We start from the raw sequence: 57,671 nt of genomic DNA on the forward strand, positions 1-57,671 counted from the left end.
CGAAGAGCCGCAGATTGTCGTAGGCGAAGTCGTTGCCCTGGCCACTGACGGTCAGGTTGCGTGCGATGTACTGCGCAGCACCGGCCTGCGACGCGCTCGGCATGAATCCGTCGCTCGTCCTCGTGCCGACCTGCGGCGCGTCGGACGTGGCTCCCGCGCAGACCACGGCCGGGGTCGGGTCCATGATGACCTCGCCGCCGGCGGTCTCCAGACCGAACTGGATCGCCGAGTGTGTCGCACCGATCACGCAGTTGACCTCGGCGAGGTCGATACTCGAGACGTAGAAGCGGTTCTCCTTGAGGGTGACGCCCGACTTCTGCGATTCCACCAGCAGCGTCGCGCCCGGCGTCGAGGGGTGCCCCTGGTGCGTGTAGGCGGTCACGGCGTGGTTGGTCGCCCCGCCGAGGGCGTCAGCCAGTGCGCGGACGTTCTCCCGGGGATTCCCCCCACCCGTGCACTGGTCGTCGGCGAAGGTGCTGGTGCTCATCACCAGGATCCCGTTGCAGGCCGATGCCATCAGCCACTGCGCGTCGGCCGTGTAGGTCGTGCCGCTGGTTCCCGCGTAGGACGCGAGCGGGCCGGCGGCGGTCTGCTGCTGGTTCTCGAACGTCTCCTCGAACATGAGAGTCGGGGCCTTCGCGGCACCTGGCGCCGGGTTCGGCGCCGCGACGGCCATCGCCGGGGTCGCAAGCGCCGCGATCACGGCGATCACCCCCGCGACGGCAAGCTGCTGCAGAGTTCTCTTGTTCTTCATGATTCCCCTTCGGGCTAGTGATGTTGACGGCACCTCACCGCAACAGAACGAGCACTTTCAAATTGAAGGAGTGCAGCGCCCGGACCAAGTGACGCCGCCCTCGCCACTAGTCGGATTGCAGCAGCTCACCTGCGGACCGCAACCGGTCCGCAGGTGAGCCGTCTCGGAGAGCTGCCGAAGGGGAAGTTTCACAGCCTCACCCACTAATGAGCCGAACCATCGAGTCAAGTGACGCGAGACGGATCTCTCGCACCATGCGGCACGCGGGTCGATCCGGGGCGGTGGGGACAAGGCAGTTCGCGCAGCCGCCCGCTGCCGGACGCTGCCGGGTCGGAGACCGGTAGCTCAACATCCTGCAAACTTTTCGCGCGACTGCCATCAGGTCTTGGTGCAATGGCACCGAGGGCCTTGGCAATCGAGCAGGTACAACTCACTCGCTGGCGCCCTTGCAAGCATCAGCGATTGACGGTTGCGGGCTCTGCGTTTGTGCGGCGGTAACAGGAGCGCCATCGATCCGCCGACTCCGCGAGATGCGGAGTGGGTTCTAGTGTGCAGTGTCTTGCTATTGACTGGGCTGCGGGATCGTGTCGTCGTATGCTCCACCGAAGGAGAATCGCCACCACCGATCATGCCGGAACTGTTTCGATGGCGATCTGCCGAAAGGTCCTCTCGAACCTCCATAGCGTGAGTTCATCATTGCCCACGGCGTGTGGTGAGGACCAGAGTCCCTCGGGTGCCGCAAGTGTCCTCGGCTGCCCAGTCTTGGTCGCCATGCGGACAGTTGGCGGCGGTGCGAGCGTGAGGACCAGCTCGTGCGCGTCCACCGCTGCGACAATCATGCGGGGATGTCGCACCTGTGGACCATACCGGCTGGCATGCTGAGCGAGGAGCGGTCGAATCGGAGACGTTTCGTCACTTTTCGGTCCGGGCTGACTCACCTCCTTGTGTGGGGATGAACTGGGGAACCCGGCACCGGTATGCGGCCTCGGGGCGAGAAACAAGCGGTGGCGGTCGTTGAGCGGTTCGCTGAACACCCGCGCTCTCGGGGCGGTGATGGTCACGTTGTATGAGCATGCGAGCCGATCCGTCCGCTCGATTGCTGTCGGGCGGGGTCGCGTGGCGCTCGTCGTGAATCATGAGGGGCTCGTCGACGTGTCCCTTGAGGGGCGACGGATGGCTGTCCGCGAAGGGCAGGGGGTCGTGGTCACCGGACCATCGCTGGCGAGGGTCTCGGCAGCAGATGGGGCGCAGAGCGCAGTGATCGATACTCCGAGCGTGGCCCTGTCTGCAGCGCCGATTCCGCATCGATCGTTGCTGCTCATCGAAAGCCGTGGCGTGGTTCACCCTGTGAGCGCCTTCGTGCGGGCTCTCCTGATGAGAGGCCATGTTGTTCCTCACGACACTGTCACGCATCTGGAGTCTGCGCTGGTGGCGATGGCGGACGCGGCGATCACCTCGAGCGCAACCGAAAAGGTCGCAGCCTCGTCATCGCTGGACAGGGCGATGTCTGTCATAGAGAGGCGGTACACCGACGCTGCTCTGTCGGCACAGGCGATCGCTGATCACCTGAACGTCTCGTTGCGTCAGCTTGAGCGTGAGTTCACTGTGCTGGGCCGTACGATTCGGCAAGAGATCCGGCGCGTACGGGTGCTCAAGGCGTTGGCGCTTTTGCGAGATCCTGCGACAGCGGGTCTGAGCGTCACGTGTATAGCTGAGCAGGTCGGCTTCAGTAACGGGTCGAGCCTTGCGCGAGCGATGGCGGCGGAGGGGCTAGCTTCCCCGCGTCTGCACCGTGACGTGGGAGCCGGCAGCGGGCGCGCCGATAGTGATACCCGGCACGACGCGATCTGACACCGGAACTGCCAGAATCGGCCGCTTCGCCGAACAACGTTGACGGACTCGCGTTACATGGCTGAGACCACGACGCTGCCAGCGCCCCGGGCGGGCATTTCCGTGGCGTCCCGAATCTAAGGCATGAGGAAGAGCGAAGACAATGGCGGAGAGCACTTTCACCCGAGTTGTACCACGGCGCACGATTATTAAGGGCGCGGCATGGTCCGTGCCGGTGATCGCCGCCGCGGCCGCAGTACCGGCCTATGCGGCGTCAGGGGGACCGGCCGCGCAGGCGCATCTGTCCGCTCAGGTCGGCGGCTCGATCACCGCGGACGACAACGCCAAGACGGCCACCGGGACTCTCAACGGCGGCGTGGTGATCACGAACGTCAAGAGCGGCCCGTGGGACACCGGCGCGCTGACCGGGAAGTACATCGGATCCGGCCAATGGACGAGCTTCGTGATCACGAAGCCGGACGGCCAGCCGTTCGTGCAGGGCGAGACGCTCGTGGCCGGCGGCGTGACGTGGACCGTCACGCAGGTCGTGACGGACGCAGACGGCACGTGGGAGATCGACTTCGCGGGCCCCTCGCAGTCGGTCAGCGTCGACACCATCTTCTCCCTGCCCCCGGCCGTCTTCTCCGGCGCATGGACAGGCACCCCGACGACCAGGAACCCCGTCGCAGGCACCGTCTCGGTCGCTGCCGCCAACATCAACAACGGCGTGAGCGTCAGCGGCGCGGTCAGCCATCCCTGACGACGCCATCGACAGCGTCACCAGTTCGTGTTGCGGGCGGCCTATGCCCTATGAGTCCAGACGCATGGGGCATAGGCCGCCGCGGGATCACACTTCAGAATGGGTGACCCGGGCAGTGCAGCGAGGTTCAGGGCACTCTTCAGTATCCGACGTCGTCTTGCGGTCGGAACCCTCACTTGCTTAGGTGAGATGAACGAGGTTCTCCCGGCCCGGCTGTCTCCCCTGCAGTCCTCATGGCGGGGACACGGAGCCGGGATGTACCTGACCCAACCTGGGGGCTTCATGCGCGTCCGAGCCCCGTGGCTCTACCAGCAGCGTTCGCTGTCAGCGAGCCCTGCTGATTGCGGCTTCACGTTGATCCGGAGTGACCACGGTGAGGAATGGAGTTTCTACCCCGCGACTGGCACCGATCCAGGAGTCGCGTCGTGTTGAACTATCGCGCAACGCGTTCGAAAAGGGACCCAACGCGTTGATGCTTGCATTTCCTACGCGACTTCCGTTTTGGGGGTGAACCCAACCAGTATCGAATGATCGGCGCGGGCCGCGAAGGCAGCAAAGTAGTCCTTCTGCTGCGCCACCACTATCCGCGCCTGACAGCGACGCTGACAGCGGACTGCGAGCTTGGCCTTAGGTCAGTTTCGACAGTCCTACGTAGACGTGTTGCTACGAGTACATCGAACTCACCTAGAGCAGGTGGCGAAGGCCGAAACGACCCTCGATGTCTTGCCGAGGACCGGTCAGAACGAACGCCACCGTTCCCTAGCCTGGGCCATGGTGCGGCTATCCATTCGTTCCAGCCGGCGTGACCGGTAGAAGGATTCGGGTGGAAGCCCTCGTCGAGCTCTTCGCTGTGAGGTTCCTAGAAGGCGGATCGCCGTCTGTCCAGTGTCTCGGCAGACACGTCCCAGGCGCGGGATGGCTCATCGAATGCACTTGGGTGTTCGGCAAACTGATCAGTCGATGGACGCGCTGATCGAGCCAGCGATCTCTTCCGGTGAGCCGTTCGCATCGATCCAGATCGCGCTTGGGCGACTTGCCCGGAGGTTAGCCAGTGACTGGACGAATTGAAGGGCATCTGCAGGCCCGACGAGGCGGTTGTTGATCGCGTGCTCCGGGCGTGAAGGCGATTCGGAGCGACCTCTCAACCGGCGGGCAAGCTGGTCCCCATCGATGTCAAGGATGAACTCGTGGAACGAAGCTTGGCGACGTTCGGACGCGGCTTCGAGCGCTTCGATGAAGTCCGTGCGAGCGAGGTACTGTCCCAGGAACACGTCACCGCCTGATCGAAGCTGCTCGTCGACTAGAGCTAGCGCCAGGCGTCGGGCGTGGAGTCCAGAAGAAAACGAGTCATCCTCCCAGCCTCCGAGGGAGTGTTTGATCTGGTCGATGTCGAGAGCCATGGCCATCCGGGATTGCGCGCTCAGCATCTGCGCCACCGTCGACTTCCCCGATCCTGGAGCACCATTGATCAACACCACGCGAGCCACGTTCCCACTCTACGTACCTGGCGACGTGGATTCCCGCTGTGCTTCCCTCGATGCGGAAGCCGCCTGTGAGAGGTCGGAGCGCCCTCATCGACGCATCAATCAGCTTCCTTGCCAGGTTCCGAAGCGGCCCGGAAGGATCTGACCGGGCGCGCGCAGTACGCGAACAAGCCCATCGTCGACGCGAGCGTGACCGAGTTCACGACATCGGGCCAGTCATCTCGCGACGATCTCGAAGCTATTGCGTGGTTCCCCGTCATGATCCAGCCCTCATGTGCTCTCCTTTAATGCACGGTATCTCTCCCCGGCGAGGTTCCAGATCCTCACCAGGTCGATTCCCTTATGCCGTGCGCGCCACGGGGTTGGCGTGGTGCGGCCGGTCGAGATACCGGCCGCACCAAAACCTCGCTGGTCTGTTGTGGGATGCTGTGCTTCTGGATGATGTCGGGGGCGTCGTGGGTTGCTGATGACGGTCGGGGTGCTGCCGGCCCTGACCCTGACTGCAGGCGGACTCGTGGCGTGGCTGCTGTGGTCGTCGAGACGGTCCAACCGTGTCGAACTCGACTCGCACGGCCCAGTCTGGCCGTGGTGGCATCCGGATCACCCTGAGGACGTCGAGGCCGAGTGGTGCCGATGCGGACACCCAGGCACGCCTGACGAGTGCGTGGCTGCACGTGATCGCCGAATGATTGATAGTTGAGTTGGGTGGTCCGTTGCCTGGCGAATCGATGCCGTGTGGTGGCGCCCGTTGCTGCATTGACGACATTGGCCTGAGCTGCCAGGTTCGGTCGTGAACTTCGCGTCAGTGTCGCCCGGTGATGACGTCGGTGACCTGTGCGATCGGCGAGGTGGTCGGCCGCCCGCGGTCCTCGGACCGATCGGCCGCGCCGTATGCGGCGTAGAGCCCTCTCGTCGCGATCCACCGCAGCGGCTCGGGCTCCCACCGCCGCACGCGGTGGTTCACCCATGGGAGTCCGCTGATCTCGGTGTCCTCGCCCAGGATGATGTCCGCGATCGTGCGCCCGGCGAGGTTCGTGGACGTCACTCCGGTGCCGACGTACCCGCCGCCCCACGCGATCCCGGTGCGCTGATCCAGACCGACGGTCGCGGCCCAGTCCCGCGGGACGCCGAGCACTCCGGACCACACGTGATCGATCCGTGCCGCGGCCGTGGCGGGGAAGAAGCGGTGCAGGATCCCGGCGAGGGTGCGCACTGTCGTCAGCGGGGTGCGACCATCCGTGTCGGTCTTCGAGCCGTACCGGTACGGCACGCCGCGGCCCCCGATCGCGATCCGGTCATCCGCGGTGCGCTGGGCGTACATGTATACGTGTGCGAGATCTCCGAGCACCTCGCGGCCGCCCCAGCGCAGCTCGTCCCAGACCTCGCGCGGCAGCGGCTCCGTCGCGATGAGGGAGGAGTTCATGGGCAGCCACAGTCGATGCAGCCCGCGGAGGTTCGCCGTGAATCCCTCCGTCGCCCGGACGATGTGCTCCGCCACGACGGTGCCGTGATCGGTGCGCAGTCGGCGCGGGGTGATCTCGGCAACCGTCGTGCGCTCGTAGATCTCGACGCCGAGCCGCTCGACGGCCTCGGCGAGGCCCGCGACGAGCTTGGCCGGCTGGATCCGTGCGGCATGCGGATGCCAGACCGCTGCCCTGGTGCCGTGTACGGCGATCCTCTCGGTCGCCTCCGCCTTCTCGAGCAGGGCGAGATCGGTGTGCGCCCAGGTCTGCTCGGACGCGGCGAAGGCCCGGATCCGCGCCTCCTGTGCGGGAGTGCGGGCGACCCCGAACTCCCCGCCCTTCGTGATGTCGGCGTCGATGTCTTCCGAGGCGGCGACGCGGATCACCTCGTCGACGGTCTCGTTCATGGCCCGTTGGAACCGCTCCGCGGCGTCCCGTCCGTGCGTGGGCTCGTACTGCTCGCGCCCGCCCGTGATCGAGTTCGTCAGCCATCCGCCGTTGCGACCCGAGGCGCCGTATCCGGCATGCCGCTGCTCGATCACCGCGATCCGCAGCGCGGGTCGCGCCCGCTTCAGGTAGTAGGCCGTCCACAGGCCCGTGTACCCCGCGCCGACGATGGCGACATCGACGGTCAGGTCGCCGGGCAGCTCAGGGCGCGGCGCCGGCGCACCGATCTGCTGCCACCACCGTGACACGTTGCCGTTGATGAGTGAGCCGGCTGCCATGCTTTCCCTTCATCGGGGGAGCCAGTAGGAGCTCCGACGCATGGCGTGCGAACCTTCCATCCGGTGGTGGCCGCGGCGTGCTCGAAGAGAGCCGGCGAACATTGGCGTGAAAGCGACGGATGCCGGTTCCGACTTCCCTGTTCAGCGTGCCTTGCGGACGCTGGCGGAGTCAAGCGCGCAGCGCGGAGATGCCGTCGCTGACTTCGATCGCCACCGGCCTAGAAGCCCCCACGCCCGCATGGACGCTCCAGTTCGCGTCGGGCAGGTGGTGATGGTTGCGATGGGGGCTTCGATCCAGAAGCCGGAGTTGACTTGTCCGGACGAGGATGGCGTCGGCTTGGGGTTCGGCAGGGCTGCAAGGGTGAACGTGTAGCGGATGGTGACGGGGCTGTCGTTCTGGGGCAGGTAGGCGATGGTCTGGGCGACGTCGCCTCCCCATTGCAGGTCTCGGCTGTATCCGCTGGAAGGCATGCCTATGTCTCCGACGAACTCACTCGGAGGGGACTGCCCATCCCGCACCCGAGGGCAAGACCGTCGCACCAGTGGCGCATTTTCGGCGCCCGGAGCAGAAACCGATGTTGAGGGAACGGCTGTGGCTGCCGCGATGACGGGGACGGACCAGGCCGCGGCCTTCAGGATGATGGGCCGTTTGAGCTGTCGTTTGGACGCGGCAGTGGTGCTAGTTGGGGTGTGCACGTTCGTGGGTAGTCCTTGTCGGTGGATCGGGTCTTTTGGGCGGAGGGTGAGACGGCACGGTTGTCGGGCTGGCCCGGGTTGCGCAGGGCATCGGTGCGCCTTGCATTTTTGGGGACGGGAACGGACCTTGCGCAGGGCTACCAGGCTCATGAGCGAGCCCGCGACCAGATCGGGACAGCCCAGGATCAATCGTTCCGACATGTACGCGTTCGCATGGAGGAGGAAATCGCGAAACGCTCGGCTTGCTCCTCGGTCCGATGCCCCGCATGTGTCCGTCAGGAATTCGAGCGTGCCCGCCCACCATCGTTCGGCCTGGCTGGGGGATAGGGAGAGGATTCTCGCGCGACTTCAGGGGTATTTGCCGTCGGAGATCTGTTCCCGGGGGCGAGGATGTCGACTGTTCGCGTCAAGGATGCTCGCGACGATATCGACATGCGGCTAGTCGTCGATGGGCGCAGCCGAACCAGGTGCTGTTGTTCCGCCAGGTCGGCGCTGGATGTCGCGCGGGGTCACGGCTGGAGTGCTCGCAATGGGTGCCAGTGGGTCGGGTTTGTGAGTACACGTGTACTATCAAAACTATCTGATTGGAGAGCTCGTGATCCTTGGGTTGATCATCGCGTGTGAGGTTGCCTTCTGGGCGGCGATTCTGGGGGGTCTGTTCGCGCGTTACGTCGCCGGTCGGCCGCGTCTCGGGGTAGTCCTGCTGCTAGCGGCGCCGGCGGTGGATGTGATCTTGCTCGTGCTCGTTGCCGTGGATTTGCTTGGTGGTGGAACGGCATCGTGGCATCACGGGCTGGCGGCCCTGTACATCGGAATCTCTGTCGCGTACGGACACCGAATGATCGCCTGGGCTGATGCGAAGTTCGCGACGCGGTTTCGCGGCGCACCTCCGCGCCCGAAACTCACCGGTGTGGCGTATGCAGTCGCGTGTTGGAAGGATGCCGCTCGAACGTTGTTGGCGGTGGCGATCTCCGCGGCGATACTCGGTGGACTGATCGTCGTCGTTGGCAACGGCGCGAGAACCGAGGAGCTTCGAGGGTTCTTTCCGCTCCTGGGTGTCATCCTGACGATTGATGTGCTGTGGGCAGTCAGTTACACGATCTGGCCGAAGAAGTCTGTGAAAGCCGCGAACGGGTGATGTGATGCCTAGATTGATTGACCACGACGAACGCAACCGCGTCATCGCTGCGGCAGCAACGCGGGTGCTGGTTGAGAAGGGACTAGGTGCTCTTTCGGTACGAAACGTCGCCGCCGAAGCCGGTATCGCAGTTGCTTCACTCCGGCGTGCCTTCCCGTCGCAGGACCAGCTACGGCAGTTCACCCTGGATGCGATCCGCCAGGCGGTTGCTCGACGGATCAGTTCGTTGGAAGGGGAGGGAGTCCCTCTCGTCCTTGCGTTGCTTCGTGAGTTTCTTCCTCTCGATGAGACGCGTCGTGATGAGCTCGTGGCGCAGTTGCAGTTGGGGGGCTTGGCCCTCACGGACGGATCAATGCAGCAGGGGGCTATTGAGTTGAATCAGGAGGTGCGTGGTGTCTGTGTTGCAGCACTCAGTGAGCTCAAGCGTACGGGCGCCGCAGCGCCGACAATCGACGTCGATTTCGAGGTGGACAGACTTCATGCGCTGCTTGACGGCCTCGCGATTCACCTTCTTTGGGCGCAGGCATCAGATCCCGAGACCGTCGCACTAGGCATCCTTGATCGACACATACGCATGCTCTGTGCCAACGAAGACACTGGGTGCGTGCGCGTGGAGGAAGAGTCGTGAGTGCTGAGTCGAGGACCGTGGCCGTGATAGGTCAGGTGATTGCATCGTTGGGAAGTGTGAACGACGTGATGCCCCTAACGGGAGGCATGTTCGCTTCCACCTACCGTGTTGTGCTGGACTCCGGCGCAACAGTCGTTGTGAAACTGACGCGCGCGGATCCCTCAGGACTTTGTCAATATGAACGTGGAATCGCGCGCACGGAAGCTCAGACATATCGGATTCTCGCTCATCATGGGTTACCGGTTCCGGAGCTGCTCCACACCGACTTCTCGCAGAAGCTCGTCGCTGCCGATGTTGTGGTGACTCGTCATCTGGACGGCGAGCCCTGGAACGAACGGGCCATGGACGACGCGAGTGTGGCTCGAGCGAATCGGGGGCTGGGCGCGCTCATGTCGGAGCTGCACAGAATTCACCCCCCAGCGTTCGGGTACCCGGCTGTCGAGGCAAGCATGCAACGTTCTACCTGGCGGTCAGCGTTCCGTGCGATGGTTGACGGAATTTTGGCTGATGCTGATTCGGTTGGTGTGGTCATTCCAGCTGCCCGGGTGCGCGCCGCAATGTCTCGTTATGCTGACGCACTCGACCAGGTCATACGTCCGTCCCTGGTCCATGCTGACCTCTGGCCTGCGAACGTGTTCCTCGACGATCAGGATCGAATCGTGGGCCTCATCGACGCGGAGCGAACGATATGGGGTGACCCCTTGCTCGAGCTCGTCGGGGCTGACCAGTTCGGCCTCTGGGACGTTACCCCTGAGCTCCTCGCGGGGAACACTGCGGCAGGCGGATCGCTGGAGAGGGAGCTAGCGACAGCTGGCGGTGCTGTGAGATTCGCGCTGTATCGCCTCTACTACGCTCTCATTCTCGTTACCGAGATCGACGTGCGCGGCTACAGCGAGGATTGGGTGCCGCGACACCGTGCGTCTGCCCATGCGTTACTGGAAGCCGTTCTCGCGCGCCTCGGCGTCTGACATTCGGGGAGCACGCCATGATCCTCAGTGTGGTGCGAGCTCCCAAGCGCCCCAGGCGACACCGAGCAACGCGATCAGGGCGCCGGAGGCCTTAGCGATAACCCATGGCTCGCCAAACAACACGGCTGTAAGGTACCCAACCGCGGGTATGGCGGCCACTGCAAGCGCAGTCGTGCTCGCAGGCAGCGCCCAGCGCGACCGCCGGGGCGCCGGCGCGAAGAATCACGTCGCTACCGTACTCGCCGGGCGTCGGCATTTGGTGTCGAAGGCCCCGCAGCCCATTGACGCGTTCGAGAACGGGGCGTGAACCCTCTTCCTCAACGACGTGTCGGCCCGCCCGCCGCTGCTCGATCAGCGGAGCAGTGGAGACCCTCTGTATCTAGTCGGAACGCCAGACGAACTCGGTGCAGCGAAGGTGACCAGTCAGGGGCGCCGATACAGGTCTGCTTCGAACCGGTACGCGTCGCCCCGGTATCGGTTCACTCCGATGAGTACAGGGACACCATCGGCGGTGTAGGCGGTCTCCTCACCGATCAGGATCGGTGCGCCCGCCGACGTGCCCAGAAGCTTGGCCAGTGTTTGGTCCGCGACGGCAGCCATCACGGTGTACGCGCTGCGATGGATCGGGAGCCCACACATGTCTTGGAGTACCTCGTAGAGCGACACGTCTGTCAGGTTCGCGGTGCTGAGGGCTGGCGCTCGTTGCTCTGGTACGACGACGACATCGAAACAAACGGGTGTGCCGTCCATCCCTCGAAGCCTGTCGATCTGGATCACTGGTGACGTGGGTGCGATGCGCAGGCGTTCGGATTCGTCGAGCGACGACGGGCGGATCGCCTGATGGAGTACCTGGGCGGTCGGACGCAAACCGCGCGCGCGAGCCATTTCTGTAAAGGACTGCAGCGTGCTTGGCGGCTCGCCAATGACTTGCGCGGGCACGAACCACCCTCGCTGCGCTGAACGCACGATTCGTTGCTCGCCCTCGAGCTCGGCCAATGCTGCGCGGAGGGTTGCACGGCTGACATGGAACCGCGTCGACATGTCACGTTCGCCCGGAAGTCGGGAGCCAGGTGAATACATGCCAACGTCCAGCTCATGCGTCAGCTGTTGATACGCGTAAAGCGCGGCCTTAGCGAGGGTCACCGCGTCACGATACCACAACGTCTAACTGGACTATCTTTCCGTCATTTTGGATTGTTACTGGTTTAACTGGTTCATGGATGGTAGCGTTCCAATCCGGCGGCGAGCCTGACAGACGTTGCCATACCCGAAACCCTTGAAGTTCCAGACCACAACGGAGTGACGCATGCCCGCAAGAAAACTGCGCACCGCCCTCGCGGTGTCGATAAGCCTCATCGCAGCCCTTTCGATCACGGCCTGCGCGCCTGGTGGCGGTTCGTCGGCACCGACGGCGTCGTCCGCTGTCTCCAAGGACGTCGCCGGTGCCGGCAATGTCACCCTCAAGCTCTCCGACTTCTGGGGATCCGCCGAGGAGAAGTGGATCGTGAAGCTGGTCGGCGAGTTCGAGGCGAAATACCCGAACGTGAAGATCGAGCGGACTCGTGAGGATTGGGGACAGCTCACCAGCACACTGAACCTTCAGCTGCAGGACGCGAACGGTCCGGATATCGCGTCCGCCAACAACGGCTGGGCCTCGCTCGGGACCCTGGCCAAGGGCAATCTCGTGCTGAACCTCGACCCCTACGCCGATCTGTACGGTTGGAAGGACAAGGTCCCCAGCACGATCGCACGTCAGAACCAGTTCACGACGGACTTCAAGACCATCGGTGAAGGGGCGTGGTTCGCGACGCCGCTGGCCAGGACGTCGCTGATCGGCGTCTATTACAACGCCGAGAAGCTCAAGGCGCTGGGAATCGAGGCGCCGAAGACGCTGGACGACCTGGAGAAGGCGGCGGCGAAGGCCAAGTCCGCCGGTGAGGTGCCGTTCAGCTACAGCGGCGTCGACGGAAACACCGGGATCCTGCTGGGGCTGCAGTCGCTCTACGGCTCCGAAGGCGACATCAACGACTTCGTCTACGGCAACAAGAATGTCACCGCCGCGAAGGCGGGCATCACCAAGGCGGCGGCCACGCTGCAGGAATGGAACAAGAACGGCTGGCTCACCCCGAACTTCGAGGGCATCGACTACCAGACATCCCTGGCCGACTACCTCGACGGCAAGGGTGTCTTCCGCTTCGAGTACACCGGGGCGCTGGGTCTGTCCGGCGATCAGCTGAACCAGTTCGGATACATCCAGCTGCCCCAGGCGGACGGTAAGAGCACGGTCGGTGTTGGCGCGGCTCCGGGCGCCATGATCATCTCCGCCAAATCGAAGCACCCCGACGTGGCCGCGGCGTTCCTCGACTTCCTCATGTCGAAGCAGGCGAGCCAGGACGCGGCCGATCTCGGGCTGGTGCCGATGCTCAACGCCGACGTGAAGATCCCCGATGTTCTGAGCCAGAAGGATGAGGCAGCTGCCGCGAAGACGCTCGACGCCGACGACGGCTACGTCCCCTACTTCGACTGGTCCGCACCGACGATGCTGGACACCCTGACGCAGAACACCCAGCTGCTGCTCGCGGGCAAGACGACGCCGGAGGACTTCGCAAAGGCCGTCGACGCGGATCGCAGCACCTTCCTCGCGGGCTCCTGATCCGATGACCATCCCCCGAACGGGAGCCGCGTCCACCGCTCACGCGGAGGACGCGGGCTCCCCGTCCACCCGAGCACTCACGACCTCATCTCGGCGCCGGCGGGAAGCACCCGCACGACGGCGGTCGCGCCGCGCGGGTCTTCTCTTCGCGGCCCCCGGCCTGCTGTTGTATGCCGTCGTGGTGCTCTGGCCGATGATCCAGTCCGTCCAGTACTCGTTCTACAAATGGGACGGGGTCACGGCATCGGTCTGGGTCGGCGTGCAGAACTATGTGAACTTCTTCACGGACCCTGTGCTGCGTTCGACGCTCGGCAACGTGCTGGTCCTGCTGGTGTTCTTCGCGCTGCTTCCGATTGCACTCGGGCTGATGTCTGCGGCGCTCATCACGCGCGGCAGGCAGCCCGGCATGGCGATCTACCGGTGGATCTTCTTCCTGCCGCAGGTGATGACGAGCGTCGTGATCGCACTGCTGTTCAAGCGGATGTATGCGCCAGAAGGGCCGATCAACGAGGCGCTTCGCGCGGTCGGTCTTGAGGTTTTCGCGAAGAACTGGCTGGGTGACTTCACCTGGGCGCTTCCCGCGGTGGGGCTCATCGGGACCTGGGTCACCTTCGGTTTCTGCATGGTGCTGTTCGTCTCGGGGGCGGCGTCGATCTCTCCCGAGCTCTATGAGGCGGCGAAGATGGATGGCGCCGGTCCTCTCCGGGAGTTCTTCTCGGTGACTCTGCCTGGTCTTCGCGGCCAGATCGCGGTCGCGCTCACTCTCACGATCACGGGCGCCTTGCGCGCTTTCGACCTCATCTGGATCACCACCAAGGGTGGCCCGGGAACTGCGACGCAGACCCCTGCCGTTGCTCTCTACAAGGCGGCGTTCGTGAACCCGAACGTCGGGCAGGCCGCCGCCATCGGCGTCGTCATGGCTCTGCTCTGCCTGGCGATCGCGCTGATCATCACCCGCATCTCGGAGAAGGAGTGACCATGACCTCCCGCTCGGAGAAGATCTGGAACTACATCATCCTCACCGTCCTGGCACTGATCGTGCTCTGGCCGGTCGGCACCTTCGTCGCCGCCTCCGTGAGCCCCGATCGTGCAGGCCGTCCGTCCTGGGACCTGCAGTGGGGCAACTTCGTCACGGCCTGGAACCAGGCCGACTTCTCGCAGTCGATGGTGGTCTCCCTGATCATCACCGTCGCCGTCGTCGTGCTCAGCGTGCTGCTCGCCCTGATGGGCGGCTACGCGTTCGGCGTGCTCGGCGTGACGGGGGAGAAGTTCCTCTTCCCGTTGATCCTGCTCGGCATGATGATCTCCCTCGAGGTCATCATCGTCCCGCTCTACTACCAGTTCCGCGGCCTCGGGCTCACCGACAATCTGCTCGGTGTCATCCTCATCCACACCGGAATGGGTGTGCCGTTCGGGATCTTCTGGATGCGCGCGGCGTTCCGCGCGCTGCCTCGGGCCGTGTTCGAGTCGGCCGAGCTGGACGGCGCGGGCGCGTTCCGGATGCTCTGGTCGATCGCCGTGCCGAACATCATGCCCGCCGTGTACACGCTCATCCTCTTGAACTTCATGTGGACCTGGAACGACTACTTCCTCTCCCTGGTGTTCCTGCACGGAGACAACCAGACCGCGACCGTCGCGCTCGGTGTCTTCCAGGGTAAATACGTCACCCAGATCAACCTCATGGCTGCCGGCGGCTTGATCGTCGCAGCCCCGGTGCTCATCCTCTACGTGATCTTCCAGCGGAAGTTCATCTCCGGGATGCTCGCTGGCGCGATCAAGGAATAGTCCGCCGTGCACACGCCTCCCACGAACGAAAGCAGCAGCACCGTGCCTCTGACACCCCGTATCCTGCCTGACGCGCAGACGATCGGCGACGCCGTCGCAGACCGGATCCTCGATCGCATCGTCGCGAAGCAGGGGGGACCCTTCCTGCTCGGCTGCCCCAGCGGGCGCACTGCCGTGCCCGTCTACACAGCCCTCGCGCAGCGTGCCGCAGCGGGCGCCGACCTGTCGAGCCTCGTCATCGTCATGATGGATGACTACCTCGTCCCCGACGCGCGCGGAAGCTTCCAGGCCGTCGACGCCGAGGCGTCCTACTCCTGTCTCCGGTTCGCGAGAGCCGACATCCTCGAACCGATTGTTCGGGCCGGGCAGGCTGCGGGCACGGTCCCGCCGCATGAGATCTGGACGGCGGATCCGGCGGATCCCGCGGAGTTCGATGCTCGCATCGAAGCGGCCGGTGGCATCGACCTGTTCCTGCTCGCTTCCGGCGACAGCGACGGACACGTGGCGTTCAACCAGCCGGGCACGCCCCGGGACGCGAAGACGCACATCGTTGCGCTCGGGGAGGCGACCCGGCGGGACAACATGGGCACCTTCCCGGAGTTCACCCGGCTCGACATGGTGCCCCGCGACGGTGTCACCGTCGGTGTCGACACCATCGCCCGTCTGTCGGAAGAGGTCGTGATGATCCTCACCGGCGAACACAAGCGAGAAGCCTTCTCCCACATCACTGCGGCCTCGTCCTACGATCCCGATTGGCCCGCCACGATCGTGGCCGAGTGCAGGAACCCCACGATCCTCGCGGACCGAGCAGCTGCGACAGTCACGGTCTGACCCGGTCACCGCAACGATCCCTCACCCCACTTCTTCGAAGGACCCACATGAATCGTCCGAGTCTTACTGAGAGCGCCGTCAGGCGGTTCGTCGGCGTCGATATCGGCGGCACCAAGACGCACGCGATGGCCTCTGCGGACGACGCATCCCCTGGCGCGGAGCCGGAGGAGATCCTAGTGCCGACCTCCACCTGGCGCGCGGGCCTGGGCCATCCCGTCGCTGACGCCGGCGCACTGGCACAGATGCTCGTCGAGAGGCTCGGGGCTTCTGTGCTGAGTGCGTCGGTGGCGGTCGGCGCACACGGCTGCGACAACAGCCGGCAGTGCGAGGACCTCGACCGTGAGCTGCGCCGATATGTCCTCGGCCCCGTCATTGTTGTCAACGACTCGGAACTCATGGCGCCCGCGATGGAACGCGAGAACGCGATCGGCCTTGTCGTGGGCACCGGATCGATCGCCACGGCCCGGGACGACGCGGGCGAGCTGGTGACAGCGGGGGGATGGGGCTGGGCTCTCGGCGACGAGGGCAGCGCCGCAGGCCTCGTCCGCGACGCGACCAAGGCAGTGCTCACCGGTCTCGACGAGGGCGACGCTCTCGACCCCCTGGGGCGCCGCCTCCTTGCTCGGTTCGAGGCACACGACGCCGCCGAGCTCGCACTCGCGGTCGGGGCGGCAGACTCCGCGGAGGCTCGTGGTCTCCACGCCCGCGAAGTCTTCCTCGCCGCCGACGAGGGCTCGTCTCTCGCGGAGAGGGTTATCGACGAGGCCGGGGATTCGCTCGCCGACCTGATAGACCGGCTGCTGCGCCGCGGCATCCGCACGGAGACCGTGGTCGCCGGCGGATCCGTGATCGAACGTCAGCCCCGACTGCAGACGGCGCTGACGAGGGCTCTCGCGCGGCGACGTCCCGAGGTCGACGTCGAGATCCTCACCCGTCCCCCAGTGACCGGCGCACTCGAACTGGCCCGACGCGCGGTCAAACAGACCCCCAACCCCTTCCCCGGATAGGAGACGACGACAACATGAAGGTGACATTGATCGGTGCGGGATCCCGGCAGTTCGCGGGGACGATGATCCGCGACCTGCTCCTCAGCGAACCCATCGCCGAAATGGGGCTCGAGGTCGTGCTGATGGACATCGCGGTGGAACCGCTCGCAGAGATGGAGGAGTACACCCGTGCCGTCATCGAACGCCTCGACCATGCGGCGACGGTCTCGTCCACGACGGATCTTCCGACCGCTGTCGCGGGCGCCGCGTTCGTGATCACCGCGATCGAGGTGGACCGGTACCACTACTGGTCTCAGGACTTCACGATTCCCCGCACCTACGGGTTCAAGCAGGTCTATGGCGAGAACGGCGGCCCGGGTGGACTCTTCCACGCGCTGCGCCAGTTCGCGCCTCTCCTGGAGATCGCCCGCGCGATCGAGACCCACGCTCCTGACGCCCTGTTCCTGAACTTCTCGAACCCTGAGCACAAGGTCTGCGAGGCGATCTCGCGGCTGACGTCCGTCAAGGTCGTGGGGCTGTGCCACGGGTACTTCATGGGCGCAGGGCAGATCTCGGCGCTGCTGGACATCCCCCGCGAGCACCTCGACCTGCCCGCCGCAGGAATCAACCACTTCCAGTGGTTCCAGGCGATCCGGGATCGCCGCACTGGTGAGGACCTCTATCCGCGTCTACGCGAGATCGAACGCGAAGCGAACTGGGTGTCCGACTGGCACGAGATCGCACTTTCCCGCATCCTGTTCCGCCGCTTCGGGCTCTGGCCGTCGCCGAGCGCGAACCACATCGGCGAGTACATCTCCTGGGCGGACGACTACGTGCCCGCGCAGCTGCAGTACTTCCACGACCGGGCCGACGGCTCGCCATGGCGCGAAGGCGCAGAGACCCCCGAGTGGCACTACCACATCGGAAACGTCGACACCGGGCGTCCGTTCCACGGGGCGCGCACAGACGAGACCCTGATGTCGCTCGAAGCCTCCCTCGAGGATCGGGCGCTCGAGTCCTCCGAAGAGCTCGCGATCCCGATCATCGAGTGGGTGGCCTGCGGCGTCGAGCGGGAACTGCCCGCGGTGAACGTGCCGAACCGCGGCGCCATCCCTGGCCTTCCCGATGACATGGTCGTCGAGGTGCCGGCGACCGTCGTCGACGGCGAGCTGGTTCCGCAGCGCATGGAGCCGCTACCCGAGGGCATCCTCGCGATGGTGCAGCGGCAGGGATCCATCCACAAGCTGCTCGTCGAAGCGTACGTCGAGCAGTCCAAGGTCAAGCTGCTCCAGGCGATCCTCCTGGACCCGATCGTCGACTCCCACAACAGGGCGGCGGCGATGCTCGACGAGTTCCTCGAACGGCAGAAAGACGCATTGCCGAATCTCGTCTGAACCTGTGCCGCCCCGGGCTCCCTGCCCGGGGCGGCATCCGTCCGCACGCTCACCCCGCGCCTCGATCCAGAAAAGAAAGCAGCATGACCATCCCACCCTTCGACGTCGATGCCGTCCTCGCAGCGCTCACCCTCGAGGAGAAGGCATCACTGCTCTCGGGCCTCGACGATTGGTACACCCAGCCCCTCGACCGCGTGGGGCTGCCGGACCCCGTGCCGTCCATCGAAGTCGGAGACGGCCCGCACGGCCTGCGCAAGGAGACCGGCGTCGACATGGTGTGGGTCCCGGCAACCGGATTCCCGACGGCGTCCGCGATGGGCGCGTCCTGGGACCGGCGGCTCATGCGCCGTGTCGGCGCCGCCATCGGGGAGGAAGCACGCGCCGAAGGCGTGCAGGTCGTGCTCGGCCCCGGCGTGAACATGAAGCGTTCGCCGCTGTGCGGGCGCAATTTCGAGTACTTCTCCGAAGACCCGATGCACTCCGGAGAGCTCGGCGCCGCCTACGTCGACGGTGTGCAGGCGGTCGGCGTCGGAACATCCCTGAAGCACTTCGCTGCCAACAACCAGGAGATCGAAAGGACCAGGATCTCTGTCGTCGCCGATGAGCGCACGCTTCGCGAGACCTACCTGGCCGCGTTCGAACGGGTCGTGACGAAGGCCGACCCTTGGACGGTCATGTGCTCGTATAACAGGCTCCTCGGCGTGCACGCCTCGCAGAACCACTGGCTGCTCACCGAGGTGCTCCGCGAGGAATGGGGATACCGAGGAGCGGTCGTCTCCGACTGGAACGCCGTGCACGACCGGGTCGCTGCACTCATCGCCGGACTGGATCTGGAGATGCCCGGCACTCAGGGCGAGACCGACGCCGAGATCGTCGCCGCGGTGCGGAACGGCGGTCTCGACGAGGCCGTCGTCGACACCGCCGCGCGCCGAGTACTGCAGCTCGTGGCCCGCGCATATCCCGGTGCCGACCATGTCGACGGTCCGGTGATGGATCTGGGGCATGTCGCTGGTGACCGTCTCACCGAAGCCCAGCTCGCCCTGCTCCGTGCGGACGAGCATCACCAGCTCGCGCGCGAGGCGGCCCTCAGTTGCCTGACGCTGCTGCGCAATGAGGACGCCCCCGATGGACGAGGCCCTGCCCTGCCTCTGGACGAGGGCGACAGCAGGACCATCGCAGTCGTCGGCGCGTTCGCCGAGCACGCGCGCATCCAGGGCGGTGGATCCTCCGGTGTGGATCCGACCCGGATCGACACCCCCTTGGACGCACTGCGTTCGATCGTGGGCGACCGTGTCCGGTACGCGCCCGGATACGTGTACGAGGTCAAGAACGCCTACCAGGACGACAACCTCGCGATCCTCGCTGCACACGGTGCCGAGACCGAGGACGACAACCCGCGCGTCGCCCGGCGCTCCGCGACTCTCGCGAAAGAGCTCCAGCTCGCGGAGACGGTGCAGCACCTGGGAAAGCGTCCGTTGTCGGCTGTGGCTCAGCGACACATCGAGGAGGCTGCTGAGGCTGCGGCAGAGGCGACGACGATCGTCGTCTTCGCCGGCCTCCCGCTTTCCTACGAGCAGGAGGCGAACGATCGCGACACCCTCGCGCTTCCCGCGGATCAGATCGCCTTGATCAGCCGCATGGCGGACGTCCGAGACCGCACGGGAGCGACGCTCATCGTCGTGCTGTCGAACGGGTCACCCGTCTCGATGGAGCCCTGGCACGACCGCGTCGATGCGATCCTCGAAGCCTGGCTCGGAGGCCAGGGGGTCGGCTTCGCCGTCGCAGAAGCACTCTTCGGGCGCCACAGCCCGTCCGGGAAGACCGCGGAGACCTTCCCGCTGGCGGTGGAGGACACCCCCGGGTATCCGAACTGGCTCGGCGAGCGGGGAACCGTCCTCTACGGCGAGGGGGTCTTCATCGGGTACCGCTGGTACGACGCCCTGCATCGCCACGTCCGCTACCCCTTCGGTCACGGCCTGTCGTACACGAACTTCGAGTACTCGGACCTCCGCGTCGACGTCGTCGATGCGGACGCCGGACGCGTCCGGATCCGGTGCACGATCACCAACGTGGGCAGCAGGACCGGTGAAGAGATCGTGCAGCTCTACGTCGGCGACCCCGATGCGGAGGTGCAGCGGCCGCTGCGGGAACTCCGCGGATTCGAGAAGCTCCGGATCGAGCCGGGGGAGTCCGCTCGCGTCGGCTTCGAGCTGGAGAACAGGGACTTCGCCTACTGGGACTCCGCCGCAGAGCGACTCGACGGCAAGACCGGGCTCTGGCGTCGTGAAGGCGGCGAGTTCCGGATCGACATCGGCGCGTCCTCGAGGGACATCCGTCTGAGCTCATCCCTCGTGCTTCCTGACGATCCGACGATCCCGCCTCTGATCCCAGATTCGGACCTCCTCGACATCGCCGTATCCCGGTTCGTCCAGGGCCACGCCGGCTGACCCTCACACACGAGAAGGACATCCTTGTGACCACGATCCCGCCGCTTCCCACGGCGCTCCAGACTCGCGCGCACGAGATCGGCCGCCGATACCCCCGTGATTTCGTCTGGGGAGCCGCGACCGCGGCGCCCCAGATCGAAGGATCGACCGATGCGGACGGTCGCACGCCGAGCATCTGGGACACCTTCGCCCGCGTTCCCGGAGCTGTCGCCGACGGAGACACCCTCGACCACGCCGACGAGCACTACTTCCGTTGGCGCGACGACATCGCCCTCATGAGTGAGCTCGGTCTGGACGCCTACCGGTTCTCGATCGCCTGGCCCCGTATCGTTCCGACCGTAGATTCCCCGGCGAACCGGAGTGGTCTCGACTTCTACGACCGGCTCGTCGACGAACTGCTGAGCCGGGGCATCGAGCCGTTCGCCACGCTCTACCACTGGGATCTCCCGCAATGGCAGCAGGACAGAGGTGGATGGGCAGATCGGTCCGTAGCCCATCGATTCGCGGAGTACGCCACACGGGTCGCCGAGCGTCTCGGAGACCGCGTCCACAAATGGATGACGCTCAACGAACCGTGGGTGTACGTGTTCCTCGGACACCTCGACGGCGTCCACGCACCAGGGATCCGGTCCGAAGAGCACGCCGTGCGCGCAATGCACCATTCCCTGCTCGCCCACGGTCTCGGTACCCAGGCGCTCCGCGCCGTGCTGCCGTCAGACGGGAGGATCGGTATCGCGCTGAGCATGTCGCCTGCCGAGCCCGCGACCCCGACCCCGCACGACGGGGCCGCAGCGGATCGGTTCGACCTATACCGCAACTGGCTCTTCCTGCACCCAATCATGCGCGGCGAATATCACCCCGGCACGTCCGAACTCTTCCGCGCTGAGATCCCGATCGAGGACGGCGACCTCGACGTCATCTCACATCCGATTGACTTCGTCGGAATCAACTACTACTCGCGAGGCGTGGTGCGCGCCGACGACAGCATCCCGGTGATGCGGGCGCGCGAGACACCTCCGCCGGGCGTCGTTACGGCCATGGGTTGGGAGGTGCACCCGCAAGGCATCGCCGACATCATCGCCCAGACGCATGAGCGGTATGCGCCCGCCGCAATCTACGTGACCGAGAACGGGTCAGCGTGGGATGACGAGGTCACGGACGAGGGCGCGGTTTTCGATACCGGGCGCGTCGACTACCTGACGGCGCATCTCACGGCTGCTGCGACCTGCCTCGAGGGCGGCATCCCCTTGCGCGGATACTTCGCCTGGTCTCTGCTGGACAACTTCGAATGGGCCGAAGGCTACCGAAAGCGTTTCGGGATCGTCCACGTTGACTACCCCACCCAGCGTCGCACCGTGAAGCAGTCCGGTGCCGTCTATCGGAGTGTCGCTCTGGCTCACGAGACGGAGGTCTGATTCTGGTTCGGAGCCACGGGCAGCCGGTCCTACTCGGACACGACTGGTTCGCGGGCGCAGGGAGCGGAGGAACCTACATCTCCGCGAGAAGCATCGACTACCCGGCCTACGTGACGAAGCTTTTCTTCGACAACAACCGGCGCGTCGACCGCTCTGGCACCCCCACCCCCCACACCCACTCCGATACCGACTTCGACCCCCACTCCAACACCGACACCCACCGCGGACCTCACCTGCGTGACCGCATCGAACGCGGTACACAAGGCCGCAGGACGCGCGACGAGCTACGGAGTGAATCCCTACAACCCCACTACGCCCTCGGGACAGTGAACTACCTCGGCCAAGGGGACACCGTCATCAGCCTCCGTATGCAGAGCAGCACCAGTTGGGCTCTCGTGCCCAGCTCTAACGGAACGCGCTGAGGAGTGAGTGAGCCTGCCGCCGTTTCGGGCGGCGGGCGCACTCAGCGTGAGATCGCTTCCGAGAGGGCATCTCATCTCGGCGTGCCGGATCAGCAGCTGCTCCAAAGGAGGTTGACCCTCGACTACTGTACCGGTACAGTGATCGAGAAGAAGGAGTGTCATGGATCAGGGTCAGATTGTGGCGATGCTGAGGGCTGATCGAGAAGCCCGAACGGTCGATGTCCACGCGGACGCCCGGCGGCGGTCGATTCTGGCGCGGGAGCGTCACTTCGCTGCGATTGCGCGGCGTGCTCGTCGGGGCCGGATGCGGGGTGCGGCGGCTGCTTGGCTGCACCGGGTCGCCGCGTGGGTCGAGCCTCGGGAAGTGCAGGCGTCACTGAGCGCCCAGGGATTGCCCGCATCTCGACCCTAAGCTCGGAGTGAGCATTACGGCGTCGGGCGGCAGCGGGAGGTGCGATGACACGCGTGACTTTGCAGACCATCGCTGATGAAGTCGGTGTGAGCCGCATGACGGTGTCGAACGCGTTCTCCCGTCCAGATCAGCTTTCGGGAGCGCTGCGTGACCAGATCTTCGAAGTCGCCAATCGTCTGGGATATACGGGGCCAGACCCGGCGGCGCGCGCGCTTGCCCGCGGGCGTACGGGGGTTGTCGGTCTCGTGCTGGGCGGCTCCCCTCGGGAAGCGTTCGTCGACGATGTCGCCGTGGGGTTTGTGAGGGCTGTCGCCGCAGAGCTGGCAGATGCCGGCTATTCGCTCGTGCTGTTGCACTCAGCTCCACGGGCCGGGACGGAGCCTGCACGCAATGTGGCGATGGATGGCGCGATCATCTACTCCGTCGATCCGCAGGCGCACGAGGTCACCGTTCTGAGGGAGCGGGGCCTCGCCATCGTCACCGTTGAAGGCGCGGAGGTCGAGGGGATTCCTCGGGTCGCGGTCGATGATGCAGGAGGAGCCGAGGCAGCGGCCCGACATCTGGTGGAGCTCGGGCATCGAGATATCGCTGTGGTCACCAGCGGGTTGGACGCGGCGGGACTGGACCCGGATAGTCCGCACCTCTCCGAAGGCGGGACGGCGACGACACGCGCCCGCCTGCGCGGGTGGATGAGAGCGCTCGCCGGCACGGGCGCACGGGTGCGTCTGGTTGGCACGCCCGGCATCGTTGTGGATGAACTTCTCCGGTCCCGTGTCGGACAGCTGCTCAGCGAGCCCCCCACGGCGATCCTTGCGTTCTCTGATCTCGCGGCGCTCGACGTCATCGCGCAAGCTGCAGGCCGGGGTCTGAGAGTGCCCGAAGACCTTTCCGTGGTGGGGTTCGATGACAGCCCTGTTGCCTCTCTCGTGACGCCTCCGCTCACCACGGTTCATCAGGACGTGGCAGCCAAAGGAGCGACGGCTGCTCGAATGCTGCTTTCACTCCTCGGGAGCGACCGCCCCGTTGCTGATGTGCTTCTTGCCACGGGGCTCGTCGTCCGCGGGTCAACCTCTCGGCCGAGCACGGGCGCATAGTGGTTTCGCTCCTCGTGCCCGAGGACGGCGGGCTTATCACCTTGTTGGCCGCTGTGCTGCTCCTGAGCGCGGTCCTCCAGGCAATGACCGGATTCGGGTTCGCGGTACTGAGCGCGCCAATTCTGACCGCTTTGACGAATGGACCTACCGCGGTCTCGACCATTCTGGTCACCGGCACCGTGGCGGATCTGCTGATTCTGTCAGTCCGCAGTGCCCGACCAGCGCCGAGCTGGGGTGACGTCGGCGTCGTCGGGGTGAGCTCGGTTCCCGGCATCGTGATAGGTACGCTATTGCTTTTGATCGTGCCGAAGTCGGTACTGATGTTCATCATCGCTGGCGCCGTCATCGTTGCGGTCGGTCTGCGACTACGAATGGCGCGGCGACGAAACCACCCGCAGGCGGTCGGCCGCCGTTGGGGTGTTCTTGCGGGGTTGCTGTCGGGAACATCTAGTGCCGCGACAACGTTGGCTGGTCCGCCCACGGTGTTTTACCTCGCCCACCGCGGCCATGCACCATCGACGACCCGCGACACCCTTGTCATGCTGAACCTCGTTCGTCTCCCGCTCAGCATTGCTGCCCTCCTCGCCGCCGGAGCGTTCACGACACTTCCCGGTCTCGCCTGGCTCGTTGTCGCCGTTCTTGCCGGCTATGCCTTAGGTAGCCGATTCTTCGGGCGAATGGACCTCGCCCGCTACGAGCGTGTCACGCTTGTCGGCCTGCTCCTGGCTGCGGCAACGGCCGTTGTTGTCGCATTCAGCATCGCGTGAACCGCCACGGCATGCTCTTCCAAGCTGGATGTCGCCCCAAACCGTCGGGCGCGAACCGATTGCATCCTTCGCGCTGGGCGGCATCACTCCAAACCAAAGCTCGTCGGCACCGGTGTCACCTGCGGAATCAGGTTGGCGTACCCCAGCCGAATCGATGGGTTCGGATTCCGTAGTAGGTGAACGTTTCGGCGCGTGCGACCCCGGGGACTGTCCGCAGTCGCTCATTGATCTGGACGAAGAGCCCTTCGTTGCTTGGCGCGATCACTTCCGCCAAGAGGTCGTAGCGACCCGCCGTGAGCACAACGTAGACCACGCTCTCAATCTCATCGAGAGCTGCGGCAACGGCCTCGATGTCTCCGTCTGCGACAATCCCCACCATCGCCATGCTGCTGTAGCCAAGACGTAGGGGATCAGTGACCCCGACGATCTGCAAAATTCCACGGTCTTCGAGGCGCATGACCCGCTTTCGCGCTCCCGCCGCAGTGAGCCCGACCAATGTGCCGAGCTCGGCGTAGCCACGGCGGCCGTTGTCCTGCAAAGACACCAGTATTGCGCGATCAATCTGATCGAGATCGTCGAAGTTCTCGATGGGTGGCTTCTGCATGCGTCTCCCGAATGTCTGGGGCACCGTCGTGCTCAGTCTACGGACGCGCAATGCACCTATCGGGCATCCCGAATCGTCGAGATCACCGCACTGTGAAGCAAGCCGTTCGTAGCGACCACGCTCCCGTCCTCTGTCGTCGGGGAGTCAGCTACATCGGTGAAGCGCCCGCCAGCCTCTCGGACGATCGGCGCCAGTGCGGCCAGGTCGTACGATTCCAGGCCGAACTCGGCGACGATGTCCAGCTGTCCTTCGACGAGCAGGACGTAGGACCACATGTCGCCATAGGCGCGATCCTGCCAGACGCTGCGAGACAGTGTGAGGAGCGAGCGAAGGTGCCCTGATTGCTCCCACTGCTCGATGCTCTGAAAGCTCAAGGATGCGTGCTCGAGCCGGCTCACCCCGGACACGCGGAGCGGGTGAGGTTCCTCGCCGCCGGTCCGTCCCCAGGCGCCGGCCCCGTTCTCTGCCCACCACCGGCCCTCGACGGCCGGCGCCGAGATGACGCCGAGTACGGGGACGTCGTCGACTTCCAAGGCGATCAGCGTCGCCCAGTTCGAGACGCCGCGCAAGAAGTTGGAAGTGCCGTCGATGGGGTCAATGATCCACCGTCGGCGTCCTTTGTCGTGGCGGCCGGTCTCTTCGCCGAGAAAGCCATCGTCGGGACGATGGCTTTCGATGTGTCGGCGCAGCGCTTGCTCGACAGCGTGATCCGCGTCGGTGACGAAGCTGCGGTCCGGCTTCGCCTCGACGCGCAGGTCGGCTGCGCGGAACCGCGGGAGTGAGATGCCATCGGCGATCTCGGCCAGCGTGAGTGCGAACGCAAGGTCGCCTGAGATCGCGGGGGGTGGTGTGGACATCGTTGCTGGCCTTTCGCTGTGGAGAAGGGGGACCGCTCGGCGCGGGCGGGCGCCTCGAACAAACACAATTCAGCCAACCAGGCAACTTGGACGCCCGAGTGCCGTTGAGGCAAGAGTTCACCTTGCGGCCAACTTGAGTTTACTATCATCACCATACGATATCGTCCGGTATCTAAACGTGTACAGAAGAGCCGTTTCTAGTTACAGATCGAAACCAGACCTGATTGGAAGTCTTCGTGAGTATTTCGACCCGTGCGCCTCGCTCGCTTGCCGTCCTGGCGCTGATCGCTGCGGCGAGCTCGCTGGCAGCGTGTTCTTCGGGAAACACATCGCAGGACAGCGATCATGCGAAGTCGGCGACCGCGAAAAGTGCCAGTGACTTCGGTGGAATGGACGAGCTCATCGCTGCGGCCAAGGCGGAGGGGCAGCTGAACGTCATCGGGCTCGCCGATGACTGGGTCAATTACGGAGAGATGATCTCGACGTTCGAGAAGCGCTATGGCATCACCGTGAACTCGGCGAATCCCGACGCGAGCAGCGCTGAAGGCATCCAAGCGGCGAAGAACCTCAAGGGCCAGGACACCGCCCCCGACGTGTTCGACACGGGCGTCGCCGTCGCGCACGAGAACACGGACATGTTCGCTCCCTATCGCGTGTCCACCTGGGACAGCATCCCGGACGGCTACAAGGAGGAATCCGGGCGCTGGGTCAACGCATTCTCGGGCGTCATGTCGGTCGGATACGACTCGAAGCGCCTGAGCGCCCCGAAGAACCTCGATGACCTGCTCGGCGCGTCGTACAAGAGCGCGGTGTCGATGGGAGGGGACCCCACGCAGACGGGTGGCGGTTTCGCGGCAGTCGGATGGCTCTCACTTCTGAACGGCGGCAGCCTGGACGACTACGGTCCGGGAGTGGACTTCATCGGCAAGCTCAAGGACGCCGGCAACTTCCTGCAGCTGGATCCCACGCCGACGACGATCGCGACCGGAGAGGTTCCCATGGTCATCGACTGGTCGTTCGCTCAGCTCGAGGTTGAGAACAAGGTGCCGTCTTGGAAGACGGTCGTCTTCGACGGCCCGACGTACGTCTCCTTCTACAGCCAGTCGATCAACAAGGACGCCCCTCACCCCGCCGCTGCGCGCCTGTGGGAGGAATGGGTGTTCTCGAACGAAGGCCAGGACGTCTATCTCCGAGGAAACGGTGTCCCCGTGCGTCTCGCCGCGCTGGAGAAGGAAGGCGTCGTCGATCCCGCCGACGTGAAGAAAGCCACTCTCGGAACCGATCCCGCCACCTGGTCGACGCCGAGCATCGCGCAGATCGACGCAGCCAACAAGCTGCTCACCCAGCGCTGGGCGGCGGCGGTCGGATGATGTCGGTACTCCATCTGACGGAAAGCGACCGGTTCTTGTGAAACGTGCTCTGGCTGTCCTGGGCCTAGCGCCCTTCACCGTCTATGTCCTCGTGTTCTTCGTGCTTCCCACGGTCCTCGCCGTCGCCAGCGGCTTCGTCGCAGACCGGGGCGGCTTCACGGGGGAGAACCTCGCCGTACTGAAGAACCCGGCGATCATCGGCTCGTTCGCCGCGAGCGTCTGGGTGAGCCTCGTCAGCGGGATCCTCGGAGCGGTGATCGGCGCGATCGTCGCGTGGGCGCTGTCGGGGCTCCCGAACAACAGCGCCCTCAGGCGTGTCGTGAACGCCGCGAGTTCAGCCCTGTCGCAGTTCGGCGGCGTCATGCTCGCTTTCGCGTTCATCGCCACCATCGGGATGCAGGGCATGCTCACAGTCCTCCTGCGAGACTCCATCGGATTGGACCTGTACGCCCACGGAGTGTGGCTCTACCAGCCGGTCGGGCTGATCCTGCCGTATCTGTACTTCCAGGTCCCGCTGATGGCGATCATCTTCCTTCCCGCGGTGGACTCGTTGCGGCCGGGATGGGCGGAAGCGGTCTCCACTCTGGGTGGATCGCGATGGCACTACTGGACGCGAGTGGCGATCCCCGTGCTCGCCCCCACCTTCCTCGGCGCGTTCGTTCTCCTCTTCGCGAACGCTTTCTCGTCATATTCGACCGCGGCCGGGCTGATCTCGCAGGGGAGCGGTATCGTTCCCCTGCAGATCGGCGCTGCGTTGAAAGGTGAGACGGGGGCGAGCCAGCCCGCAACCGCCGGAGTCCTCGCGCTGGTGATGATCCTCTCGATGACCGTGGCAGTCCTTGCTTACACGCGATTGATGAAACGTGCCGCGAGGTGGCGATCATGAGCGCGCGGGTCGCGGGGAAGCCGGGCGTCACCACCTCCCGAATCGTCATCGCGGTGATCGGGGCACTGTTCCTCATCCCTCTCCTCGCCATGCTCGAGTTCAGTCTCCGTCAGCAAGGGGGCAGCGGCTACACCCTGGAGCACTGGGCGGGGATCTTCGATCCGGCGAACAGCAGGGCGTATCGCACCCTGGGCGTGGGGGTGTTGAACTCTCTTCTGCTCGCCGCTCTGACGCTCCTTCTCCTCTTCGTGCTGTTCGTGCCGACGATCGTTCTGGTCCATCTGCGGTTTCCCTCGCTGGAGCGGGTGCTCGACACGCTGACGCTTCTGTCTGTCGCGATTCCGCTGATCGCGATGGTCGTCGGGTTGGCGCCGATCTACCGAGTTCTCGGGGTCGGGTTCGGGTCGGGCGTGTGGACGCTGGTGTTCGCGTACGGCGTGCAGGTGCTGCCCTTCGCATACCGCGCGATCGTCTCCGAGCTCCAGCACATGGACGCGCGCGTGCGGGCGGAGGCCGCCCGATCACTCGGAGCGCCGTGGATCACGGTGCTGCTGCGAGTGATCATGCCGGGTCTGCGCAGGGGGCTGGTGGCGGCCTCGCTCCTCACGCTCGCGATCGTTTTCGGCGAGTTCACCATCGCGTCGCTGCTCAACCGCGTGAACCTGCAGACCGCCCTGTTCCAGCTCTCCCAATCCGATGCCTACGTGGCGACCGCCGTGTCGCTGCTCTCTCTCATCATGGTGTTCGTCGTGCTCGTCTTTGCGGGCGGCGGATCCCGAAACCGATCCTGAAACGGAGGGCGGCATGCCCGCCAACCCCTCATCCGAGCCCGCGGTGTCCGTGGCACTCGAGTCCGTAACTAAGTCCTACGGAGGAAGCTCCGTGTTGCGCGGAATTGATCTCGCGCTCCAGCCGGGCGAGCTCATCACCCTGCTGGGGCCATCCGGCTGCGGGAAGACGACCGCGTTGCGTTGCATCGCAGGGTTGGAGAACGTCAGCGGAGGGCGTGTCCTCATCGCCGGCGACGACGTCACGAATGTTCCCGTCAACCGCCGAGACATCGGCATGGTGTTCCAGCAGTACTCGCTGTTTCCCCATCTCACCGCCGCCGGAAATGTGGAGTTCGGTCTGCGCATGCGCCGGATCCCGGGAGAAGAACGCCGGACACGGATCGCCGAAATGCTCGAGATCGTCGGACTCGGCCATTTGGCTGGGCGTTTCCCGCATGAGCTCTCTGGCGGTCAGCAGCAGCGGGTTGCGCTCGCTCGCGCTCTCGTCACTCGGCCGCGCGCCCTCCTCCTAGATGAGCCGCTCTCCGCGCTGGACGCCAAAGTGAGGGTACGGCTCCGCGAGCAGATCCGGGCGATCCAGACCGAGCTGGGGATCACGACGATCCTCGTCACACACGATCAGGAGGAGGCGCTGGCCATCTCCGATCGGGTAGCGGTGATGGAGTCAGGCGAGATCGCTCAACTCGGGCGGCCGGAGGAGCTGTACCGCCGTCCCGCGACGGCATTCGTCGCGGACTTCGTCGGACAGTCGAACCGGGTCGAAGCCGAATACCGCACCGGCACGGTTCGGCTCCTGGGAGCGACGCTCCCGGTGACGGCGACGCCTCCCAGCGTGACGGATGGCCATCGCGTCACCGCGTACGTCCGTCCCGAGCATGTCCTGCTCGAACGGTGGGCGGATGCGGATCCGACTACCCGCCCTGCGGTCGAAGCAACGATCGTCTCGTCCGGGTTCCTTGGGGCCGTGCGCCGCACGATCGTGGCCGTTGGCGACATCAACATCGTGTCCCAGCACAGCAATGTGATCGAGTTCGCGCCGGGGGATCGAGTGCGGATCAGTGTGCACCCCGAACCGGTCACCATCACCGATGGCCGCATCGGTGCGGGACGGGATTGAGAGCGTCGCCTCCGCGGACGCGGCGCCAGATCGCTCGGCCTGCCTTTGTGGTGGCCGCCGCGGAGTAGTGACGCTCACCTGGTCATCTAGTTGCGAATGCAGTCTTGAACTGCATTTCTGGTTTTCATTCTGTCCATGATTGATATCGTTGGTAACGAACATTACCGCATGATGACTTGCGGAACGCGAGAGGAGCGAAGCCGATGGTGACAGAGGACCGCAGGGGAGAGCGCTGGTTGCTTGTCCGTCCCGATATCGAGGGGGATCAGGTGTCACGGATCGCCGTCGAGCATTTCGGGGTGAACGGTCGCGTGACCGAACTGGGAAGCCAGCAGGACCGGAACTTCCGTGTGGATCCCGAGACGGGCGACGGGCTGCTCCTGAAGGTCAATCATCCCTCGGTGCCTGCCGACGTCCTGGATCTGCAGGTGCGCATATCTGATCGGCTCCGTGAGGCGGGGGTCGCGACCCCGGCTGTGCTTCGCACCGTGGCGGGGGCGCGGTCGTTCCCCGTGACGATCGGCCAGGGCGTCACCGCGCGGGTGTGCGCGTTCGAGCTCCTGTCCGGCGCTTCCCTCGCCGAGCTGTCCGCTCTTTCCGGGACGCAGGCGGAAGAACTGGGACTGCTCGCCGGGCGTGCCGTCGCCGCCCTGCGTGATCTGCAACACCCGGCGCAGCGACGCGATATCCAATGGGAGCTCGGGCGCGGCCTCGAGGTCGTGGAAGAACTCCAGGGCGACCTGCCCGCCGAGCGTCGGGAGGCCTGCCTCAGCGGCGCGCGGCAGGCGGCGGCAGCGCTGAGCGCGCTGGCGCCGGAACTGCCGCGGCAGATCATCCACGGCGATCTCACCTCCGACAACATCCTTCGCGACGACCGCGGGGCGATGTGGATCGTGGATCTGGGAGACGCCGGAGAGTCGTGGCGGATCGCGGAGCTCGCGATCCTGGCAGCGGACGTGCTGGCGCGGACTGGCAGCGTCGCCATGGTCGGGCGGGTCGTGCGGGGCTTCGCGTCGGAGGTCGACGTGTCCGATGAAGAGCTGGCCGCCCTGTGGCCGATGATGATTCTGCGCGGTGCCGTCCTGGCGGCGAGCGGCTGGAGCCAACTGCGCATCGATCCCGGCAACGAGTACGCCAGAGAGCGCGTCGAGCACGAATGGGCGGTGTTCGAAGCGGCGCTGGGCCACGGTGTCGCTCAGGCGACCGCGAATCTGCGTCTTGCGGCGGGGCGCGCGCATGCGCCAGGGCTCGAGTACGCCGCGGTGCTGTCCGGCGTCGGATCCGCCGAGATCGTCGACCTGGGCATCCGCAGCGAAGCGCTCGACGGCGGGCGCTGGCTGGCCCCCTCCGCCGAGCGGGATCTGGTCCGCGAGGCGCTGGGACGAGGATCCGTGGCCGTGATGCGATTCGGCGAGGCGCGGCTCACCCGTGTCGCGCCCGAGGTCGGTCGCGCAGCCCCCACGCGCGCACGCTGCGTCGAGCTCTGGGCGCGCCCGGGAACGGAGGTGCGCGCTCCGTTCGCCGGCGAACTCGTCGAGCGCCGAGGCGGGCTCGAGCTGACGGCCGACGGCATCGCCCTGCGCTGGGAAGGGATCGTTCTTCCCGTTCTCGGTGGGGTCGCGGCGGGGGAGCGGATCGGACAGATCTCCGCCGACGCCGAGGGACTCGGACACCTCGTCGTGACGCGATACCTGCCCGGTGCCGCGCCGGAGCCGCTGTTCGTGGACGCCGACGGCGAGTACGAGAGCGACGGGGCTGCCGATCCCTCCAGGATCCTCGGGCTGACGGTCCTGCCCGACCCCGAGCTTCGGGTGCACAGAGAGCGCGCACGGCGAGACAAGGCGATGGGCAGCGCCTCCGAGCGGTACTACGAGCGACCGCCCCAGATCGAGCGTGGCTGGGGCACACGTCTCATCGACACCCAGGGTCGCGCCTACCTCGACATGGTCAACAACGTCACCGCCATCGGGCACTCCCACCCGCGGCTGGCGGCGCGGGTGGGGCGACAGCTCAACCTGCTGAACACGAACTCCCGGTTCCTGTACGAGGCTTACGCGGACTTCTGCGAGAAACTCCTCGCATACTCTCCGGATCCTTCGCTGGATGCGGTGATCCCCGTGAACAGCGGATCCGAGGCCATCGATCTCGCTCTCCGGCTCGCACGAGCGGCGACCGGGAAGCAGGACGTGATCGCCGTGCGCGAGGGATACCACGGGTGGACGCTGGGGGCGGACTCGGTGAGCACGTCGGCATACGACAACCCGAGTGCGCTCGCGTCTCGCCCGGAGTGGGTGCATCTCGTCGACGCGCCCAACGCCTACCGGGGACCGTTCCGCGGCGCAGATGCCGGCGCACGGTACGCCGGGCAGGTCCGGGATCTGGCGGCACGTCTGGCCTCGGAAGGGAGCGGGCCCGCGGCGTTCCTCTGCGAACCGGTTCTCGGCAACGCCGGTGGTGTCATTCCTGCTCCGGGATACCTCGCCGAGGCCTACGAGGCGGTGCGCAGCCAGGGTGGCCTTGCGATCGCCGACGAGGTGCAGGTCGGTTATGGGCGGCTGGGGGCTGCGTTCTGGGGATCGCAGATGCTCGGCGTGGTGCCGGACATCATCGCCGTGGCGAAAGCGGCGGGTAACGCCTACCCCGTCGGCGCCGTCCTCACCCGCAGGGAGATCGTCGATGCCCTTCGCGAGGAAGGCATGTTCTTCTCGTCCGCGGGTGGTGCGCCGGCCAGCGCAGTCGCCGGCTCCGCAGTCCTGGACGTCATCCGCGACGAAGGACTCATCGCCAATGCAGCGTATGTCGGAGAGCATCTGCAGCGCCGGCTGGAGGAGCTGGGGGAGCGGCATGCTTTGATCGGCGCCGTGCATGGCGCCGGCCTCTACCTCGGTGTCGAGCTGGTGCGCGATCGGATGACGCAAGAGCCGGCTGCGGCGGAGACCGCGTGGCTCTGCGAGCGTCTGCTCGCGTTGGGCGTTGTCATGCAAGCGACATCCGAGCGTCAGAACGTGCTCAAGGTGAAGCCTCCGCTGGTGCTGACGATCGAGGAAGCGGAAGGTTTCGTTCAGGCCCTTGACCAGGCGCTGCGGGAGCTCGGCCGCATCTCGCTCGACTGAGAATCGCGGGTGCAGGGAGAGATTCCCTGCACCCGCGAACGGTCAGGCCTCGGCAGTGGAGACCGCGAGGGACGTGGCGAGCGAAGACAGTGGAAGTTGCGTGCGCAGGATCCGTTCGGCGGCACGATGGCCGGAGAGAAGGGCACCGTGCACCGTAGCGGGATCATGGCTCCAGGTGGCTTCGCCGGCGAGCTGGAGGACGTCGCCGATCGGTGTGGCGATCGTGTCGTGATCGTCGTGCGATGCACCGGTCGCGATGTAGGAGTACGAGCCGCGGCTGAACTCCTCGGCACCCCACCGGGTGATCCACCGATCCACGGGCGTCGGTACCGCTTCCCCATACGCGCGCCGCAGCGACGTGAGCACCGAGTCGACGATCGCTTCGTCCTCCATGCCCTCGATCTGTCGCCCCCAGGCCCCGCCGGCGAAGGTGAGGAGCATGGGCTCTCCGCTGATCGCGGACACGTCGTACCAGGAATGCCACGGCGTGCTGGCCGCCCCGAGCTGTCGGATGGCGTAGAAGCCCTCGCCCCAGAACTTCTTGGGGAAGCGGAGGAAGATCTTGTTGAAGACGCCCATGCCGATGCGTCCGATGGCGTCCGCGACCTCAGCGGGCAGCGGCGGATCGAAGACGATATCGCCAGCGTGCAGGACGCCGAGGGGCACGGTCACGACGACGTGCGCGGCCTCGAACACCCCGGACTCCGTGGTGACCCGCGCGCCTGTGGCGGTCCTCTCGACAGCCGTGACGACCTGGCTGAGCCGGATGTCGAGGCCTTCGGCAAGTAGGCGCGGCAGGGTGTCGTAGCCATCGGGGAAGACCACCTCATCGCCTTCGACGATGTCCTCGTCCAGGCCGTGCGCATCGACGTTCGAGCTCTCCGCGCCGCACTGCTCTTCCGTGCGATGGTGGAGGAACTCTCGCACCTGCGTCTTCCGGTCCGCTTCCGCGTCGAAGGCGGCGACCGTGTTCTCGATCGCCTGAGCGTAGGTGGTGCCGGGCAGCGAGGACGCGATCTTCTCACCGAGAAGACGGTCGGCGGCATCCGCATCGGCAAGCCAGGCCTGCGTGCGCTGCTCGTCAAGAGCCTCGTGGTTCGCGTCGAAGTTGGCGATCGGGCGTCCTCCGGCCTGATAGGCGCCGACGGTGAACTCCAGCGTGCGGATGCCGAGCGACTCGACCAGCGCGGTCAGCGGGTTCCCGGTGAGGCCATGGATCCAGGACGCACCGCGATCCACGGGGAAGCCGGCTTCTCGGTCGGTCCACATCCTTCCGCCGATGCGGTTGCGTGCTTCCAAGACGACCACACGCTGGCCGGCATCGTGCAACAGGCGTGCCGCGGTGATGCCCGAGATGCCTGCGCCCACCACGAGGGTGTCGATCATTGTTGCTCCGTTCATGTCGAAATGATGGATGGGACGAGAGCCGGCCTATTCAGGGGCCAGGACCTCCGTGTCCCGGTTCAAGGAACGCTTCTCGAAGTAGTCGCGGGCGCCGGGAAACAAGGCCCAGAGGAACATCAGCACCGCGCCCAGGACGAGCGAGCCGACTCCGATCAGGAAGGCGCTTCCGATGCCCGCGAGCTGAGAACTGCCGTAGGAGGGGGAGGCCATGTCGATCGCCGATCGCACGAACGCCCAGGCCATGAAGCCTCCACCGATCAGCGGGAAGACGAAGCGATAGAGCGTGTGCTGCCAGCTGTCGAAGAGGTTGCGGCGGAAGTACCAGATGCAAGTGAAGCTCGCGATGCCATAGAAGAAGGCGATGGCGAGGCCGATCGACAGCACGGAGTCTGCCAGAACGCTGGTGGACACGATGTTCATGCCCGCGTAGTAGATGATTGCCACGACGCCGATGAGCATGGTGGAGAACGTCGGCGTCTGTGTCGCCGGGTGCAGTGCGGCGAAACGCGCGGGGAGCGCCTTGTAGATCCCCATCGCGAACGTGCCGCGGGCCGTGGGGAGGATCGTGGTCTGAGATGACGAGAGTGCCGAGATCGCGACGGCCAGGACGAGGAACCACCCCAGCGGGCCGAGCGCCATCCCTGCGAGAGCCGAGAAGACGTCGTCGGCGTGATCCGGGTTCGCCAGCCCCGTTCCTGAGCCGCCGATGCCCGCGTACATCATCGCGACGACGGTCACACCCACATACGTGACCAACAAGATCACCGTGGAAAGCGTCGCTGCACGACCCGGGGTCCGCCGGGGGTCCCGGGTCTCCTCGGTGAGCGCTAGACAGGTGTCCCACCCCCAGTAGATGAACAGCGCCAGCAGCACAGCCTGGACCATGCCGTGCCCATCGGCGAGTAGGGGATTGAACCAATCAAGGCTGGGCGCGGTCGGATGCGGTGCGGTGCCGCTGAAGTAACCGATCAGGCATCCGATGACAAAGGCCGCGATCGCCAGGTACTGGATCGCGAGCAGCGCCTGCTGCATCCGCTCACCGATCTGGATGCCGCGCAGGGAGACCCAGGTCATGATCGCGATCAGGATGCACCCCAACGTCGTGACGACGAAACGGTTGTCTGCGAGTGAGCCGTCGCCGATCAGGCGCAGCACATAGCCCGCGGCGATCTCGGCGAGGTTCGCCATCACCAGAACTCCGGCGACTGCGATGCTCCATCCGGCCATCCAGCCGGTCCGCGGCCCGAAAGCCTTCGCAGCCCACGTGAACACGGTGCCGCAATCCGGGACGTCGTTGTTGAGTTCCCGGTAGGCGAAGGCCGTGAACAGCATTGGCACGAACGCGAGCAGGAAGGCCACGGGAGCCTGTGCGCCCACCGCGATCACGACAAACCCGAGCGTCGCAGCGAGCGAGAACAGTGGCGCGGTCGACGCTACGCCGATCACCGTCGACCCCCACAACCCGAGTCGACCGACTGCCAGGCCCTTCGTGGGAGTTCCGTCGACGAACGGCGTGCGGGGAGACGAAACGGGTGCATCCGAATGTGTCATGGTGCCTTCTCATCCTCGAGGGGGATCTCATCATCGAGAACTACACTCTATCTGAGAACCGACCGGTTGGTCGGTCGGTTCTCAGAGTGACGCGAGATGCGTGACGCGACCCAGTCGACTATTGGCTGTTGCGGGATGGATCCACGAGGTTCACGAGGCGGTCGAGACTGGCGTCGGTTAGGAAGGTCTCACCCTCCGGAGCCCGTAGCAGCGCATTGTGGTTGACCCCATCACCCAGCATCAGGATCAGCGCCGAAGCATCCGGGTCGCCAGTGGCCTCGGACAGACCCTCGAACCATCCGGCGCGACTGTCTCGCAGAACTGTCAGCGCCTCTTCGTCTCCGGTCTGCGCAATCCGCGTGCAGGCCTCGATGAGCCGCTCCAGTTCGCTTTCTCGATCAAGCGACGAGCGCAGATAGTAGCGCACCGCGCCCTCGGGGGCGGTGCGCATCGTCTGCACGTCCTCGCGAGCCTGCTCTCGCGCTTCAGCGAACAGGGCAACACGAAGTTTATCCATAGAGCGAAAATGGTGGAGCACGCCTGACTTTGAGAGCCCGCAACGACGGGACACCTCCTCGAGCGTTGCACCCCTAACGCCACGCTCGACCAGAAGATCGGTGTAGGCCTCGAGTACCCGGGAAGCTTGGCCGTCTATTGTCAGCACGAACACCATGGTATCCATGAGCGCGCGGCGACCGATTGACGAATGGCGCGATAGCCGCTGACTGATGGCGCGCTCAAGCCACCGATTCTGAGTCCGGTCGAGAACGTAGGGTGGAGACGTGCCTCGACTCGTGCTAATTAATGGTGCCCCCGGATCAGGTAAGTCGACGGTGGCTAGCATCCTGAGTGCTCGTCAGCGGATGGCGCTGGCGCTTGACCTGGACCTTATCAAGCACTCTCTCGGGTGCTGGGAAGACGACCCAGTCGCAGCTGGCACCCGCGCCCGCCGTCTGGCATTGGCGCAGATCGATGAGCAACTGCGGTTTGGCAGCGATGTGTTTGTTGGGCAGTACGTCGCTCGCCCGGGCTTCATCGAAGAGCTTCAGAACGTAGCGGTTCGCCGTTCCGCGTCGTTCCACGAGTTTGTCTTGGATGTCGGTGTCGAACAGCTGGAACGGCGGCTGATGTTCCGCGTCGAAAACCCGTCACGCCTGGAACACGAGATCAACAACCGACTTGTCGGGCCGGCGGATGCCGCAGAGTTGATCCGGTCCTTGGGTGGCTTGCGAGCGGCTCGGCCTGACGCTGTTTGGATCAATGCAAACGGGACGCTTGAAGCAACCATTTCGGCCATTGAGGTGGCAATCGGTTGAACTGAGGTTCCGATGCGCGTTCCGGTTGCCTTTGCGATGCGTGATGGTGCCCAGGTCTGGTGCAGCGGGGCTCTGTCGAGGTCCTGACGTGGCGGACGCCGCAGTGACGACTAGCATCACTGCACCGAGCGTCCATGGAATGAGCGGCCCGAAGGGGGAGAGCCCGGTGGCGCCGGCAACGATCGACCTGAAACAAAGCAGAACGCCGAACTGGCTGGGGTGTTGTTTGGCAACGAACGTGCGTTGTTCGGACCCGAGCGTCGACGCCGCAGCAGTACTGAAGATCGGCAGCGGTGCCGCGTCTGACGCAAGGGGAATCGCGCTCTCGCGAACGGCTTGGCGAGCAGTGGGCCGCCAACGACCTGATTTGCATAGCTGGCTGTGGCGATGGAGCGAGCAGAATGAGCCCAGCGCCCAGCGCCCAGCGGCCAGCGACGGCAGGCCGGTGAAAGCTTGGGCCCAAGCCGGAGGCAAGGGTACGCGATCGCGGTATCGAGCTGAAGCGACGCGCATGGGCGATTCTCATGTGTCGCACGCGAGCCATGGAGCGGTGAGTGACGTCACGTTGCTGACCTTGCTGAAGCGCGTTGGGGAGTGCTGCCGCGTCGGACACCGGGCGCTGGGTGCGCTCGCATATCACTTCTCTGAGTTCGCTCTTCGATAGCTCCTTCGACGGGGCTGACTTGACGGTGCGACTCCACTGCGTCCATTGGTGCAGGCCGCCCCTGCCTAGTGCTCTCGGGGTCGCGCCAGGGCCTTGTTGAGAAGTGCCTCGAGCGCCGCCATCTCGCCTTGACTCAGACCGGCGACGATCGGCCCTTCGGCGAGCACTCGAAGAACCATCTTCCTCTGTGCGCTGCCTGCTTCGGTGAGTGTTAGCTGCTTGGCGCGCCGGTCTGTTGGGTGGGGTTGGCGCTCGATGAGGGCCATTGCTTCGAGCTTGTCGATGATGACGGTCGCGTTGGATGGCTCGCAGCTCATCTTGAGGGCGAGCTCCTTCATCGTCATCGCGCCGGACATCTCTCGAAGCGCTGATGCCTGAGCGACGGTCAGCCCGAGTGGTGCGACCCTGTCGCGCATCCGAGCGGCGCACTGCATGTCGAGGTCGTGCACCAGCTTGCCTAGCTCCCAGTGTGCGTCTGCGTGTTCCTCCGACATCCTCATGAACCCACACTAGCGTATTACTTAAAGGCATGATATATATGACTTGAAACATGTAAGTCATACGAAAGGATGGACATGGACCTCAACCTCACTGGCAAGACAGCTGTCGTGACCGGCGCTAGCCGGGGCATCGGCCTGGCGACCGTGCGGACCCTCATCGAGGAAGGAGCGAATGTCGTGGGCGCCTCTCGCTCCATCACTCCTGAGTTGCGAGAGACGGGAGCCATCGTCGTGGCTGCTGACCTGAGCACAGCCGAGGGAGTCGACTCGCTGATTGCCACCGCGTTGAGCGAACAGGGCGGCATCGACCTCCTCGTCAACAACGTGGGCGGTGGGGACGAAGCCGTGATGGGCTACCTCGACTCCGACGACAAGCAGTGGCATCGGATGTTTGAGATCAACGTGATGTCTACCGTCCGGGCGACTCGAGCGGCGCTTCCGAGTCTTATCGAGCGTCGCGGCGCGGTCGTCAACGTGTCGTCAACCGTGGCGCGGATGCCGTTCGGTGTTCCCGCTAGCTACAGCGCCGTCAAGGCGGCTGTCAGTGCGCTGAGCAAGGCGCTGGCTGAAGAGTTCGGCCTCCACGGAGTGCGGGTGAACACGGTGTCTCCTGGACTGGTCCGCACCAGCGTCTACGAAGACCCCAACGGCCCTGTCGCACAGATGGCCGCGGCGGCGGGCGTGCCTCTCGCCGACTTCGTCACTCAGATCGCGCGATCGCAGAGCATCACGACGGGGCGCATGAGCGAACCCGAGGAGATTGCCGCTCTGATCGCCTTCCTGCTGTCCGCACGTGCCGAGAACGTCACGGGCGCCGATTACGTCATCGACGGAGGAACCATCAAGACGGTTTGAATCTCGCCCCTGCGCTGGTCTGACACCGCAGCGGGACGGATCCATGTTCATGAGTTCTAGACAAGGAGGCCAACTTTGGCTCACACAGTAGTCGCATCCGTCGATCGTACGATCGCCGCTCCGGCGGAGGCTGTGTACCGGTACGTCTCGGCAACGCCGCTCCATGCGGAGTTGTTGCCGCATCCCTTCTACGATTTCCGCCTCGAAGAAGGCGATGTCGGGGAGGGGAGCGTCGCCAGTTACAAGATCAAGTTCGCCGGCGGCGTTCGGCAACTTCGAATGCGCGTCACCGAGCCCGAGCCGGGGCGCACCGTGGTGCACACCGACCTCAATGGCTCCGGTCTCGTGACCACGTTCACCATCGCGCCCCATGGCGACCAGGCGCGGGTGAACATCGTATCCAGGTTCGACGGAGAGACCGGCGTTGCAGGTTTCGTCGAACGAATCGCTGCGCCGATCAGGCTCCGCAGGGTCCATGCCAAGGAACTCGCTCGCCTTGATGCCCGCGCCCGACGCGCGACTGACCTCCGCTCATCTGCACTGCACACCCAGAACCAGACAAGGACCCAATCATGAAGATGCTCACGTTCAAGGCGACCAGTCACGCTACTCGAAAGGCACGGCTCGGTAACGCGATCGACTCGGCGGCAATGGAGTCGTTGCTCGATCCTCCCGGCCCACTCGATGTCACGACGATCGCGGCGGACTGGGAAGCGCCACTCGCCGGGCTCCTCAACATCAAGCACCCGAAGGCCGTTGCAGCAGGGATCAAGGATCGAAAGGAAGCAATCAAGATCTACGCGCACGTCGTGCGGCATCCCACGCACGGCTTCTTCCTCGTCGATACAGGAGTCTCCCGACGGTTGCTGGAGGATCCTGCCCGTGCCGGCGTCGGGATGATGCTGCGGATGTTCGGCGGCATCGAGAAGATGAGTCCTCAACAGAGCACCGCCGAGATCATCGAGGCTGAGCCCACCCCGCTGCGCGGCGTGTTCCTGACGCACCTTCACCTGGACCACGTATCCGGGCTTCCCGACATTCCCAAGGACATTCCGATCTACACGGGCGCTGACGAGGCTGAAGCCTCGCTGTTCCTGAACCTCTTCGCGCAAGGCACAAACAATCACCTTCTCGCAGGGCGCCCGCCTCTGGAAGAACTCCAGTTCGCCAAAGAAGCAGGCGGCAGCCTCGAAGCAGTCAATGACGTGTTTGGCGACGGCTCGTTCTTCGCGATCTTGACTCCCGGCCATACCACGGGCCATGTCTCGTATTTGGCCCGCACAGTCACAGGCGCGGTCTTGATGACTGGCGATGTCAGCCACACCCGATGGGGATGGGACCACGGCGTGGAACCAGGTACATATCTGCAGGAGCGCGGACCCAGCGTCAACAGTCTGCTCCAGCTCAAGGCTCTCGCACACAGGCATCCCGCGATGGCTGTCAAGCTTGGTCACCAGGAGTAGGCCGCTAGCGGTGACTACCGCAGCAAAGGCCGCATCGCGGACCCTAGGTGTTGGCATCATGCATTGGATCGCATTGTCCCCGCTCACCTGACCCGGCGCCTCATGCGAACCTAAGTTAGGCGGGGGATGAGTTGGGTGAGGGAAGGGTGTGATCGGTGTCCTCCGGGCTTAGTTCGGTGGCGGGTGCCACGATCTCGTCGATAAGGTCGAGCACCTCGTCATCGAGTTCGACGTCCGCCGCTCCCAGGAGGTTGTCGAGTCCAGATACAGCCGATCAGCCCGTCGTGCTGTCGGGTGATCGGACCGCGTGGCCAGTCATCTTGGGCTGTGGTTCGTTGCGGTGGGCAACCGTGGCAGTGTGCTTGCGCCGAGGAGCACTGTTGTGAGCGCGAGCATCAGGAACGCGGTCTGGGGTCCGAGTGCGCTTACGAGGGAGCCTGCGAGAAAGGGGCCGATCATGAGTCCGGTCGCATATGCAAGGTTGTACAGGCTGTACGCCCCACCGAGCGCGGGCGGGGTTGTTTGGGCGCCTTGACCACCGATCAGAGTGCTCGACGGCGCCGAGAAGAAGGCGATCCCGCCGCCGATCAGAGCTAGCCCGGCAACGATCTGCCACAGCTGCTCGCTGAGCCCAATAGCGACGAACCCAGCACTCGTAACAATGATCCCGGTTCCAACGAGGTAGCGAGCGTCGACTCTGCTGACGAAACTGCCGACGATCGGGTTGAGGATCGCGCCGACGACGACGATAAGAGCGAATAGCACTCCGATCCCGAGCGAATCGACGCTGAGCGCATCGTGTAAGTACCGGGGCAAGGTCGGTTCGATCGTTGCAATCACGGCGGCGCCAAGCGCGATCACGCCGATAGTCGACAATGAGCCCGGGATCCGCAGGACGGCGAGCGGTCCGGTCGGGTCGTCTGCTGCAGCAGGCAGCGGCCTGATGAAGATGATGCGCAACGCGCCATCAGCCAAGGTGAAGGCGGCGGCAGCCAAGAAAGGGGTAGCGGTGCCCCAATGCTGCACAAGGAACCCGGATAGAGGTGGGCCGATCAAGGTGCCGAGAGAAATCATGCTCATTGCTACTCCCATGGTGCGTCCCCGCCTTGCGAAAGGGACGACCGCAGCAATCAGTGCGAGGCTCGCCACCCAGGACATGCCTGCGGCCAGGCCTTGCAGTAGGCGCCCGAGCATCAGAACCCAGTAGGGGCCACCAATCGCGAACAGCAGCGTGGCGGCCGCGAGGCCGAGCAACCCGACAAGCAAGGGTCCTCGCGGCCCCACTCGATCGACCATGCGCCCAGCGAAAGGGGTGACGATGATCATCGCGGCGGCATAGCTCGCGAACAGGGCACCCGTGCCAAGGGGGCCAGCTTGGACTGTCGCGTCGAGCAAAGGGAGCACAGGAATGGCGATCCCGTAGACGAGCATGTCCGTGAACAGCGCTACGCATGCAACGACGACGGCGATTCGGGAACGACTCGTCGTTTGTGTGTTCGAGAGAGCGGTCATCGCGGGCCTCACAGGGATGCGGTGCGCGTAGGGAGCAGGCCGTAGATGATGGCTCTGCTCATGGCCTCAACACCTGCGCCCTTCGGAAGCAAGGCGGGTTCGACCGCAGCGGCAAGAGTGAGACCATGCACGAAGGTGAAGATCACGAAGACGGCCTCCGGAATCGTCATCTCCTCTCGTAGCGGGCCACAAGCCGTCAGAAGCGGTATGAGGCGGTCGCTCCAAGCGCCGAGTGCCTGACGCTTCTCCGCGACGCCGGTCGCGAGTTCCAGGGCTTGAGGGGCGACCACAGTGGAGACCACGGCAAGGTCACGAAACAGCTCGCTCTCGGTCAGCATTCGCAGATAGGAAGAAAGGAAGCCGAGCAAACGATCGGAAGGCGGCAGGCTGTCATCGCCGAGCGCGTCAAGTAGTGGTGTCATCTGCAACGGCCATTCTTCGACGAGGACAGCACGCAGGACCGCCTCCTTGTTCTCGAAGTGGTGATACACAGCCCCGCGAGTAAGTCCTGCTCGCCGTGAGACCGCGACGAGCGAGCCTCCCGCCCAACCACTTGACGAGAATTCCCGAAGTGCTGCCCGGATGATTGCTCGACGCGTCTGTGCTGCGTCCTCTGCAGTTCGTCTCATGACTAACATGCAATCCTGTATGTAAATGATCGTCAACCGCCCTCCGTGAGTGCGGTGGTGCATCGTCCCGGCCCCCATCAGCATCTCGGCTTTTGTGCCAGGCCGCGATCGAACGTCTCAGGGCCGGCACTAACTGCGAACTTGCTGCCGAGGCCGATCCCGGGGGTGTCGACAGTCTCTACGGCGCGCTCCACTATTGCGTGCTGGTCGCGCGCGCATCATTGGAGCGGGACTACGCGATACGTCTGGTCGATGACATCTGGCCCACGGGATCGCGCGCGGAGCGCCGAGAAGTGCTTGCGGCTCACTCCGGAAGCGCAGCTATCGATCGTCTTCGGAATCGGTTGACCGAGTACGGCAGATCAGATGGCGTTCCAAAGAAGGCATGCTGGGCTCACCTTGAGGGTGTCGAGGACCGTATCGGCATGACTCACGGGGAACAAAGTGACCAGGGCCGGCGCCGCGCCTGCGGCCGATGCCACCGAGTAGGCGAGTGCGCGTGAGTTGTTGCGTTCGTGGCCGAGTACTGCGCGAGTTGCGCGCCCGTCTGTGACGGCGTCGCTCGAAAACTCACCTCCGGAAGCGAGCAGGTTCAACGCCGCGTCCGTTGCGCGGGCGAGGAGCGTGCGAGGGCCATCCCAAGGCATGAAGTGCCGATCGCTGAGGTCGAGTGCCGTGGCGAGATCATCGCCAAGCCAGCGTTCCCTCTTCAGTCCGTACGGCGTCGGGGCGAGCGATAGCAGATAGCCGTAGGTGTGCAGCAGTCCTGCGTTGCCCACCGGCCAGCTTGCGACGAGGCCGGCCCGCTTGTGAAGCGCATCGAAGAGCGGCCTGTCGAGGACCGCCTTCGTTGTGTTCTCGTCGACCACTGTCGACAGGCCCCAGAGCGAAAATCGGCCTTCTTCCCGATCGGTTTCTATGGCAGCAACCAGCCAGTCGATAGAGGCAAGTGCTTGCTCTGCTGCGTCCGGCGCGGGAACTGTTGCAGCGAATGCTGCCCGCTCCAGGTCGTCAATCGGCTGCATGGGAAAACCATACGTCACTACATGGGCCGGACCTGGGCGGAGAGTTCACTCGCCGTTCATCGCGCGTGGGCGAACCGTCCACGTCCATGGTCAAGCATGGGCGAAGCGTCCGCAGTGAATGAAAGCAGCATGTGAATCCTTCTCCGTTCTCCGCAGAATCGTCGGTCGGCGGCGACCGCCCCGTCCTCGTGTTCGACTTCGATGGGACGATCGCGCTCGGCGACGGTCCGATCCTTGCTTATGCCCACAAGATCGCGGACGAACTCAGTGAGCAGACCGCGGATCTCGATGGTCCACGATTCTTGGCGTTGGTGCGCTCCGAGCTCTATGCCGATGGAGCCGACAGCCTCGATGGCTATGACGCCGTACGCCGGATCGCCGAAGCGCACGGGGCTGGCCCAACCCTCCTCGAACGCGCCTACCTCGCCAGTCGACAAGCCCTTGGCACCCCCGCAGCGCCGGTTGGCGCTCCAGCAGGACTGGCTGACCTTCTTCGTGAGGTGGACGCCTGGCGGATCCTCGTGACGAACGCGCCCGCCACCCGAATCGCGGAGACCCTTGCCGAACTCGGGCTCGGAGACGTTTTCGACCATGTCATCACCGCAGCGGGAAAGCCGACAGGCCTCGGCGCCGTGCTGGATTCGCTGCCCGATGGGGCAGTCGTTCTGAGCATCGGCGATGTCTGGCGCAACGACCTAGCCCCGGCGCACGAACGCGGTCTTGACACAGCACTGGTCGGCCCGTTCATCGACCCGGATGCCAATCCAACACTGCGCGCGGCTGACACGGCGTCGCTGATACCTGCAATACGTGACTGGCTCACCGCCGCGTCAGCGCGCCCTTTGAGCTCCGCCTCCCATATCCACACCCACCCATCTAAAGGATGATCATGCGCACCACCACCCGAATCCGTTCCGCCGCGCTCGGTCTCGCCGCCGCCGCAGGCTTGCTCACCGTCGCACTCGCCGGCTGCTCCGGCACAGCCGCCAGCTCGTCTTCCGCCGACTCGTCTGCAGCGGCCGAGCAGAAGGATCCGAGCTCGCTCGTGCTCGCTCTGGTTCCGTCTCAGGATCAGTCCGGCCTCGTGGACACCGCCAAGCCACTCACTGACTACCTCAGCAAGACGCTCGGTATCGAGGTGACCGGCGTCGTCTCCAAGGACTATCAGGCAGCCGTTGAGGCCATGGGCGCCGGTCAGGCACAGATCGGTTTCCTGCCCTCCTTGCAGCTGTGGCAGGCCGGTGACATGTACGGTGCGAAGACCGTGCTGCAGACCGAGCGCAACGGCAACATCACCTACCCTGCCCAGTTCATGACAAACAACCCCGACAAGTACTGCAAGGACAAGCCCGTCGAACGTGACGGAAAGCTGTTCTGCAACGGCGCCGATGCCCTCAAGGGGCCGGCGGGGCTTGACACGATCGCGAAAGTCAAGGGTGCGAAGGTCTCCGTGCTCGGGCCGGGCTCGCCTGCCGGCTACATTTACCCGATCGTTGCCCTGAAGGAAGCGGGACTCAACCCCGACACCGACATCCAGAAGGTACCCGTGACGGCGAATGACGCCTCGGTGCTGGCCGTCTACAACGGCGACGCCGAAGTCGGATTCAGCTTCTGGGACGCGCGCGACATCGTGAAGAAGGACAAGCCAGACGTGGGCCAGAAGGTCGTCGTCTTCGCCATGACGGACGAGATCCCGAACGATGGCGTCGCCCTCACGAAGGACCTGTCGTCGAAGCTCCAGGACAAGATCACCACCGCACTCGAGGACTACTCGAAGTCGGAGGAGGGATCCAAGGTCCTCAACAGCATCTACTCGATCACCAAGCTCGCGCCGGCGAACCCGTCGTCGCTGGATGTGGTCGCGAAGGCCGCGAAGTCCCTGGGGCTGCAGTAAGTTGCCTGACACGATCCAGCGCGAGGACGTCGGAGCGGGCAACTCGCCCGTCCCGGCGCCCTCGCCGTGGCCGATCCGCCTCGACGGCGTCACGGTTCGCTACCCCAACGGCACGGTCGGCCTTAAAGATGTCAGCCTGGACATCGCGCCAGGCGAGATGATCGCGGTGGTCGGCCTCTCAGGGTCAGGCAAGTCCACTCTGATTCGCACGATCAACGGGCTTGTGCCAGTGACCTCCGGCACGCTCGAAGTAGGTGGACGCAGGGTCTCCGGGGCGTCAGGCCGAGAGCTAAGGCGCCTGCGCGGCGACATCGGCATGGTTTTCCAGAGCTTCAACCTCGCGAGCCGCGCCAGCGTGCTGCAGAACGTGCTCGTCGGCAGGCTCGCGCACACCCCGCTCTGGCGCACCTTGCTCGGGTTATACCCAGAGGCCGACAAGCATCTCGCCTACGAAGCACTAGACCGAGTAGGAATCCTACCCAAGGTCTACGCGCGCGCCTCCGAACTCTCCGGCGGACAGCAGCAGCGAGTCGCGATCGCCCGAGCGTTGGCACAACAGCCGCGCGTGGTTCTCGCTGATGAACCGGTCGCAAGTCTCGACCCTCCCACCGCGCACGGCGTGATGGGAGACCTTCGGCGGATCAACCGCGAACTCGGCATCACCGTGCTGGTCAATCTGCACCTGCTCGACCTTGCACGAGAGTATGGCACGCGCATGATCGGGATGCGCGCAGGCGAGGTGGTCTACGACGGGCCGGCAGCCAGCGCCACGGACGCGGACTTCGAGGAGATATACGGCCGCTCGATCGGCCCGGCGGATCGGCTGCGAACGTGAGCAACGGGTCCCCGGCACGTGCTGCGCTCCCTGCACGCCCCGGCGGGCGCTGGAAGGGGGCAGCGATCACTACGGCGGTGCTGATCGTGACCGTGTCCATGTGCTTGCCCGTGGTCGGAATCGGAGTCGATCTCGCTGCGATCGCACGGAACTGGGAACATGGCGCGGACAAGATCGTCAAGCTCCTTCTACCGGACTGGTCGTTCTTCCCGCGCACGATCGCCCCGCTTGCCGAAACGCTGCAGATGGCCGTGATCGCAACCTCGATCGGGGCGCTCATCTCGCTGCCGTTGAGTTTCTGGGCCGCACGCAGCACCAATCCGAACGCGGCGTGGCGGGGGATCGTACGCGCCGTCCTGAACGTTGTGCGTAGTGTTCCCGACCTGCTCTACGCCGCGATCCTCGTCGCCATGGTTGGTGTCGGAGCGCTACCCGGCATCCTCGCGCTCGTACTTTTCAACATCGGCATCCTGGTCAAGCTTGTCTCCGAGGCGATCGACACGAACGACACTGGGCCCCTCGAAGCAGGACGCGCGGTCGGCGCATCCCAGACCCAGATCAACCGCACCATCGCACTGCCGGATGCCTGGCCAGCGTTCGCGAACCAGACGCTGTACGTCCTCGAGTTGAACGTTCGCGCGTCGACAGTCCTGGGACTTGTGGGTGCAGGCGGGCTCGGCTTGCTCATCGACGCAGTACGCAGCTTCTACCGCTACGACCAGTTGTCCCTCATCATCTTGGAGATCCTCATCGTCGTTATCGTCATCGACCTGCTCTCCGACACGATTCGCCGGAGGTTGGTGTGAGTGGAACGGCCGTCGAGAGCAGTACGAGACATCCCCTCGACACCTTGTCTCTCCAGGAACGACTTCCGATACGCCACAAGCGCCCGTGGCGGACGGCTGCATGGATCGTTGTCACCGCGATCGTCGTACTCGCGTTCTGGTCGATCCAGATCAATTGGTCGCGCCTCGGCGGGCTACCAGGGGAGGTGATCCGTTACCTCGGGCTGATGTTCTTAGCGCCCGACTGGTCCAAGTTGCCTGAGGCGCTGTGGCAGACGTGGCGTAGCATCGAGATGGCCTGGGTCGGTACGGTCCTCAGCATCTTCCTGGCCACACCGCTCAGCCTCATCGCAGCGCGCGGATTCGCCCCGGCCTGGCTCCGTACTGCGCTGCGCACGATGTTCTCCATGATCAGGGCGGTCCCGGAGATCATCTTCGCGATCGTGATCCTCTCCGTTACCGGTCTTACACCGTTCACCGGGGCGCTCGCCCTCGGACTTCACGGCATCGGCACCCTCGGCAAGTGGGGCTACGAGGCTGTCGAGTCCGTCCCTCAGGGGCCGATCGAAGCTGCACGCGCCACAGGCGGGAGCACAGCGGAGGTGTTGCGCTGGGGAGTATGGCCCCAGGCGGAGACTTCCTTCTGGTCGTTCTGGCTGTACCGCTTCGAAATCAACGTGCGCTCGTCCGCTGTGCTCGGCCTGATTGGGGTGGGCGGAATCGGTGACATGCTCACGTCCTACACCCAGTACCGTGAATGGGCGACGGTGGGCATGCTGCTCATCGTGGTGGTCGTCGTAACGATGGTCATCGACGCGATTTCGGGCGCGATCCGGCGCCGGATCATGGAGGGTGCACGTGCACAGATCTGAGGCAGGTCCGGTGGCGTTGATCGCAACGAGTCTGAACTCGCTCCAACCCACCGAACGCAGGGTTGCGGAGGCGATCCTGCAGGCGCCGGAGGACGTCGTCGAACTCACAGCGCAACAGCTCGCAGATCGTGTCGGTGTGGGGCGATCCACCGTCGTTCGCGCATGCCAGAGCTTCGGGTACCGTGGATTTCCGCAGCTGAGAGTGGCGCTCGCTACCGCCCTCGGCGGGAGCGGGGAGGCGCCCGACTATGGTGAGGGCGTGCTCGGCCGCATGCGCGCCGAGATCGGTCGCATCGCGCAGTCGCTGCCGCAGGCCGTGAGCGTTCTGGACGAGACCTCCATGGAATGGGTCGTACGGGGCATAGCAAACGCCGGACGCGTGCTGATCGTGGCAAACGGTCTGAGCGCTCCCATCGCGTCCGATCTCTCCATGCGCCTGACAGCGATCGGACGCCCGGCGGAGTTCGTGCCGGACGCTATCGCACAGCAGATCTCCGCCTCCACACTGGGCGCGGACGACATGTGCCTTGTCGTTTCGGGATCAGGAGCGAATGAGGCGAGTCTGCGTGCAGCACGGCAGGCCTCAGGGCGATCAGCGAAGATCGTTGCGCTCACCTCGTTCGCGGTCTCAGCGCTCACGACCCTCGCTGACGAGGCGATCGTCATCGCGCCTGCGGGACAGAGCTTCCGCGACGAGTTGGAACACACCTCGCGTGTGGCACACGCCGTGTTCGTCGAAGTGTTCGTCGGAGCGGTCACACACGCGATCGGCGAGAACGCCCGCCTGACTCGCGAGCAGGTCATGGGGATACTCTCAGACAACCTGGACGACGGAGGCAGCGACTGAGGCCGTATCGACCGCGTGCAGGTACGAAGGGCCGCCTTGGGGCGGCGCCGCTCCAGTGACCGACCAAAAGGCGCAGGCGCCGCCTCACCGAATCAGCAGGATTCATGGACTCAAGGGATACGCAGGCGGTCGCCAGGTTGGATATACGCGCTCGAGTACCTTCGATCGGGGTTGCGCGAAAGAGTTGGATCACGAATACCTTGACCAGGTGTTCACCGATCGGGCGATTGCGATAGGTGGGCATTGGCCAGCATTTATCGTCTCTCGGCTCACACCAAACTCTCGTGCAAGCGCTGCTTTCGCGACGCCCTCAGCAGCCTGTGCCCGGAGGCGATGCACCTGCTCAGCGGTCAATGACCGCGCCCGTCCTCGATAGGCGCCACGGATCCTCGCGACTGCGACTCCTTCACCGTGCCTCTCTCCCGCCAACGCTCGCTCGAAGTCTGCGAGCGCGCTCAACGTCGCGAGCATCAGCGTGGCCGTTGGAGAATCCTCTCCGCTGAACACCAGTTGCTCCCTCAAGAACCGCACTTGAACCCCGCGACTCGTCAGTACGTGCGCCAGTCGACGAAGGTCGTCGAGGTTCTGGGCGAGATGGTCCATGCCGTCTAGGAGTAGACGTCGCCGTGACGCCCGAAGTTCAATAGGTCGATATACAGGTACTTGAGTGACAGCTAGATCGTAAGTCGATCGTGGTGCAGTGGACGGCCCGAGTGCGGTGCTGGTCCTGGCGTCGGGACGGGCAGGTCGTGCAGGATGAGTCCGGCGGCGCGAGCTGGTCCATTCGTGAAACGGCGTAGTCGATCGGAGAGCGGGTCAATATGACAGAGAGTTCCGGCGCACGCGACGGCAGCCTGCCGATGCTGCCTCCTCCCAAGGAACCCGCATCGGGCGCAATACTCTGTGTATTCGACTCATGGGTCTGGGTCGAACTCACGCGAGCTCGACGAGACCCCGGACACGAGATGCGGCCTGTATGGGATGCCCTGCTTGAAGCATCAGCTGAGAGCAAACTCCAAGTGGCTCTGACATCGGGGAACTACCTCGAGCTTTGGAATCGAGTCGACGCGCGATCTCGGCGCCGAGTCGCCCGCACGATGGTCGAACTAACCGGCTACGTCTCCCTAAGAGCAATCCACGAGGTTGTCGTCGAGGAAACCACCCGGCTCGTCCAGACCTGGCGCACAGGAACCCGTGCGCAGCCAGAGCCGATCCCAAGGCAATGGATAGTCGGGACGGGAGCGCGGCACGCGTTTGGCTCGAAAATGGGCAGATTCCGGATCGTCGAAAGCCTGGCGACCGACGACTCGGCAGGAGGCGCGACCCTCGAAGCGTCCACGGCCTTCCTAGAAGCCATGGACGCAATGACGCCGGCAGAGTTCGAGTGGATCAATCTCGTCGGCGTGGACAAGTCTCACGACATCAAGGGAATCGACTACCGACCCTCACACCGAGACGGAGACGAATGGGTTCAGGCGCAGGAGACAGTGCGCCAGTTTGCAAGCGCACCGGGAGCGGACGAGTCACTGCTCTACCGCAGTCTTATCCTCACTCGGCTTCAAGATGTCTTCGATCAGCTTGGTCCAGATGCTGTTAGCAGGAACGAACTAGACGAGTGGTTCAGCAGCGCCGTAGACGGGACAGCCTTCATCACGTCGTTGTCGGTCCAGCGAGTCGTCGCCGAGCTTCTATACGCCGCGCACCGCAATCGGGGATACGCGTTCCGCCAGCACGATCGGATCGACGTGCACGATCTCGCGCTGGCCGTTCCGTACTGCGACGTGGTGGTACCCGACTCGCACTGGGCGCACCTCGCACAGGCCAGCAGAGTGGCAGGTGAGTACGGGACACTTGTCGTGCGAGGCCAGAAAGCGCTCCGAGATTGGGTCGAGGGGCTCTAGACGCCGCTATTAGATCTCGCGGGGTGGCCGGCCGATGCGGCGCCGCAGAGCGTCCAGCGTCGGACACCAACCCACACGACAAGCCGCATTATCGTGTGGATTGCCCAGTCGAACGTTACGGCCCACGAAGCCAGTCGGGCGTTAGAGTGTCAGTACCGGTCGATAGACCTGTTCAGGGAGTCAGCCTTGACGGAAGCGGGTGATCTAGATGTCCATGATCCATGCGTGGGCGATCCTCAGGACGGATGTCGCTGCCGCGGTGCTTGAGGAGTTGGTCCGTCGCCTGTCGAGCGCGCTTGAAGTAGTTGCTGAGGTGACGCCAAAAGTCGGCGATGTCCGTGTTCGGGCCGAGAACGACGGGCTTCGTGTCGAGCTTGACCTAAACGTAGATCCTGACGATGTCGTGGACGAACTCGCAGATGACGTTTTAGATCGTGCGTTGCAGATGGTGATCGACGGAGATCCTGATGAAGCTGGCGAGATTCGGCTAATCGAGTCGGCGCTGACGCCCGCGTGAGCGAGATCGAGACTCTTGATGAGGTCGTTGGTCGACCTTGGCTGGAGCGCGCGGGAGCGAGGCTAGCGTCTACCTTCCGGGGACACGGTGGCTTCGTGCTGGTTACCTTGGGAGCGCTCGCTTCCGCCTTCGCAGCAATTCCGGGTGTTCTGTGGCCCCTGATTGTCGGCGCGGTGCTTGTGATTGTGGGGATCGTTGTTCAGGTTCGCCTCAGTCCCTCGTACGCCGAGATGATTGATGAGCGTCGCAAGGATCGGGCCAAGGCGCGGGAGTCGGCGCTTGCACTTCAAGGCGCACTTTGGTCGATACTTCGAAGGATTGCGACGCACTGCGATCTGAAGCAAACTCATCAGCGAATCTCTATCTACTGTCATGTCGACGGCAAGTTCGTCATGCTCGCCCGGTTCTCCGAGAACGCCCATCTTCAGGAGCCCGGAAGAGGGATCTATCCTGGGCGGCGCGGCGTGATTGGCGAAGCCTGGGAGCGGGGCAAGAGCATCCGGAGAGACTGGCCTGCTGATCGTGACGAATGGAACGCTTTCCAAGTCCGCGAGTATGGGTTTAGGCCGGAGGAAGCGGCTGCGCTTGCTATGCAGGCCTGCAGCATGGTGGCGCTCCGTCTCACCCATGATGCAGTCAGCGTTGGTGTCCTTGTTATGGAAAGTGAACAACGACGAGGAGTCGGCGATCGTCATCGCAAGGCGGCAGCCGATTCGCTCCTGCTCGCATCGCTTTGCGAGATCATGCTGTCAGCACAGCCGCATTTTCCTGCTGTCAGCGAGTTCCTTGCAACTGCCGACAATGATTAGCGCAGCAAGTCTTGGGCGTCCTCAGGGCTTGCGATCCGGCTTTCGTTGGCGTCACGCCAGCTAGCTCGACGATCCGGGTGGACCTTTGGCGGTTGCGGCAAGCGAAGGATTGAGGGTAGCCCAGTTGTTGAGGCGTTGATGTGGTCGCGCCCCGGTCTGCACTCACCGACGTCTGGAGTGCCCAGCTTCGAGCAGAACAGCAGTTCTGAGGGGGAATCGGCCCGCCGGTACTTTAGAGCGCTCGACGAGGCGACGCTATTGCACATCAGGCACAGGTTTCGGCTCAGCATGATCCTGCGCGCTTGGTTTTAGTCGTGTACGACGCCCAAGCTCGAGGTCTCGGATTGAGCCTGCATCGGACTACGTGTCGACCCTCCACCGGATCTCGGTCCTGTCCAGGGTTTGCAGGATCCCGCGCATGCCCTTTGCTCGTGCGCGATGGAGGGTCACGTCGACGAGTGAGCGAATGATCTCGCGTTGAGCGTGCAGTTCCAGTCCAGCCCATGCAGCACGGATGTCTGACGCCGTGGCAAGGGCGAGCACCGCAGGAGAAGCGCTGGCAAGCCTCTTCAACTCTGCCTGTGCTTTATCGATTCTGGGGCGGACTCTCGCTTCCATGTCGAAGAGGAGATCCAGATTTCGTTCAGCTTCGGCTCTTTCGCGTACCTGGGCGAGCCAGTTCTGGTGGGCGTCGATCTCGGCCATGAGCTCTCGTCGGCGGTCGGCGCCGGCATCGTCGATGTTGTGGAGTGCTGCGAGGAAGTCGGGGCGTTCGATTCGGCTGAGGACGTGTTCGACGACGACGGCGTCAGCCCACGCCTGCTTCACGGCAACGTGGGACCCGTTCGCGCACACGTACGTGCGGTACTGCCGGCGTTGAGTCCCTGCAGCGTTCCGGTAGGCCGCGTTGTTGTAGCCCATGCGGACTCGCGCCCGGCAGCCGTTCACACCACAGCGTGCGGTCCCGGTGAGCAGCGACCCCGGGGCCCACGCGGCAGGGTCGCGACGTCGGGATGGGTCAGCCAACCGTTTCTGCACATCATCGAAGGCGGGCCGCTGGATGAGCGCGGGCCAGATCGCATCCCCGGTGACGACACCGTTGTGGGTCCGCAACGCGGCGTAGGCGGGGTTCCGGAGGATCTCCTTGATCGCGTAGGAGCCCCATGGTGCGGGGTCGCGGTCCGATCGTTTCGGGCGCCGTGGTGGGATGCCGCGTCGGTTCCAGTCCGCGGCGATCGCGTGCATGGTCTCACCGGCGAGGAACCGGCGGAACGCCTCCTGCACGAGCGGTCCGGTGACCGGGTCGGGGACGATGTCGCGGAGGGCTTTCGTCTCCGGGTCGTACAGGCGCTTGTACCCCCACGTGCTCTTCCCGTTCGGGCGGCCGGCGGCGACGTTCGCGGCAACGGCACGGCGGACGCGCTCGGAGGTCCTTGCGACCTCGTCTTCGGCGAGGAGCGCGTCGATGCCGGTCCGGAATCGGTCGTCGCGCTCGGCGAAGTCGTACAGGGTGCCGTCGTACCCGTACTTCACGTTGTGCTTCGCACACGTTTCCCGGAGTTCCGCGTACACGCCGAGATCGCGGGTGATGCGGGATGCCTCCCACATGAGGACTGCGTCGATCCGCCCGGACTCGATCCACTGGACGGCTTCCGCGAACTCGTCCCGACTGCGGCGCTGCGAGAAACGAGATGCAGAACCGAGCTCGCGAATGACGTGTGTGACCTGCCAGCCCTCACGGTTCGCCCACCCGTGCAGCTCATCGAGCTGCTCGTCGACCGAGCGTTCTTCACCGGAGTTGTCGCGGGAGACGCGTGCGATCAACAGAACCTTCATCGGGTCAGCCATCGGCCTGGTCCTTCCATTCGATGCGGGTGCGGGCGATGGACGCTTCGATCCCGCGTTGTCCGACCTTCAAGGCAGGCAGGATGGTCACGGTCGCGAGCGCCCGGATGATCTCCCGCTGCTCGCGGACGGCCAAGTGTGCCCAGGCGGCGCGAACGTCTGTGGCTTCGGCGACGTCGAGGACATCACGGCCGATGGGGGAGAGCATCGCCAGTTCCTTCCGCGCAGCGTTCAACTTCGGCAGCACGATCTCCTCCTGCGAGAACAGGAGGTCCATGCGGGCTTCCGCTTCCGCGCGCCCACGAACTTGCTCGAGCCATGCCTCGTCGGCCTCAATCGCGGCAACGAGCTCGCGCCGACGCGCTGCCTCGGGTCCTTCCGCGGTCATCAGCTGAGAGACGAAGTCCTGACGTTCCATCCGTGCCAGGACATGCTCGGTGACGATCGCGTCGACATGCGATGCCTTGGCCGTGAGGTGCAGCCCTGATTGGCAGACGTACGCCGGGTACTTCACCAGCCGGGTGCGACCGTCGGTGCTCATCCGGGACGTGTTCGTGCCAGCGACGAGCGGGGCACCGCACCCCGGTCGACCGCAGAGTGCCACACCACTCATCAGATGCTTCGGATCGAACACGGTCCGGTCGCCTCGGCGCGCACGATCCGGATCCTCCAGCATCACCTGGATGCGATCCCATTCGGCCCTGGCGACGATGGCCGGCCAGACAGCTTCCACCAGCGTGCCGTGGTGGGCGCGGACGCCGGCGTAGGCCGGGTTGGACAGCATCTGCCGGATCGCGGTCCCCGTCCACCCCGACCGAATCGGTGGTGCCTTGACCGCGGGACGCCTGGTGGGAACGCCGCGGTCCTCGAACGACCGTGCGATCGCGTGCAGGGACTCGCCCGCCAGATACCGCGTTGCCGCTTCCCGTACGACGGCCGCTGCCTGCTCGTCGACGTCCACTGAGATGAGGTGCTTGGTGTGCTCGTCGTACCTGCGGACGTAGCCGAACAGCTGCTTCCCATGCGGGCGACCTGCTCGCGCGTTCGCGCTCATCGAACGGCGGACCCGGTCGCTGGTGCGGTCCGTCTCGTGTTCCGCAAGGAGAGCATCCCAGCCCGCCCGGAAGCTACTGCTGCGTCTGTCGAAATCGCGGAGCTTCCCGCTGTACCCCCACCGGACGCCGTGCGTGCGGCATTCGTCCCGGAGGAGAGCGAACGTCTGCAGGTCACGGCTCGCGCGCGACAGCTCCCAGGTGATGAGGATCTGGATCTTCCCGGAACGGATCCACTCCAGCGCCTCGGCGAGCTCCTCCCGAACCGTCCGTTTCGAGTGACGGGAGATTCCGCCGAGTTCACGGATCGTGTGCGTGACCGTCCAACCCTCGCGCTCGCACCAAGCGATGTTGTCCGCGAGCTGCTCGTCGATGGAGCGTTCGCGGCCGCTGGCGTCCTGGCTGACGCGCGCGATGATGAGGGCTTCCATGTGGCTCCGCGGTACGGTTTCTGAAGGTCATTGACCACATGCGCGGTACGCATGCAACCCTCGTGATTACGCGGCAGCAACCTCGCGCTCGTGGCTGCGGCGGCGTTCGGCATCGTGGCGCTGTGCGGCGGCGGCAGGGTGTTCCGCGTGGCCGTCGCCCTGCTGGCCCTCGCCGGATTCGTGGTGCTGGTCACGCCGCAGCCGAGCGTCATCAGGGCCGCGGCCATGGCCGGGGTCGCCCTGACGGCGCTGCTGCTCGGGCGCCCGCGGGCGGGCCTCTCGGTGCTGGTGCTGGCGGTGACCGTGCTGCTGCTCGCGGATCCGTACCTCGCGGCGGCTCCCGGATTCGCGCTCTCGGCCGCGGCCACGGCCGGCCTCATCGTGCTCGCGCCGCCTCTGGCCCGAGGGCTCGCTCGTCGGATGCCACGACCATTGGCGCTGGCGATCGCCGTCCCGCTCTCGGCGCAGCTCGCCTGCGGTCCGATCATCGCCTTGTTCGCTGAGCAGCAGTCCCTGGTCTCGGTGCTGGCGAACCTCCTGGCCGGCCCGGCGTCACCGATCGCGACGGTGCTCGGTCTGCTCGCGTGCCTCGCCATGCCGCTCCCGCCCCTCGCCGATCTGTTCGCGGCCGCGGCGTGGCTGCCCTCGGCCTGGATCGCGGAGACCGCGATGACGACCGCGGCGTTGCCGCTAGCGACGATCGAGACGCCTGCCGGTGTCGGTACGGCGCTCGTGGTCGCCGTGCTCAGCGCAGGGACCTTCTGGATGATCGCGCCGCACCGGCCGCTGAGCGCTCCCTGGCGCGCGATCGTCGGCGGCGTGCTCGCGCTCGTGATCGGTGCGGGGGCCGGGTGGGGTATCGTCACGGGGCCCGTCGCGCTGCTGCAGCGCCCGGCGGATTGGACGATCGCCCTGTGCGATGTGGGACAGGGCGACGCGACGCTGGTCCGGTCGGCCGGACGCGCCATGCTCATCGACACCGGCCCGGAACCGGAGTCCCTGCGGCGCTGCCTCGACGAACTCGGGATCGCTCGACTCGACGTGCTGGTGCTGACACATTTCGACCGAGATCATGCCGGCGGTGTCGACGTGGTCGCGGGGCGTGCGGATGTGGTGCTGCATGGGCCGGTCGGCGCACCGGCGCATCAGCGTCGGCTCGATCGGCTCGAAGCCGGGGGAGCGGGCGTCGTCCAGGCGGCGGCGGGCATGACGGGACGTCTGGGAGAGGCGGGCTGGCGCGTGCTCTGGCCCCGCCGGGACGAGAGGGCTTTCCCGCCCGGCAATGAAGCGGGGGTCGTTCTGCAGATCGAGGGCGGCGGCGTCCCGCGGAGTCTGTTCCTCTCCGATCTGTCCGGAGCGGCGCAGGGCGCTCTGCGACGACTCGCACGTCCGCGCGATGTGAGCGTCGTCAAGGTCGCCCACCACGGCAGCGCCGATCAGGATCCGCAGCTCTACGCGGATCTGGACCCCGCGCTGGCCCTGATCTCCGTGGGCGCGGGGAACGACTACGGTCATCCGCGCACGCCGACGCTGGAGATGTTGCGGGCGCTGGGCGCGGGGATCCTGCGCACGGA

49 protein-coding genes and 2 pseudogenes (1 of these 51 running past the window's edge) are annotated in these 57,671 nt (G+C 65.1%); 35 read left to right on the forward strand and 16 right to left on the reverse strand.

The window, feature by feature from the left end:
• Positions 1-754, reverse strand: a pseudogene (locus ACIPY5_RS00005) (hypothetical protein); the annotation flags it as partial.
• Positions 755-1,870: 1,116 nt separating this feature from the next.
• Between ACIPY5_RS00005 and ACIPY5_RS00010 the strand changes: the two are divergent.
• Entirely contained in the window at positions 1,871-2,605 is a 735-nt protein-coding gene (locus ACIPY5_RS00010) for a helix-turn-helix domain-containing protein (RefSeq protein WP_400965188.1), read from the forward strand.
• A gap of 142 nt (positions 2,606-2,747) precedes the next feature.
• Positions 2,748-3,344, forward strand: a complete 597-nt coding sequence (locus tag ACIPY5_RS00015) for a hypothetical protein (RefSeq protein WP_400965191.1) — start codon at positions 2,748-2,750, stop codon at positions 3,342-3,344.
• A 953-nt stretch (positions 3,345-4,297) separates the two neighbouring features.
• Here ACIPY5_RS00015 and ACIPY5_RS00020 read toward each other — a convergent pair.
• Both ACIPY5_RS00020 and ACIPY5_RS00025 read right to left on the reverse strand, forming a co-directional pair.
• A complete protein-coding gene (locus tag ACIPY5_RS00020) occupies positions 4,298-4,831 on the reverse strand; it encodes an AAA family ATPase (protein ID WP_400965193.1) in 534 nt (177 codons plus the stop codon).
• Between the two features lie 799 nt (positions 4,832-5,630).
• Positions 5,631-7,016: an NAD(P)/FAD-dependent oxidoreductase gene (locus tag ACIPY5_RS00025; RefSeq protein WP_400965197.1), complete on the reverse strand. Its 1,386-nt coding sequence runs from the start codon at positions 7,014-7,016 to the stop codon at positions 5,631-5,633.
• 1,291 nt (positions 7,017-8,307) lie between these two features.
• Between ACIPY5_RS00025 and ACIPY5_RS00030 the strand changes: the two genes are divergently transcribed.
• From ACIPY5_RS00030 to ACIPY5_RS00040, 3 genes are read left to right on the forward strand one after another with little or no spacing between them, the layout of a single operon-like run.
• Positions 8,308-8,850 (forward strand): hypothetical protein, encoded by a 543-nt coding sequence (locus ACIPY5_RS00030; protein WP_400968401.1) that lies wholly within the window; start codon positions 8,308-8,310, stop codon positions 8,848-8,850.
• A gap of 4 nt (positions 8,851-8,854) precedes the next feature.
• Positions 8,855-9,478 (forward strand): TetR/AcrR family transcriptional regulator, encoded by a 624-nt coding sequence (locus tag ACIPY5_RS00035; RefSeq protein WP_400965200.1) that lies wholly within the window; start codon positions 8,855-8,857, stop codon positions 9,476-9,478.
• Positions 9,475-10,446 carry a phosphotransferase family protein gene (locus ACIPY5_RS00040; protein WP_400965203.1) on the forward strand — a complete coding sequence of 324 codons (972 nt, stop codon included), beginning with the start codon at positions 9,475-9,477 and terminating at the stop codon, positions 10,444-10,446. Before ACIPY5_RS00035 ends, ACIPY5_RS00040 begins: the two co-directional genes overlap by 4 nt.
• A 423-nt stretch (positions 10,447-10,869) precedes the next feature.
• Here ACIPY5_RS00040 and ACIPY5_RS00045 read toward each other — a convergent pair whose 3' ends face one another.
• Complete coding sequence (locus ACIPY5_RS00045) at positions 10,870-11,589, reverse strand: GntR family transcriptional regulator (RefSeq protein ID WP_400965206.1); 720 nt, start codon at positions 11,587-11,589, stop codon at positions 10,870-10,872.
• A 163-nt stretch (positions 11,590-11,752) separates the two neighbouring features.
• On the opposite strand from ACIPY5_RS00045, the gene ACIPY5_RS00050 reads away from it, so the two are divergent.
• The 10 genes from ACIPY5_RS00050 to ACIPY5_RS00095 all read left to right on the forward strand — a co-directional run bounded on the left by ACIPY5_RS00050 (position 11,753) and on the right by ACIPY5_RS00095 (position 24,652).
• Positions 11,753-13,099: an extracellular solute-binding protein gene (locus tag ACIPY5_RS00050; protein ID WP_400965209.1), complete on the forward strand. Its 1,347-nt coding sequence runs from the start codon at positions 11,753-11,755 to the stop codon at positions 13,097-13,099.
• A 4-nt stretch (positions 13,100-13,103) separates the two neighbouring features.
• Positions 13,104-14,075 (forward strand): carbohydrate ABC transporter permease, encoded by a 972-nt coding sequence (locus tag ACIPY5_RS00055; protein WP_400965211.1) that lies wholly within the window; start codon positions 13,104-13,106, stop codon positions 14,073-14,075.
• 2 nt (positions 14,076-14,077) lie between these two features.
• Entirely contained in the window at positions 14,078-14,884 is an 807-nt protein-coding gene (locus ACIPY5_RS00060) for a carbohydrate ABC transporter permease (protein WP_400965214.1), read from the forward strand.
• A gap of 42 nt (positions 14,885-14,926) precedes the next feature.
• Complete coding sequence (locus ACIPY5_RS00065; protein ID WP_400965217.1) at positions 14,927-15,715, forward strand: 6-phosphogluconolactonase; 789 nt, start codon at positions 14,927-14,929, stop codon at positions 15,713-15,715.
• Between the two features lie 47 nt (positions 15,716-15,762).
• Positions 15,763-16,722: an N-acetylglucosamine kinase gene (locus ACIPY5_RS00070; protein ID WP_400965220.1), complete on the forward strand. Its 960-nt coding sequence runs from the start codon at positions 15,763-15,765 to the stop codon at positions 16,720-16,722.
• A 14-nt stretch (positions 16,723-16,736) separates the two neighbouring features.
• Positions 16,737-18,095 carry a hypothetical protein gene (locus ACIPY5_RS00075; RefSeq protein WP_400965222.1) on the forward strand — a complete coding sequence of 453 codons (1,359 nt, stop codon included), beginning with the start codon at positions 16,737-16,739 and terminating at the stop codon, positions 18,093-18,095.
• 83 nt (positions 18,096-18,178) lie between these two features.
• On the forward strand, positions 18,179-20,542 hold the full coding sequence (locus ACIPY5_RS00080; RefSeq protein WP_400965225.1) for a beta-glucosidase: 2,364 nt from the start codon (positions 18,179-18,181) through the stop codon (positions 20,540-20,542).
• 26 nt (positions 20,543-20,568) lie between these two features.
• Complete coding sequence (locus ACIPY5_RS00085; RefSeq protein WP_400965228.1) at positions 20,569-21,957, forward strand: GH1 family beta-glucosidase; 1,389 nt, start codon at positions 20,569-20,571, stop codon at positions 21,955-21,957.
• An 887-nt stretch (positions 21,958-22,844) separates the two neighbouring features.
• A complete protein-coding gene (locus ACIPY5_RS00090) occupies positions 22,845-23,885 on the forward strand; it encodes a LacI family DNA-binding transcriptional regulator (protein ID WP_400965231.1) in 1,041 nt (346 codons plus the stop codon).
• Positions 23,885-24,652, forward strand: coding sequence for a sulfite exporter TauE/SafE family protein (locus tag ACIPY5_RS00095; RefSeq protein WP_400965234.1), 768 nt, complete (start codon positions 23,885-23,887; stop codon positions 24,650-24,652). Before ACIPY5_RS00090 ends, ACIPY5_RS00095 begins: the two co-directional genes overlap by 1 nt.
• Positions 24,653-24,779: 127 nt before the next feature.
• Here ACIPY5_RS00095 and ACIPY5_RS00100 read toward each other — a convergent pair whose 3' ends face one another.
• Entirely contained in the window at positions 24,780-25,256 is a 477-nt protein-coding gene (locus tag ACIPY5_RS00100) for an Lrp/AsnC family transcriptional regulator (RefSeq protein WP_400965236.1), read from the reverse strand.
• Between the two features lie 56 nt (positions 25,257-25,312).
• Positions 25,313-26,113 carry an inositol monophosphatase family protein gene (locus tag ACIPY5_RS00105; protein ID WP_400965239.1) on the reverse strand — a complete coding sequence of 267 codons (801 nt, stop codon included), beginning with the start codon at positions 26,111-26,113 and terminating at the stop codon, positions 25,313-25,315.
• A gap of 224 nt (positions 26,114-26,337) precedes the next feature.
• On the opposite strand from ACIPY5_RS00105, the gene ACIPY5_RS00110 reads away from it, so the two are divergent.
• The 5 genes from ACIPY5_RS00110 (at position 26,338) to ACIPY5_RS00130 (ending at position 33,390) form a co-directional block, all read left to right on the forward strand.
• On the forward strand, positions 26,338-27,483 hold the full coding sequence (locus ACIPY5_RS00110; protein WP_400965241.1) for an ABC transporter substrate-binding protein: 1,146 nt from the start codon (positions 26,338-26,340) through the stop codon (positions 27,481-27,483).
• A gap of 91 nt (positions 27,484-27,574) precedes the next feature.
• Positions 27,575-28,369 (forward strand): ABC transporter permease, encoded by a 795-nt coding sequence (locus ACIPY5_RS00115; protein WP_400965244.1) that lies wholly within the window; start codon positions 27,575-27,577, stop codon positions 28,367-28,369.
• Positions 28,366-29,160 (forward strand): ABC transporter permease, encoded by a 795-nt coding sequence (locus tag ACIPY5_RS00120; protein ID WP_400965247.1) that lies wholly within the window; start codon positions 28,366-28,368, stop codon positions 29,158-29,160. The genes ACIPY5_RS00115 and ACIPY5_RS00120 overlap by 4 nt, the downstream gene beginning before the upstream one ends.
• Before the next feature lie 13 nt (positions 29,161-29,173).
• Complete coding sequence (locus tag ACIPY5_RS00125; protein WP_400965250.1) at positions 29,174-30,277, forward strand: ABC transporter ATP-binding protein; 1,104 nt, start codon at positions 29,174-29,176, stop codon at positions 30,275-30,277.
• A 203-nt stretch (positions 30,278-30,480) separates the two neighbouring features.
• Positions 30,481-33,390, forward strand: coding sequence for an aminotransferase (locus ACIPY5_RS00130; protein ID WP_400965253.1), 2,910 nt, complete (start codon positions 30,481-30,483; stop codon positions 33,388-33,390).
• A gap of 42 nt (positions 33,391-33,432) precedes the next feature.
• On the opposite strand, the gene ACIPY5_RS00135 is transcribed toward ACIPY5_RS00130, so the two are convergent.
• The 3 genes from ACIPY5_RS00135 to ACIPY5_RS00145 all read right to left on the reverse strand — a co-directional run bounded on the left by ACIPY5_RS00135 (position 33,433) and on the right by ACIPY5_RS00145 (position 37,018).
• Positions 33,433-34,791: a flavin monoamine oxidase family protein gene (locus tag ACIPY5_RS00135; RefSeq protein ID WP_400965256.1), complete on the reverse strand. Its 1,359-nt coding sequence runs from the start codon at positions 34,789-34,791 to the stop codon at positions 33,433-33,435.
• Between the two features lie 30 nt (positions 34,792-34,821).
• Positions 34,822-36,345 carry an APC family permease gene (locus tag ACIPY5_RS00140; RefSeq protein ID WP_400965258.1) on the reverse strand — a complete coding sequence of 508 codons (1,524 nt, stop codon included), beginning with the start codon at positions 36,343-36,345 and terminating at the stop codon, positions 34,822-34,824.
• A 118-nt stretch (positions 36,346-36,463) separates the two neighbouring features.
• Positions 36,464-37,018, reverse strand: coding sequence for a TetR/AcrR family transcriptional regulator (locus tag ACIPY5_RS00145; RefSeq protein WP_400965261.1), 555 nt, complete (start codon positions 37,016-37,018; stop codon positions 36,464-36,466).
• 109 nt (positions 37,019-37,127) lie between these two features.
• Here ACIPY5_RS00145 and ACIPY5_RS00150 point away from each other — a divergent pair, with 109 nt between their 5' ends.
• A complete protein-coding gene (locus ACIPY5_RS00150) occupies positions 37,128-37,661 on the forward strand; it encodes an AAA family ATPase (protein WP_400965264.1) in 534 nt (177 codons plus the stop codon).
• Between the two features lie 729 nt (positions 37,662-38,390).
• Here the strand turns inward: ACIPY5_RS00150 and ACIPY5_RS00155 are convergent.
• Positions 38,391-38,825: a MarR family winged helix-turn-helix transcriptional regulator gene (locus ACIPY5_RS00155; protein ID WP_400965266.1), complete on the reverse strand. Its 435-nt coding sequence runs from the start codon at positions 38,823-38,825 to the stop codon at positions 38,391-38,393.
• Positions 38,826-38,900: 75 nt separating this feature from the next.
• Here ACIPY5_RS00155 and ACIPY5_RS00160 point away from each other — a divergent pair, with 75 nt between their 5' ends.
• From ACIPY5_RS00160 to ACIPY5_RS00170, 3 genes are all read left to right on the forward strand, one after another.
• Positions 38,901-39,680, forward strand: a complete 780-nt coding sequence (locus tag ACIPY5_RS00160) for an oxidoreductase (RefSeq protein ID WP_400965269.1) — start codon at positions 38,901-38,903, stop codon at positions 39,678-39,680.
• Positions 39,681-39,755: 75 nt separating this feature from the next.
• The gene (locus ACIPY5_RS00165) at positions 39,756-40,256 is read left to right on the forward strand and encodes an SRPBCC family protein (protein ID WP_400965272.1); all 501 of its coding nucleotides are present in this window, start codon (positions 39,756-39,758) and stop codon (positions 40,254-40,256) included.
• Complete coding sequence (locus ACIPY5_RS00170; RefSeq protein ID WP_400965275.1) at positions 40,253-41,143, forward strand: MBL fold metallo-hydrolase; 891 nt, start codon at positions 40,253-40,255, stop codon at positions 41,141-41,143. Before ACIPY5_RS00165 ends, ACIPY5_RS00170 begins: the two co-directional genes overlap by 4 nt.
• A 315-nt stretch (positions 41,144-41,458) precedes the next feature.
• Here ACIPY5_RS00170 and ACIPY5_RS00175 read toward each other — a convergent pair whose 3' ends face one another.
• The 3 genes from ACIPY5_RS00175 to ACIPY5_RS00185 all read right to left on the reverse strand — a co-directional run bounded on the left by ACIPY5_RS00175 (position 41,459) and on the right by ACIPY5_RS00185 (position 44,309).
• Complete coding sequence (locus ACIPY5_RS00175) at positions 41,459-42,655, reverse strand: MFS transporter (RefSeq protein ID WP_400965279.1); 1,197 nt, start codon at positions 42,653-42,655, stop codon at positions 41,459-41,461.
• Positions 42,656-42,663: 8 nt separating this feature from the next.
• On the reverse strand, positions 42,664-43,368 hold the full coding sequence (locus ACIPY5_RS00180) for a TetR/AcrR family transcriptional regulator (protein ID WP_400965282.1): 705 nt from the start codon (positions 43,366-43,368) through the stop codon (positions 42,664-42,666).
• 278 nt (positions 43,369-43,646) lie between these two features.
• Positions 43,647-44,309, reverse strand: coding sequence for an amino acid deaminase (locus ACIPY5_RS00185; RefSeq protein ID WP_400965285.1), 663 nt, complete (start codon positions 44,307-44,309; stop codon positions 43,647-43,649).
• Between the two features lie 131 nt (positions 44,310-44,440).
• Here ACIPY5_RS00185 and ACIPY5_RS00190 point away from each other — a divergent pair, with 131 nt between their 5' ends.
• From ACIPY5_RS00190 to ACIPY5_RS00215, 6 genes are all read left to right on the forward strand, one after another.
• The gene (locus tag ACIPY5_RS00190; RefSeq protein ID WP_400965288.1) at positions 44,441-45,196 is read left to right on the forward strand and encodes an HAD family hydrolase; all 756 of its coding nucleotides are present in this window, start codon (positions 44,441-44,443) and stop codon (positions 45,194-45,196) included.
• A gap of 2 nt (positions 45,197-45,198) precedes the next feature.
• On the forward strand, positions 45,199-46,203 hold the full coding sequence (locus ACIPY5_RS00195; RefSeq protein ID WP_400965291.1) for a phosphate/phosphite/phosphonate ABC transporter substrate-binding protein: 1,005 nt from the start codon (positions 45,199-45,201) through the stop codon (positions 46,201-46,203).
• Positions 46,204-46,276: 73 nt separating this feature from the next.
• Positions 46,277-47,038 (forward strand): phosphonate ABC transporter ATP-binding protein, encoded by a 762-nt coding sequence (gene phnC, locus ACIPY5_RS00200; protein ID WP_400968404.1) that lies wholly within the window; start codon positions 46,277-46,279, stop codon positions 47,036-47,038.
• A 77-nt stretch (positions 47,039-47,115) separates the two neighbouring features.
• Entirely contained in the window at positions 47,116-47,844 is a 729-nt protein-coding gene (gene phnE / locus ACIPY5_RS00205) for a phosphonate ABC transporter, permease protein PhnE (RefSeq protein WP_400965294.1), read from the forward strand.
• Positions 47,845-47,888: 44 nt separating this feature from the next.
• A complete protein-coding gene (gene phnE / locus ACIPY5_RS00210) occupies positions 47,889-48,695 on the forward strand; it encodes a phosphonate ABC transporter, permease protein PhnE (protein ID WP_400965297.1) in 807 nt (268 codons plus the stop codon).
• A 10-nt stretch (positions 48,696-48,705) separates the two neighbouring features.
• Positions 48,706-49,542 carry a MurR/RpiR family transcriptional regulator gene (locus tag ACIPY5_RS00215; RefSeq protein ID WP_400965300.1) on the forward strand — a complete coding sequence of 279 codons (837 nt, stop codon included), beginning with the start codon at positions 48,706-48,708 and terminating at the stop codon, positions 49,540-49,542.
• A 189-nt stretch (positions 49,543-49,731) separates the two neighbouring features.
• Here the strand turns inward: ACIPY5_RS00215 and ACIPY5_RS00220 are convergent, their stop codons facing one another.
• Positions 49,732-50,187, reverse strand: coding sequence for a recombinase family protein (locus ACIPY5_RS00220; protein ID WP_400968407.1), 456 nt, complete (start codon positions 50,185-50,187; stop codon positions 49,732-49,734).
• Positions 50,188-50,639: 452 nt separating this feature from the next.
• On the opposite strand from ACIPY5_RS00220, the gene ACIPY5_RS00225 reads away from it, so the two are divergent.
• From ACIPY5_RS00225 to ACIPY5_RS00235, 3 genes are all read left to right on the forward strand, one after another.
• Positions 50,640-51,443 (forward strand): hypothetical protein, encoded by an 804-nt coding sequence (locus tag ACIPY5_RS00225; RefSeq protein WP_400965303.1) that lies wholly within the window; start codon positions 50,640-50,642, stop codon positions 51,441-51,443.
• A gap of 208 nt (positions 51,444-51,651) precedes the next feature.
• On the forward strand, positions 51,652-51,960 hold the full coding sequence (locus ACIPY5_RS00230) for a hypothetical protein (protein ID WP_400965306.1): 309 nt from the start codon (positions 51,652-51,654) through the stop codon (positions 51,958-51,960).
• The gene (locus ACIPY5_RS00235) at positions 51,957-52,769 is read left to right on the forward strand and encodes a hypothetical protein (RefSeq protein ID WP_400965309.1); all 813 of its coding nucleotides are present in this window, start codon (positions 51,957-51,959) and stop codon (positions 52,767-52,769) included. Before ACIPY5_RS00230 ends, ACIPY5_RS00235 begins: the two co-directional genes overlap by 4 nt.
• A 360-nt stretch (positions 52,770-53,129) precedes the next feature.
• On the opposite strand, the gene ACIPY5_RS00240 is transcribed toward ACIPY5_RS00235, so the two are convergent.
• A complete protein-coding gene (locus ACIPY5_RS00240) occupies positions 53,130-54,617 on the reverse strand; it encodes a recombinase family protein (RefSeq protein ID WP_400965312.1) in 1,488 nt (495 codons plus the stop codon).
• Positions 54,610-56,097, reverse strand: coding sequence for a recombinase family protein (locus ACIPY5_RS00245; RefSeq protein WP_400965314.1), 1,488 nt, complete (start codon positions 56,095-56,097; stop codon positions 54,610-54,612). Before ACIPY5_RS00245 ends, ACIPY5_RS00240 begins: the two co-directional genes overlap by 8 nt.
• An 84-nt stretch (positions 56,098-56,181) precedes the next feature.
• On the opposite strand from ACIPY5_RS00245, the pseudogene ACIPY5_RS00250 reads away from it, so the two are divergent.
• Both ACIPY5_RS00250 and ACIPY5_RS00255 read left to right on the forward strand, forming a co-directional pair.
• Positions 56,182-56,853, forward strand: a pseudogene (locus ACIPY5_RS00250) (ComEC/Rec2 family competence protein); the annotation flags it as partial.
• 9 nt (positions 56,854-56,862) lie between these two features.
• Positions 56,863-57,671 carry the 5' portion of a ComEC/Rec2 family competence protein gene (locus tag ACIPY5_RS00255; RefSeq protein ID WP_400968410.1) on the forward strand. 100 nt of this gene lie beyond the right edge of the window, so 809 of the gene's 909 nt are visible here — the first part of the coding sequence; the start codon lies at positions 56,863-56,865; the stop codon falls past the right edge of the window.

The organism is Microbacterium sp. NPDC089698, assembly GCF_044749045.1.
In the GTDB taxonomy this organism is placed as follows: Bacteria; Actinomycetota; Actinomycetes; order Actinomycetales; family Microbacteriaceae; genus Microbacterium.

Excerpts from the sequence above, each read along its gene's own strand:
- ACIPY5_RS00175 (WP_400965279.1), bottom strand. The coding sequence starts at position 42,655 with ATGACCGCTCTCTCGAACACACAAACGACGAGTCGTTCCCGAATCGCC.
- ACIPY5_RS00155 (WP_400965266.1), bottom strand. The coding sequence starts at position 38,825 with ATGAGGATGTCGGAGGAACACGCAGACGCACACTGGGAGCTAGGCAAG.
- ACIPY5_RS00125 (WP_400965250.1), top strand. The coding sequence starts at position 29,174 with ATGCCCGCCAACCCCTCATCCGAGCCCGCGGTGTCCGTGGCACTCGAG.
- ACIPY5_RS00240 (WP_400965312.1), bottom strand. The coding sequence starts at position 54,617 with ATGGCTGACCCGATGAAGGTTCTGTTGATCGCACGCGTCTCCCGCGAC.
- ACIPY5_RS00015 (WP_400965191.1), top strand. The coding sequence starts at position 2,748 with ATGGCGGAGAGCACTTTCACCCGAGTTGTACCACGGCGCACGATTATT.
- ACIPY5_RS00055 (WP_400965211.1), top strand. The coding sequence starts at position 13,104 with ATGACCATCCCCCGAACGGGAGCCGCGTCCACCGCTCACGCGGAGGAC.
- ACIPY5_RS00170 (WP_400965275.1), top strand. The coding sequence starts at position 40,253 with ATGAAGATGCTCACGTTCAAGGCGACCAGTCACGCTACTCGAAAGGCA.
- ACIPY5_RS00070 (WP_400965220.1), top strand. The coding sequence starts at position 15,763 with ATGAATCGTCCGAGTCTTACTGAGAGCGCCGTCAGGCGGTTCGTCGGC.
- ACIPY5_RS00160 (WP_400965269.1), top strand. The coding sequence starts at position 38,901 with ATGGACCTCAACCTCACTGGCAAGACAGCTGTCGTGACCGGCGCTAGC.
- ACIPY5_RS00140 (WP_400965258.1), bottom strand. The coding sequence starts at position 36,345 with ATGACACATTCGGATGCACCCGTTTCGTCTCCCCGCACGCCGTTCGTC.
- ACIPY5_RS00245 (WP_400965314.1), bottom strand. The coding sequence starts at position 56,097 with ATGGAAGCCCTCATCATCGCGCGCGTCAGCCAGGACGCCAGCGGCCGC.
- ACIPY5_RS00025 (WP_400965197.1), bottom strand. The coding sequence starts at position 7,016 with ATGGCAGCCGGCTCACTCATCAACGGCAACGTGTCACGGTGGTGGCAG.
- ACIPY5_RS00195 (WP_400965291.1), top strand. The coding sequence starts at position 45,199 with ATGCGCACCACCACCCGAATCCGTTCCGCCGCGCTCGGTCTCGCCGCC.
- ACIPY5_RS00145 (WP_400965261.1), bottom strand. The coding sequence starts at position 37,018 with ATGGTGTTCGTGCTGACAATAGACGGCCAAGCTTCCCGGGTACTCGAG.
- ACIPY5_RS00185 (WP_400965285.1), bottom strand. The coding sequence starts at position 44,309 with ATGCAGCCGATTGACGACCTGGAGCGGGCAGCATTCGCTGCAACAGTT.
- ACIPY5_RS00035 (WP_400965200.1), top strand. The coding sequence starts at position 8,855 with ATGCCTAGATTGATTGACCACGACGAACGCAACCGCGTCATCGCTGCG.
- ACIPY5_RS00120 (WP_400965247.1), top strand. The coding sequence starts at position 28,366 with ATGAGCGCGCGGGTCGCGGGGAAGCCGGGCGTCACCACCTCCCGAATC.
- ACIPY5_RS00225 (WP_400965303.1), top strand. The coding sequence starts at position 50,640 with ATGGTCGAACTAACCGGCTACGTCTCCCTAAGAGCAATCCACGAGGTT.
- ACIPY5_RS00075 (WP_400965222.1), top strand. The coding sequence starts at position 16,737 with ATGAAGGTGACATTGATCGGTGCGGGATCCCGGCAGTTCGCGGGGACG.
- ACIPY5_RS00230 (WP_400965306.1), top strand. The coding sequence starts at position 51,652 with ATGTCCATGATCCATGCGTGGGCGATCCTCAGGACGGATGTCGCTGCC.
- ACIPY5_RS00050 (WP_400965209.1), top strand. The coding sequence starts at position 11,753 with ATGCCCGCAAGAAAACTGCGCACCGCCCTCGCGGTGTCGATAAGCCTC.
- ACIPY5_RS00130 (WP_400965253.1), top strand. The coding sequence starts at position 30,481 with ATGGTGACAGAGGACCGCAGGGGAGAGCGCTGGTTGCTTGTCCGTCCC.
- ACIPY5_RS00135 (WP_400965256.1), bottom strand. The coding sequence starts at position 34,791 with ATGAACGGAGCAACAATGATCGACACCCTCGTGGTGGGCGCAGGCATC.
- ACIPY5_RS00100 (WP_400965236.1), bottom strand. The coding sequence starts at position 25,256 with ATGCAGAAGCCACCCATCGAGAACTTCGACGATCTCGATCAGATTGAT.
- ACIPY5_RS00080 (WP_400965225.1), top strand. The coding sequence starts at position 18,179 with ATGACCATCCCACCCTTCGACGTCGATGCCGTCCTCGCAGCGCTCACC.
- ACIPY5_RS00060 (WP_400965214.1), top strand. The coding sequence starts at position 14,078 with ATGACCTCCCGCTCGGAGAAGATCTGGAACTACATCATCCTCACCGTC.
- ACIPY5_RS00105 (WP_400965239.1), bottom strand. The coding sequence starts at position 26,113 with ATGTCCACACCACCCCCCGCGATCTCAGGCGACCTTGCGTTCGCACTC.
- ACIPY5_RS00180 (WP_400965282.1), bottom strand. The coding sequence starts at position 43,368 with ATGCTGATGGGGGCCGGGACGATGCACCACCGCACTCACGGAGGGCGG.